The organism is Rhodanobacter sp. IGA1.0 (assembly GCF_040208325.1).
GTDB lineage: Bacteria > Pseudomonadota > Gammaproteobacteria > Xanthomonadales > Rhodanobacteraceae > Rhodanobacter > Rhodanobacter spathiphylli.
Window position 1 is genome coordinate 1 of sequence record NZ_CP157948.1, and the last position, 55,855, is coordinate 55,855.

A 55,855-nucleotide genomic window follows, 5' to 3' on the forward strand; every position below is an offset into this window, starting at 1 on the left:
ATGAGTGATCTGTGGCGGCGCTGCCTTGAGCGCCTGGAGGGCGATCTGAGCGCCGAAGACCTGCATACCTGGCTGATGCCGTTGCAGGCGCGCGAAGATGGCCATGGCCTGCAGCTGTTCGCACCCAATTCGTACACCCTGGAAACGGTTCGCGGACGCTACCTGGAGCAGATCGAAACCGTGCTGGCGCAACTTGCGGGCAAACCCTGCGCCGTGCGCCTGGAAGTGGGTTCCAGCTCGGTCCGCCCGGCCCCGGTCAGCAAGCCGCCGGCAGCAGCCGCTCCGCGCCCGGCGGCGGCGCCGGCGACTCCGCATCTCCACAACCTGGACCCCCACTACACCTTCGAAACCTTCGTCGAAGGCAAGTCGAACCAGCTCGGCAAGGCCGCCGCGATGCAGGTGGCGACCAACCCGGGGCGGGCCTACAACCCGCTGTTGCTGTACGGCGGCACCGGCCTGGGCAAGACCCACCTGATGCACGCCGCCGGCAACCTGATGCGCGAGCACAATCCCGACTGCAAGGTGCTGTACCTGCGTTCCGAGCAGTTCGTCGGGTCGATGATCGAGGCCTTGCGTGCCAAGAGCATGGACCAGTTCAAGCAGCGCTTCCGCTCGGTCGACGCCCTGCTGATCGACGACATCCAGTTCTTCGCCGGCAAGGACACCACGCAGGAGGAATTCTTCCATACATTCAACGCCTTGTTCGAATCCAAGCAGCAGATCATCCTCACCTGCGACCGCTATCCGAAGGAAGTGGACAAGCTGGAGCCCCGGCTGAAATCGCGGCTGGGCTGGGGCTTGAGCGTGGCGATCGAACCGCCGGATTTCGAAACCCGGGCGGCGATCCTGCTGGCCAAGGCGCACGAGAAGGGCGTGGCGGTCGACGAGAACGTGGCGATGCTGCTGGCCAAACGCATTCGTTCCAACGTGCGCGACCTCGAAGGCGCGTTGAACACGCTGGCGGCGCGGGCGAATTTCTACGGCAAGCCGATCACCACCGACTTTGCCGAGGAGACCCTGCGCGACCTGCTGGCCACCCATGCGCAGGCAGTCACCATCCCGAACATCCAGAAGATCACCGCCGAGTATTTCAACGTCCGGCTGCAGGATCTGCTGTCCAAGCGCCGCGTCCGCTCCCTGGCACGCCCGCGCCAGATCGCGATGACGCTGTCCAAGGAACTGACCGAACACAGCCTGCCGGAGATCGGCGAGGCCTTCGGTGGGCGCGACCACACCACGGTCATGCACGCGTGCAAGACGATCCGCAAGTTCATCGAGACGGACCCGCGGATACGGCAGGACTGGGAACAACTGATTCGAACACTGACCGGTTGAGGCGGAAATCAGCGAAAGCTATGGATAAGCGGGCGCGCAGGTTGTGGATAATGGGTGGATGGATTGGCCGCTAGACTTATCCACAAATCACACACCGGCAACCCGCCTCTCAGGGCACAGGGTAGAAACAAGGCAACTTTCTGATTTATCTGTGTTTTTTTAGATATAAAAGTTATACACCGCACCAACAACCACTACCAACTTCTTTTAAAGATAGAACAGCAGGTATAGGGGAAGCACAGCCATGCAATTCAGCATCCAACGAGAAGCCCTGCTCAAGCCGCTGCAACAGGTTGTCGGCGTGGTCGAACGGCGGCAGACCCTGCCAGTCCTGGCCAACCTTCTGGTCAAGGTCGGCGACGGCAAGCTGTCCCTTACCGGCACCGACCTCGAAGTCGAGATGGTGGCCACGGCAGACGCGGAGAAGCTGGCCGACGGCGAGATCACGATTCCCGCACGCAAGCTGTTCGACATCGTCCGGGCCCTGCCGGACGGCGCCCGCATCGACCTGAAGTTGAACGGCGACCGCGTGGCGTTGAATGCCGGACGCAGCCGCTTCACGCTGACCACCTTGCCGGCCAGCGAATTCCCCACCGTCGACCAGATCGAACTGGTCGAGAAGGTCAGCCTTCCGGAAGAAGTCCTGCGTGATCTGATGGAACGCACGGCGTTCGCGATGGCGAACCAGGACGTGCGCTACTACCTCAACGGCATGCTGCTGGACCTGCAGGAACACACGCTGCGCTGCGTGGCCACCGATGGCCATCGACTGGCCATGAAGGAGACCGAGCTGCAGAGCTCGGTGAGCACGCGCCGGCAGATCATCATTCCGCGCAAGGGTGTCAACGAACTGGTCGGTCTGCTCGAAACCGGCGACGGTGAGGTCGAGCTGGAGTTCGGTCGCAATCACCTGCGCGTGCGTCGCGGCGAGGTGGTATTCACCTCCAAGCTGATCGACGGTCGTTTCCCGGACTACGAGGCGGTGATTCCGCTGGGTGCGGACAAGACTGCCACGCTGGATCGCGAAGTGCTGCGCGGCGCCTTACAGCGTGCCGCCATTCTCTCGAACGAGAAGTACCGCGGCGTTCGCCTGGAACTGTCGCCGGGCAAGCTGCGCATCGTTGCGCACAACCCCGAGCAGGAAGAGGCGGTTGAGGAAGTGGAGGCCGATACACACGTGTCGGATCTGGCCGTGGGTTTCAACGTGGGATACCTGCTGGATGCGCTGGCCGCGTTGCGTGGCGACCAGGCCCGCTTGAGCCTGCGTGACGCGCAATCCAGCTGCCTGGTGCAGGAACACGACAACGAGCACGCCCGTCACGTGATCATGCCGCTGCGGCTCTGACGGCCAGGCATGGTTTTCAGCCGCTGCGGCAGGTCGTCGAAGCGCCGGAGTATCCGTGAGGAACTCCGGCGTTGCTGTTTGCGGCGTGACTGCACATGAAGATCGAACAGCTGCGCATTGCCGGCCTGCGTTGTTTCAGCGAAGCGACCTTGGCACTGGATCCCGGGATCAACGTTTTTGCGGGGGACAATGGCGCCGGCAAGACCAGCGTGCTGGAAGCGGTATTCCTGTTGTCCCACGGCCGCTCCTTTCGTAGCGGCGCCCGGGAAGCGTTGTTGCAGCGGGGGGCGTCGGGGCTTTCCATCTTCGCCGAGTTGCGCCACGCCGATGGTCGGCTCGCACGGCTTGGACTGGGTCGGACGGGGTCCCGCTGGGAGGGGCGGATCGATGGACTCAACGCTCCGTTGGGTGAACTTGTCCGGGAGTGTGCCGTGGTCTGTTTTGATCCCGGTTCGCACGCACTTATCTCCGGGGGGGCCGAGGAACGCCGCCGCTACCTCGACTGGGGCGTGTTCCACGTGGAACATCAGTTCCTGTCGATCTGGCGCCGTTATCAGCGGGCTCTGAAACAACGGAACAGCCTGCTTCGCAGCTACCCGCTGCCCGCTGACGCACTGTTCCTGCCCTGGGAAGCCGAGCTGGCCCAGACGGGGCAGCAGATCGACCAGCAACGGCAAGCGTACCTGGATCTCCTGCGACCCAGGCTGGCGCGAAGCATGCAAGGACTGCTGGGTGAGCTGGGCGCCTTGGAGCTGCGTTATCGCCGGGGGTGGGCGGAAGACCAGGAGCTGGCCTCGCAGTTGCGCGTCCAGAGGGAGAGGGACGTCACTCGTGGGCATACCACGATGGGAGTCCACCGCGCAGACTGGACGCTGGCGTTCGAGCATGCTCCGCTGCGGGAGCACCTGTCGCGCGGCCAGGGCAAGCTGGTCGCATTGGCCTGCATGCTCGCTCAAGCCGAACTCTACGCCGAGCATCACGGCGACTGGCCCATTGTTTGTCTGGACGACCTGGCTTCGGAACTCGACCAAGCCCATCAACGCGCCGTCATCGGTCAGTTGGTGGGGGCCAGCGCCCAGATCCTGCTGACCGGTACCGAGCTGCCGGTGGCAATGCGGGACCTACCTGCCCGGGTGTTCCACGTGGAACAAGGCGAGCTGTCCCGCCTGCTATAATCGAAAGGTTGCATCCCCATGGATTGCATAACCCTGTCCGGCCTTTACGGCGCCGCGTCGGGCGGGTAGCTGGCGCCAGGAAACGGTCACCGCATGAACGAATCCACGAACGAATCGCACTACGACTCAAGCAACATCAAGGTCCTCAAGGGCCTGGAGGCGGTGCGCAAGCGCCCGGGCATGTACATCGGCGACACCGATGACGGTACTGGCCTGCATCACATGGTGTTCGAGGTGGTCGACAATGCGATCGACGAAGCGCTCGCGGGTTATTGCGACAAGGTGGTAGTCACCATCCTTGAAGACGGCTCGGTCAGCGTCAGCGACAACGGCCGCGGCATTCCGGTCGACATCCACCCGGAAGAAGGTCGCTCCACCGCCGAGGTAGTGATGACCGTGCTGCACGCCGGCGGCAAGTTCGACGCGAACTCGTACAAGGTTTCGGGCGGCCTGCATGGCGTGGGCGTCTCGGTGGTGAACGCGCTGAGCGACCACCTGTGGCTGACGATCTATCGCGACGGTTTCGAATACCTGCAGGAGTACGCGCTCGGTGAACCGCTGTACTCGTTGAAGGAAGTCGCTCCTTCGACCCGGCGCGGTACCGTGGTGCGTTTTCTTCCCAGCCCGGCCACCTTCACCAACAACATCGATTTCCACTACGAGATTCTGGCCAAGCGCCTGCGCGAACTGGCCTTCCTCAACTCGGGCGTGACCATCGAGCTGAAGGACGAACGCGGGGAAGGGCGATCGGACACGTTCGCGTACGAGGGCGGCATCCGTTCGTTCGTGCAGCACCTGGCGCAGCTGAAGACCGCGCTGCACCCCAACGTGATCAGCCTGCTCTCCGAGCAGGACGGCATCGTCGTGGACCTCGCGATGCAGTGGACCGATTCCTACCAGGAGACGATGTTCTGCTTCACCAACAACATTCCGCAGCGTGATGGCGGCACCCATCTCACCGGTTTCCGCGCCGCGCTGACCCGCTCGCTGCAGAACTACATCGAGAAGGAAGGCCTGGCCAGGAACGCCAAGGTGGCGCTGTCCGGCGACGACATGCGTGAGGGCATGATCGCGGTGCTGTCGGTGAAGGTGCCCGATCCGAAGTTTTCCTCGCAGACCAAGGACAAGCTGGTTTCCTCCGAGGTGAAGACCGCTGTGGAGCAGGCGGTCAACGAGAAGTTGAGCGAGTTCCTGCTGGAACACCCGAACGAGGCCAAGGCGATCGCTTCCAAGGCGGTCGATGCCGCGCGTGCCCGCGAGGCTGCACGCAAGGCGCGCGAGATGACCCGCCGCAAGGGTGCGTTGGACATCGCCGGCCTGCCCGGCAAGCTGGCCGACTGCCAGGAAAAGGATCCGGCGCTGTGCGAACTGTTCCTGGTCGAGGGTGACTCCGCCGGCGGCTCCGCCAAACAGGGCCGCAATCGCAAGACCCAGGCCGTGCTGCCACTGAAGGGCAAGATCCTCAACGTCGAGAAGGCGCGCTTCGACAAGATGCTGTCCTCCGCCGAAGTCGGCACCCTGATCACCGCGCTGGGCACGGGCATCGGCAAGGACGACTACAACCCGGACAAGCTGCGTTACCACCGCATCATCCTGATGACCGACGCCGACGTCGACGGCTCGCACATCCGCACCTTGTTGCTGACCTTCTTCTACCGCCAGATGCCGGAGCTGATCGAGCGCGGCCATGTCTACATCGGCCTGCCGCCGCTGTACAAGGTGAAGCAGGGCAAGCAGGAGCTGTACATCAAGGACGACGCGGCGCTGAACGATTACCTGATCTCCAGCGCAGTCGACAACGCCTCGCTGACCTACAGCCCGGAAGCGCCTCCGATCACCGGCGAGGCCCTGGAAAAGCTGTTGCGCGGTTATCAGCACGCGCTGGACCAGATCGCCAAATTGGCGCACCGCTTCGATGCGGCGGTGTTCAACGCGCTGCTCGAACATGCCCCGATCCGTGCCGAACTGTGGACTGATGAAGCCGCCATGCAGGCGTGGCTCGATGGTGCCGCTGGGCGGCTGGCCGCCAGTGGCCTGGGCAAACCGCACTACCGCATGGCGTTGCGCCCCGCCCAGGGCGAGCAGGTGGCCGCGATCGAAGTGGTCAGGGAGCAGCACGGGTTGACCCACACCTGGCTGTTGCCGCAGCCGTTCTTCGGCAGCAACGAGTTCCGGCCCATCCTGGCGATGAGTCAGCAGATCGCCGGCATGATCCAGCCCGATGCCGTGGTTCGCCGTGGCAACGCCTCGCGTGGCGTGCTGAGCTTCCTGGAAGCGCGCAACTGGCTGCTGGACGAGGCCAAGAAGGGTCGCAGCATCCAGCGCTTCAAGGGCCTGGGTGAAATGAATCCCGAACAGTTGTGGGACACCACCGTGAACCCGGAAACCCGACGCATGCTGCAAGTGGGCATCGAGGACGCGATCGCCGCCGACCAGATGTTCTCGATGCTGATGGGCGAAGCTGTCGAGCCGCGTCGCGACTTCATCGAGGCAAACGCGCTGAAGGTGGCCAATCTCGACATCTGACCATTCGCCCGAGTATGCACAAGCCGCCGCCAAGTGGTTGATTTTGAACAATCTTCCATGCCGCATCGCAGCTTGTTATCGCACGCCGGCTCGGGTTAATCTCCATAGTTCCCCCGCGTCACTCGATCGATACGCGCAGACAACACGAGGATCACCATGAAGCATGTCCGTGGATTGACCATGCTGGCGAGCGCGGCATTGTTGCTCGGCCTTGCCAGCAGCCCGGTACTGGCGCGCAAGCACGAAGACACGTCGAAGAAGGAAGTGCTCTATCCCAATGCCAGCCGTACCGAGCCGAAGCTCGACCTGACCAGCGCAAAGGATCAGACAAACCTCAATGAGGGTCTGGACGCGGTCAACGCGGGTGACAAGGCCAAGGCCCAGCAGATCCTGCAGCCGATCGTCGATGACAGCAAGAGCAAATATGCACAGGCGCTGGCGCTTCAGGGGCTGGCCAACCTCGCCTACAACAACCAGGACGTGAAGGGGGCGATCAGCCTGCTGCAGCGCTCGCTGGCCATCGGCGTGCTGCCCAACGACACCTATTTCCAGCTGCAGTACATGCTCGCCCAGTTCCAGCTGGCCGATGAGCAATACCAGGCTGCGCTCGACACCGTCGCCAAATGGCGCGCCGAAGGCAAGAAGGAAACCGCCGATTCCTACGCGCTTGAAGGCAACGCGTATTACCGTCTCGCCAAGTATCCCGAAGCGATCGCCGCGATCACCAAGGCCAAGTCGCTGACCACCAAGGCGGAGCCGAGCTGGGACCAGATCCTGATGGCCAGCTACGCCGAATCCGGCCAGGACGACAAGGCTGCCGCACTGGCGACCAATCAGCTCAATTCGAATCCGGACGACCCCAATGCGCTGAACAACGCCGTGGCCGTGTTGATGCAGGCGCACAAGTATCCGGAAGCGATCCAGCTGATGGAGAAGGCTCGTGCGGCCGGCACGCTGACCAAGGAATCGCATTACGTGAACCTGGCCAAGCTGTACCTGATCACTGGCCAGGAAAGCTCCGATCCGGCCCCGAACGCCGCCAAGGCCACCCAGGTCCTCGAAGAGGGCATGAACAAGGGCGTGGTCAAGCCCACGGCAGAGACCTATGTGCTGCTGGGTCAGGCCGCCGAGATCGGCAACAAGACCGACCAGGCCGTCGGCTATTACACGAAGGCCCAGCCGCTGGCCAGCGACGGCGAGCCCGCGCTGCGCGCCAGCCGCCTGATGCTCAGCGAGAACAAGTACAAGGAAGCCAAGACCCTGATCCAGACCGCCCTCGACAAGGGCGTCAAGGAGAAGGGCAAGGCCTACATGATCCTGGCCGAGTGCGAGCGCGGCATGAAGAACAAGCCTGCCGCCGTCGCTGCGATGAAGAAGGCTGCACAGGATCCGGAAACCGCCGCCAAGGCCAAGGCCTGGTTGCAGAAGGCCGGTGCCGGCTGAGGCGGCAAATCGCATGGCAAGCCGCGGGATGGAATGGCCGCCCATCCGCCCCGCAGCGCTATACAAAAGCCATGTGCTGTTGTAACGTTGAAACCTTCCCCTGCGTCTCCCCAGCGGCAAGTTCTCTCCGGCTCCGTCCAGGCATCAGACGGATCCGGGCCAAGCCCTGCGGCAACGTTCTCTTCCGATTGATCAGCTCCAGACTAGTGACAGATGGCCTCAAGTAACGAAGAAATCGGGCGCGAGCCATTCAGTTGGAAGCGCACCTGGGCATTGGCTGTAGCTATTGGGCTGCACGCGTTTGCGTTCCTGTTGATCGTGGCGCCAATGGCGCCACCGCATCAGAACCACAAGGAGAAGGAACGCATCGTCCAGGTGAACTTCATCGAACCGCCGCCGCCGCCGCCGCCACCGCCGCCGCCGCCGCCGGAGCCGCCGAAGCAGCCGCCGCCGAAGATCATCCAGCAGATCAAGCCGCCACCGACGCCGCCGCCGCCGACCCCGCCACCCCCGGTGGAGGAAGTCTCGGCGAACGCGACCCCGGCGCCGCCGCCGGCACCGCCAGCTCCACCGGCGCCGCCAGCGGACATTACGGCCAGTTCGGACCTCAGCTACAACAGTCGTCTGCAGCCAAAGTACCCGCCACAGGCGATCCGCCAGCGGCATGAGGGTACGGTGGTGCTGATGATTCTGGTGGGCGTGGACGGTTCGCCGAAGGACATCAAGATCGATCGATCCAGCGGTTACCATGAACTTGACCGTGCAGCGATGGATGCGGCACGTCGTTGGCGCTTCAACCCAACGATTCGAAATGGACAAAAAGTCGAGGGGTACGCCCGCGTTCCCGTCAACTTCAATCTCAACCAGCTGTAACCGGCTCACCCCGGTTTACAGTTACAGTTCACGCTTGACTTCCCTAGGGTAGCGTTATGTTCCTACAGACTCCTGCAACGACCGATGCCGCACAGGCCATGGGTGGCAATACCAACGCCGAAGCCATGAAACAGATGGGCTTCGACAACCTGATCCAGAACTTCGACTGGCTCGGCTGGGTCGTCTTCGTGACCCTGGTCGTGATGTCGTTCCTGTCGTGGTACTTCATCATCGCCAACGGCATCCGCAATGCCACCGTCCGCGCTCGCGCCGACAAGGTGATCGACGGCTTCTGGGGCAACGGTTCCACCCAGGACGCGATCCGCGAACTCGAGGCGCAGCCGCGCAGCGAGCCGTTCTCGAAGATTGCGCTGGACGCCGCCTCGGCGGTCGCCCATCACCAGCAGGCCACCGCGGCTGCCGGCACCACCGGTCGTCTGGCCGAGTCGCTGAGCCGTTCGGAGTTCATCGATCGCGCCCTGCGTCAGGCCGTGGCCCGCGAGAGCCTGCGTCTGGAAGGCGGCATGACCCTGCTCGCCACCGTCGGTTCGGCGGCTCCGTTCGTCGGTCTGCTCGGTACGGTGTGGGGCATTTACCACGCGCTGATCCGCATCGCCGCTTCGGGCAACGCCTCGATGAACGCGGTGGCCGGTCCGGTCGGTGAGGCGCTGATCATGACCGCCTTCGGTCTGTTCGCCGCTATCCCGGCGCTGTTCGCGTACAACTTCTTCAGCCGCTCGAACCGCCTGACCTACGCCCGCTTCGACGAATTCGCACACGACCTGCACGACTTCTTCGCTACCGGTTCGCGCGTCGACAGCTCGAAGTGAGGGATTGACCCATGGCGATGAGCACTGGAGGCAATTCCGGCGGTCCGATGTCGGAAATCAACGTCACGCCGCTGGTCGACGTGATGCTGGTTCTGCTGATCATCTTCATGATCACCGCACCACTGATGTCGCACTCCATCACGATCGACCTGCCTACCGCCAATCCAAAGACCAAGGAACCGGAAATGGTGGTTCCGCCCCTGGATCTGGCGGTCAAGCAGGACGGCAGCATGTACTTCAATGACCATGCGGTCACGGAAGCCGAGCTGAGGTCGCTTCTGGCGGTGAACGCCCAGAAGTCGCCCCAGCCGGAGCTGCAGATCCGCGCGGACAAGGGTACCGAGTTCAAGATCGTGAAGAAGATCATCGGCGACACGAAGGATTCCGGCATGGTGCATGTCGCCTTCATGACCACTGACGCGCCGAAGGGGTGACCTGAGATGGCTTTCACTACCAAGACAACAGGTCCGATGTCGGAGATCAACGTCACGCCGCTGGTCGACGTGATGCTGGTCCTGCTGATCATCTTCATGATCACGGCGCCGGTGCTGGCCCACAAGATCCAGGTCGACCTGCCGCAGCCGAACGTGAACAATCCGCCGCCGACCAATCCGCTCGATCCGATTCATCTGAAGATCGATCAGGCCGGTGCGCTGTATTGGAATGACACCCCGGTCGACGAACTCGGCCTGAAAGCCCAGCTGGCGGTGATCGCGCAGCAGAGCAATCAGCCGGAGATCCAGATCGCGGCAGCCGACGGCGTGGCCTATGAGCACGTGGCCCGGGTGCTGGCCGATGCGAAGAGCTACAATCTGGTCAAGATCGGCTTCACTGAAGACTTCTGATCGGGCTGCCTCGGCAGCATGCAACAGACAAGACCCCCGCCCCGTGCGGGGGTTTTTGTTGGCGCGACGGTTGGTCGGAACAGTGTCAGCGCAGGATCTGCAGGTAGTTGCGCACGGTGGTGGCAAGTCCCTCGTACAAGGCCTCGCCGATCAAGGCGTGTCCGATGGAAACCTCGGCCAGGCCGGGAATCGCGGCGCGGAAGGTGCCCAGGTTCGCCTGGCTGAGATCGTGCCCTGCGTTCACGGCCAGTCCGGCCTGTTGCGCGCGCCGCGCGGTATCCGCACAAGCGGCCAGCACCGTGGCGGGCTCGCCATCGGCAAAAGCCTGGGCGTAGGGCCCGGTATAGATCTCGATGCGCTGTACGCCGATCACGGCGGCCAGGTCGAAATCCTGGCTGCCGGCATCGACGAACAGGCTGACCCGGCAGCCGAGATCGCACAGCTCGCCGACCAGCGGGCGCAGCTGCGCAATATCCCGGCGCAGGTCGAAGCCGTGATCGGAGGTGATCTGGCCATCGCCATCGGGAACCAGGGTCACCTGGGTGGGACGCACTTCGCGGGCCAGCTCCAGCAGGCCCGGGTAGTCCCCTCGCGGGTCGGCGAAGGGGTTGCCTTCGATGTTGTATTCGACCCGTCCGCGCAGCATCGCGGCGAGTGCCCGCACGTCGTGGGGACGGACATGCCGCTGATCGGGGCGGGGATGGACGGTAATGCCGCCGCAGCCCGCGTCGATGCAGGTCTGCGCCGCACGGCAGATGTCCGGTTCGTCGCCGCCGCGCGAGTTGCGCAGCACCGCGATCTTGTTGAGGTTGACGCTGAGCAGGGTCATGGCGTTCCGGCAATCCGCTGGGAATGAAAGGCTATCGCAAGGGAGATCGACCGAGGCAACCGAGTGTCGATGCGCGGCCGACGACCGACCGGAAACAGTGCGCCGATCACTCGCCGCTGGCAAGCGTCCCGAACCGTATCCGACGCGCGTCGCCTCGCCATGCCACCGCCGCGACCAGATCGGGGTCCAGCTCGAGGCGGCGCAGTTGCCAGGCGTCGACGTCATCACCCTGCAGGTAGCGCAGGCGCAGTTGTCCGGCATCGCTGGCAACGCTGAAGCGATCCAGCCCGAACGCGATGCCGCGCCCCAGCGCCTTCACCACGGCCTCCTTGGCCGTCCACAGCTCAAGAAAGGCCGCGTTGCGCGCGGCCGCCGGCAGCCTGGCCAAGGCTGCCGCTTCATCGGCGCTGAAGAAGCGCCGGGCGATCTCCAGACTGCGCTGGCGCGGGCGAGCACGCTCGAGGTCGATCCCCGGCGCCACGTTTCGTCCCACCGCGATCAGCGCGTGCTCGCCACTATGTGACCAGTTGAAGCCCAGCGATGGATCATGGGGCGCGGTCAGCGCGGGACGGCCATGTTCGCCGTCCACCAGCGCCACCCGCTCCGCGGCGACATCGAGATAGGCGGCGAGCACCTCGCATAGGGGCTTCCGCCCCAGCGCCTGCCGGTAGTGCACGCGCCACACATGAATCTCGTCATCCCGCAGGGCCTCTGCTACGTTGGCAAGCACGAGTTCGGGCGGGGCGATCATCCAGGCATGGTGCCGCCGGGCTGGCCGGGGCACAAGCGCGGATCGCCCGCCGCGCTGCCCATCTGCCGGGGAGATTGGCTTGATCCAGGGCTGGTTGCTGTTGCTGGTGTCGCTGCTCTACGTGGGGCTGCTGTTCGTGGTGGCCTACGCAGGCGACCGGCGACCGCTGTATCCGCGTCAGCCGCGGCTGCGCCCGATCGTCTACAGCCTGGCGCTGGCCGTCTATTGCTCGTCGTGGACGTTCTATGGCGCCGTGGGCACGGCTGCCCGCGACGGCCTGGCTTACCTGCCGATCTATCTGGGTCCGATCCTGCTGTACGTGTTCGGCTTCGGCCTGCTGCGGCGGCTGGTGCAGGTGGTCAGGCAGCGCAACATCACGTCGATCGCCGACTTCATCGGCGCGCGCTTCGGCAAGTCGCACGGGCTGGCGGCCCTGGTCGCGGTGATCGCGGTGATCGCCGTGGTGCCGTACATCGCGCTGCAATTCAAGGCCGTGGCAATGTCGTACGGCGTGCTGGGCGGCGCGGCGTTCGGCGCGGTGAAGGCGGGCGGAATCGACAGCGCGATGTGGTGTGCCGTGCTGCTGGCCCTGTTCGCGATCCTGTTCGGCACCCGCAGCATCGATGCGACCGAGCATCACCATGGCCTGATGCTGGCGATCGCGCTGGAGTCGCTGATCAAGCTGCTCGCCTTCGTGGCGCTGGCCGGCTACGCGCTGTGGCGGGGCCCCGGCCTGCTCGGCACCGTGCAGCCGCCGGTGGTCCAGCTGAGCCACGGACTGACCCCGGGTTTCATGGCGCAGACGATGCTGGCCTTCTGCGCGATGTTCTGTCTGCCGCGCCAGTTCCAGATCGGCATGGTCGAATGCGAGGACGCCAGCGACCTCAGCCGCGCGCGCTGGATGGTGCCGCTGTACCTGGTGATCGTCAGCCTCGCGGTGCTGCCGATCGTGGCGGCCGGCGCGCACATGCCGCTGGTGCGCGACGGCGCGGCTGACGCGTGGGTGCTGACCCTGCCGTTGTCGCACGGCGATCGGGGCATGGCCCTGCTGGCCTTCGTGGGCGGATTCTCGGCCGCCACCGGCATGGTGATCGTGGCGGCGGTGGCATTGTCCACGATGATCAGCAACGACCTGGTGATGCCGGCCCTGCTGCGCATCCGCCGCCTGCGGCTGGAACATCGCAGCGACCTGTCGCAGCTGGTGCTGGGCGTGCGGCGGATCGCGATCATCCTGCTCGCGGCGATGGCTTATGCGTACTACCGCGTCGCCGCCAATGCGGAGAACCTGGCCGCCACCGGACTGCTCGCTTTCGCTGCGGTGGCGCAATTCGCGCCGGCCCTGGTCGCCGCGATCTACTGGCGGGGCGCCAGCCGTCGGGGCGTGGTGGTCGGCCTGGCCGGCGGCTTCATCGTATGGGTCTACACCCTGCTGCTGCCGGCGCTGATCCGCTCGGATCAGTGGCTGCAGCAGGGACCGTTCGGCTGGGACTGGCTGCGCCCGCAGGCGCTGTTCCATCTCAGCGGCTGGGAACCGGTGATGCACGGCACGTTCTGGTCGCTGCTGGTCAACATCGGCTGCTTGGTGTTCGTCTCGCTGCGCTTCCGGCCCAGCCTGGAAGAGCGCCTGCACGCGGCGGTGTTCATGGACGCCGATCCGGCCAGCCGCGGCGGTGCGGGTGACTGGCGTGGCCGCGTGGTGGCGGCGGACCTGCGCACGATCGCCGAGCGGATTGTCGGCGAGCGCAGCAGCGCGCGCGCGTTCGAGGAATATGGCCACCGCCTGGGCAAGCCCCTGCTGCCCGGCACAGCCGCCGACCGCGCGCTGATCCAGTTCACCGAACGCCTGCTCGCCTCGGCCGTCGGCGCGGCGAATGCGCGGCGCATCCTGATCAGCGCGCTCTCCGGCAGCGGCCTGGACCTGGCCGAGTCGATGGCGTTGCTGGACGAAGCCTCGCAGGAACTGCGCTTCAACCGGGAACTGCTGTCCACCACGCTGGAGAACGTCTCCCAGGGCATCAGCGTGGTCGACGCCGGCATGCGCCTGGTGGCGTGGAACCGTCGCTACCTGGAACTGTTCGACTATCCCGACGGCATGGTCTACGTCGGCGTGCCGGTGGCCGAGCTGATTCGCTGGAACGCCGAACTGGGCGAATGCGGCCCGGGCGAAGTGGACGGCCATGTGGCCAAACGCATCGACTACATGCGTGCCGGCTCCTCGCACCTGTTCCAGCGCATCCGGCCGGACGGCTCGGTGATCGAGATGCGCGGCCGGGCGCTGCCCGGCGGCGGCTATGTGACCACCTATACCGACGTGACGGCGTACAAGAACGCCGAACAGGCGCTGATGGAAGCCAACGAGACGCTGGAACTGCGCGTGGAGCAGCGCACCGCCGAACTGTCCGAAGCGCTGGTGGCCACCGCCCAGGCGCGTCGCGCGGCCGAGGCGGCGAACATTTCCAAGACGCGCTTCCTCGCTGCCGCCAGCCACGACCTGCTGCAGCCGCTGAATGCCGCGCGGCTGTTCACCTCGGCGCTGCGCCAGCATCCGGGGCTGGACAGCGAGGCCGAACAGCTGGCCGAACGCATCGATGCCTCGTTCCGCGCGGCCGAGGACCTGCTGGACGCACTGCTCGATACCTCGCGCCTGGACACCGGCAGCTATCGTCCCGACGTGTCGGGCTTTGCGCTGGCCGACCTGTTCGATTCGCTGAAGGCGCAGTTCGCGGTGGTCGCCGAACAGCGCGGCCTGCGCCTGCGCGTGGTGCCAACGCGACTGGCCGTGCGCAGCGATCCCCAGCTGTTGCGGCGGATCCTGCAGAACTTCCTGTCCAATGCCTTGCGTTACACGCGCCACGGCGGCGTGCTGCTGGGTGCGCGCCGGTTCGGCGACCAGGTGCGCATCGAGGTGTGGGACACCGGGCCGGGGATTCCGCCGGAGCAGCGGGCGCGGATCTTCGACGAGTTCCAGCGCCTGGAGCAGCCGTCGCCGTGGGGCGAGAAAGGCCTGGGCCTGGGCCTGTCGATCTGCGACCGGCTGGCCGGCATCCTCGGCCATCGCCTGGACCTCGACTCACGCGTGCAGCATGGCAGCCGTTTCGCGGTGAGCGTGCCACGCAATGAAAGCGTGCCGATGCGGCGTCGGCGCGTGGCGCGCAGCGGCCCGGACACGCAACTGCCGTTGACCGTGCTGTGCTTGGACAACGACGAGTCGATCCTCGACGGCATGCGCGCGCTGCTCGGGCGCTGGGGCATCGACTGCCGCACCGCGGTCGACGTGGACCAGGCGCGGGCGGAACTGCGGCGTGGTCCGATCGACCTGATCCTCGCCGACTACCACCTGGCCAACGATGTCGATGGTCTGCAGGCCCTGCAGCAACTGCGCGACGCGGTGATGCAGTTGCCGCCGGCGGCGATCATCACCGCCGACGGCAGCAGCGAGCTGAAGCAGCGGGCGCGGGCGCTGGGCTACCCGCTGTTGCACAAGCCGGTGAAGCCGGCGGCCCTGCGCGCGCTGCTGGCTGCGCCGCTGCGCGGCCAGCACTGAGCAGGCTTCAGCCAGCTCAGCGCGGCAGCAGCGAACCGCCCATCAGGTACTCGTCGACTGCACGAGCGCACTGGCGGCCTTCGCGAATCGCCCACACCACCAGCGACTGCCCGCGCCGCATGTCGCCGGCGGCGAACACCCGATCGACGCTGGTGCGGTAGTCATCGGTACCGGCCTTGGCGTTGCCGCGGGCGTCCTTCTCCACGCCGAACGCGTCCAGCACATGCTGCAGCGGCGAGACGAAGCCCATCGCCAGCAGCACTAGCCCGGCAGGCACCTCGAACTCGCTGCCGGCGATCTCGGCCATCCGGCCGTCCTTCCACTCCAGCCGCACCGCGGTGAGGCTGCACACGTTGCCCGCGCCGTCGTCGTTGAAACACTTGGTGGCCACCGCCCAGTCGCGCTGGCAGCCCTCCTCGTGCGAGCTCGACGTGCGCAGGCGGATCGGCCAGTACGGCCACACCAGCGGCTTGTTCTCCTGCAGCGGCGGTTGCGGCAGCAGCTCGAACTGGGTCACCGACGCGGCACCGTGGCGGTTGGAGGTGCCCACGCAATCCGAGCCGGTGTCGCCGCCGCCGATCACCACCACGTTCTTCGCGGTGGCCAGGATCTGCCGGTCGAGCCGGTCGCCGGCGACCACCTTGTTCTGCTGCGGCAGGAAGTCCATCGCGAAATGCACGCCATTCAGTTCGCGCCCGGGCACCGGCAGGTCGCGCGGCGTCTCGGCACCGCCGGCGATCACCACCGCGTCGAAATCCTGCTTCAGCTGCTCGGGCGTGATCGTCTCGCCGGCTGCTCCCGCGGCGGCATCGCCCACGAACACGCCGGTGCGGAACTGCACGCCCTCGCCGCGCAGTTGCTCCACGCGGCGATCGATCAGCATCTTGTCCAGCTTGAAATCGGGGATGCCATAGCGCAGCAGGCCGCCGATCCGATCGTTCTTCTCGAACACCGTCACCGCATGTCCCGCCCGCGCCAGCTGCTGCGCGGCGGCCAGGCCGGCCGGACCGGAGCCGATCACCGCGACGCTCTTGCCGCTGAGCCGCGCCGGCGGTTGCGCGGTGACCCAGCCCTCTTCCCAGCCCTTGTCGATGATCTTGTGCTCGATCGACTTGATGCCCACCGCCTCGCTGTTGATGTTCAGCGTGCACGCCGATTCGCACGGCGCCGGGCAAATCCGCCCGGTGAACTCGGGGAAGTTGTTGGTCGAGTGCAGCACCTCGAGCGCGCGCCGCCAGTCCTGCTGGTGGACCAGCTCGTTGAAGTCGGGGATCAGGTTGTTGACGGGGCAGCCGTTGTGGCAGAACGGAATGCCGCAATCCATGCAGCGGGCGGCCTGGGTCGACGCGTCGGCGTCGCCCAGATGGCGGATGAACTCGCGCCAGTGCTTCTTGCGCTGCGCGGGCGCCTCGCTGGTTTCGCTGAGCCGCGGATAGTCGAGAAAGCCGGTGATCTTGCCCATCTGTCTTCCCCTGGCCTCAGGCCGTGGCCTTCGCGGTGGATGCCGTGGCGGGCGCGGCGTTCGCATCGCCCAGTGCGCGCCGGTATTCGTGCGGCATCACCTTGACGAAGCGCGAGCGCGCGCTTTGCCAGTCGTGCAGGATGTCCTTGGCGCGGAAGCTGCCGGTGTGGCGGAAGTGCGCCTCGATCAACTGGCGCAGGATCGCCTCGTCGGTGGCCCGCGGCGCGCCGCGCGAAACGGCATGCCATTGATGGGGCGGCACGCGGACCTCCTGCTCCACGCCGGAAAGCACCGGCTCGAGCGCCACCAGGGCGAGGTTGCACTTGCGCTCGAACGTGCCGTGGGGGTCGTACACATAGGCCACGCCGCCGGACATTCCCGCCGCGAAGTTGCGTCCGGTTTCGCCCAGCACCACCACGGTGCCGCCGGTCATGTATTCGCAACCGTGGTCGCCGACGCCTTCGACCACCGCGCTGGCGCCGGAATTGCGCACGGCGAAGCGTTCGCCGGCGACGCCGTTGAAATGCGCCTCGCCTTCGGTGGCGCCGTACAGCACGGTGTTGCCCGCGATGATGTGCTCCGGGCCGAAGCCGTGGAAGTCGTTCGGCGAGCGCACGATGATGCGGCCGCCGGACAGACCCTTGCCCACGTAGTCGTTGCCTTCGCCGACCAGGTCGAGGGTGATGCCGCGAGCCAGGAACGCGCCGAAACTCTGCCCGGCGACGCCGGACAACTGCACGTGGATGGTGTCGTCGGGCAGGCCGGCGTGGCCGTGGCGCCGCGCCACTTCGCCGGACAGCAGGGTGCCCACGGTGCGGTTCACGTTGCGCACGCCGAGCATGAAGCTGGTCTTCTCGCCCTGTTCCAGCGCGGCGCGGGCCTTCTCGATCAGCACATGGTCGAGCGCCTTGCCGCCCTTCTCCAGGCCGTGGTCCTGCGATTCCACGTGGCGGCGGGCGACCTCGGCGGGCACCTCGGGGCGATGGAACACCCGCGAGAAATCCAGCCCGCGCGCCTTCCAGTGCGCGATGCCCTGGCGCACGTCGAGCAGGTCGGCGCGGCCGACCAGGTCGTCGAAGCGGCGGATGCCCAGCTGGGCCATGATCCGCCGCGCTTCCTCGGCGACGAAGAAGAAGAAATTCACCACGTGCTCGGGCTTGCCGGCAAACTTCCGGCGCAGCACCGGGTCCTGCGTGGCCACGCCGACCGGGCAGGTGTTGAGGTGGCATTTTCGCATCATGATGCAGCCTTCCACCACCAGTGGCGCGGTGGCGAAGCCGAACTCGTCGGCGCCCAGCAACGCACCGATCACCACGTCGCGGCCGGTCTTCATCTGGCCGTCCGCCTGCACCCGGATGCGTCCGCGCAACCGGTTCAGCACGAGGGTCTGCTGGGTCTCGGCCAGGCCCAGTTCCCATGGCGTGCCGGCGTGCCTGATCGACGACCACGGCGAGGCGCCGGTGCCGCCGTCGTGGCCGGCGATCACCACATGGTCGGCCTTGGACTTGGCCACGCCCGCGGCGACCGTGCCCACGCCGACTTCGGACACCAGCTTCACTGAGATCGAGGCCTGCGGATTGCAGTTCTTCAGGTCGTGGATCAGCTGGGCCAGATCCTCGATCGAGTAGATGTCGTGGTGCGGCGGCGGCGAGATCAGGCCCACGCCGGGCACCGAAAAGCGCAGCCGCGCGATGTATTCGGACACCTTGTGGCCGGGCAGCTGGCCGCCCTCGCCGGGCTTGGCGCCTTGGGACACCTTGATCTGGATCTGGTCGGCCGAGACCAGGTAGGCCGCGGTGACGCCGAAGCGGCCCGAAGCCACCTGCTTGATCCGCGAGCGCAGTGAATCGCCGGCTTCCAGCGCGATGTCGCTTTCGATGTGCTGCGCGCCGATCACGCTGGCCAGGGTGTCGCCGGACCGGATCGCGATGCCGCGCAATTCGTCGCGGTAGCGCGCCTCGTCCTCGCCGCCTTCGCCGGTGTTGGACTTGCCGCCGATCCGGTTCATCGCCACCGCCAGCGTGGCGTGCGCCTCGGTGGAGATCGAGCCCAGCGACATCGCGCCGGTGGCGAAGCGCTTGACGATCTCCCTGGCCGGTTCCACCTCGTCCAGCGGAATCGCCGCCGAAGGATCGATGCGGAACTCGAACAGCCCGCGCAGCGTCATGTGGCGGCGGGTCTGGTCGTTGATCAGCTGCGCGTATTCCTGGTAGGTGCCGGTGCTGTTGGCGCGGGTGGCGTGCTGCAGCTTGGCGATCGAGTCCGGCGTCCACATGTGCTCGTCGCCGCGCGTGCGCCAGGCGTACTCGCCGCCCACGTCGAGCGCGTCGGCCAGCAGCGGGTCGTCGCCCCAGGCCGCCCGGTGCTGGCGCAAGGCCTCCTCGGCCACCTCGAACAGGCCGATGCCCTCGATGTTCGAGGTGGTGCCGGTGAAGTAGCCGTCGACCAGCTCGCGGCTGAGGCCCACCGCCTCGAAGATCTGCGCGCCGGTGTAGGACATGTAGGTCGAGATGCCCATCTTGGACATCACCTTCTGCAAGCCCTTGTCGATCGCCTTGATGTAGTTGTGGATCGCCTTGTCGGCGCTGACGCCGCCCGGGCTGGCGGCGAACTGCTGCGCCAGCACTTCCATCGCCAGGTAGGGGTGGATCGCCTCGGCGCCGTAGCCGGCGAGCAGGGCGAAATGATGCACCTCGCGCGCCGAGCCGGTTTCCACCACCAGCCCGGTGCTGGTGCGCAGGCCGCGGTTGACCAGATGCAGATGGACGGCCGAGGTGGCCAGCAGGGCGGGAATCGCCACGCGCTCGCGGTCGGCGTGGCGATCGGACACCACCAGGATGTTGTGGCCCTGGCCGATCGCGTCCACCGCCTGGGCGCACAGCGAGGCCAGCCGTGCCTCGATGCCCTGCTTGCCCCAGCTTGCCGGATAGGTGATGTCCAGTTCGAAGCTGCGGAACTTGCCCTTGGAGTAGCGGCCGATCTTGCGGATCTTCGCCATCTCGGCGAAATCCAGCACCGGCTGCTGCACTTCCAGTCGCAGCGGCGGGTTGATGTTGTTGATGTCCAGCAGGTTCGGCTTGGGCCCGATGAAGGACACCAGCGACATCACCAGCTGTTCGCGGATCGGATCGATCGAGGGGTTGGTGACCTGGGCGAACAGCTGGCGGAAATAGCTGTACAGCGACTTGTCGCGATCGGACAGCACCGCCAGCGGCGCGTCGTTGCCCATCGCGCCGATCGCCTCCTGGCCGTCCAGTGCCATCGGCAGCAGCTGGAATTTCAGGTCTTCCTGGGTGTAGCCGAACGCCTGCTGGCGATCGAGCAGGTCATCGCCCAGGCGCGCCTCGGCGCGGGGCTCGGGCAGCGCGTCCAGCTTGATCCGGATGTGTTCGATCCACTGCTTGTACGGCTTGGCGTTGGCGAGCTGGTCCTTCAGTTCCTGGTCGTCGATGATCCGTCCGGCCTCCATGTCGATCAGCAGCATCTTGCCCGGCTGCAGCCGCCACTTCTTCACGATGCGCGATTCGGCCACCGGCAGCACGCCGGCCTCGGAGGCGAGGATCACCAGGTCGTCGTCGGTGATCAGGTAGCGCGCCGGGCGCAGGCCGTTGCGATCCAGCGTGGCGCCGACCTGACGGCCGTCGGTGAAGGTGATCGCGGCCGGTCCGTCCCACGGCTCCATCATCGCGGCGTGGTACTCATAGAACGCGCGATGGTTGTCGTCCATCAGGGTGTGCCGTTCCCATGCCTCGGGAATCATCATCATCATCGCGTGCGACAGCGGGTAGCCGGCCATCGTCAGCAGTTCGAGGCAGTTGTCGAACGAGGCGGTGTCGGACTGGCCCGGGTAGATCAGCGGCCACAGCTTGGCGAGGTCGTCGCCGAGCACCGGCGAGGAAATCGCGCCGGTGCGCGCGTTGATCCAGTTGACGTTGCCCTTGACCGTGTTGATCTCGCCGTTGTGCGCGATCATCCGGTACGGATGGGCCAGCTCCCACGCCGGGAAGGTGTTGGTGGAGAAGCGCTGGTGCACCATCGCCAGCGCCGACACCGTGCGCGGATCGACCAGGTCGAGGTAATACTGGCCGACCTGGTCGGCCAGCAGCAGGCCCTTGTAGACCACGGTGCGGGTGGACATCGACGGCACGAAGTATTCCTTGCCGTACTTCAGGCCCAGCGCGCGGATTGCGTGGCTGGAGGTCTTGCGGATCACGTACAGCTTGCGCTCCAGCGCGTCGGGCACCATCACGTCCGGACCGCGGCCGATGAAGATCTGCCGGATCACCGGCTCGCGGCCCCGCACGGTGGGCGACATCGGCATCGTGGCGTCCACCCGCACGTCGCGCCAGCCCAGCACCTGCTGGCCCTCCGCCCGCACCGCGCGTTCGAGTTCCTGCTGGCAGGCCAGCCGCGACGCCTGCTCGCGGGGCAGGAACACCATGCCCACGCCGTACTCGCCCGGTGGCGGCAGCACGATGTCCTGGACGGCCATCTCCTCGCGGTAGAACTGGTCGGGGATCTGGATCAGGATGCCGGCGCCATCGCCCATCAGCGCATCGGCACCGACCGCGCCGCGATGATCGAGGTTGCGCAGGATCAGCAGGCCCTGCTCGATGATGGCGTGGCTCTTCCGACCCTTGATATGGGCGACAAAGCCCACGCCGCAGGCGTCATGTTCGTTGCGCGGGTCGTAAAGACCCTGGGCCTGCGGCTGATCCATTGACTCCCCTCCACGGGAATGGCTGCCCATCGACTATAGTGCGATGCAACAAAAGCGCAAGAGTTTTTCGCGCAATTGGACGTCTATAGGGATGGACGGCCATTCGCCAGAAAGTCGGCGACGGCGGCAAGCGGCCGGTTCAGTCTTCCTCGGGCGGCAGCAGCGGCATCGCTTCCTGGTCGACCGCCAGCTGGCTGGCCGCGAGCGCCACCTGGGTGCGGTTGCTGACCCCGAGCTTGCGCATGATCGCGGTCATGTGGGCCTTCACGGTGGCCTCGGAAACGCCGAGCTCCCAGGCGATCTGCTTGTTCAGCAGGCCTTCGGCGATCATCGTCATCACCCGGAACTGCTGAGGCGTCAGCGTGGCGATCTGGGCGGCGGCGGCGGCTTCGTCGGGTCGCAGTTCGTCGGAGCCGCCCAGCAGCGCGTGTGGCACCCAGACGTCGCCATCGAGTACCGCACGGATCGCCGCCACGATGTCCTCGCCTGCGGTGGACTTGGGCACATAGGCCGACGCACCGTGGGCCAGTGCGCGCCGCGCCACCTGGGCCTCTTCATGGCCGGACACCACCATGATCGGCAGCCCCGGATACTGCCCGCGGATGTGCGCCAGCGCCGAATAGCCCCGCGCGCCGGGCATGTGCAGATCCAGCAGGAGCAGCTCGGCGTCGGGGAATTGCTCGATCAGTCCGAGCAGCGCATGCACGCTGTCCGCACTGTGCACCCGCGCCGGCGGCACGGCCGCCAGCACCGCGCGCTGCAACGCGTCGCGGAACAGCGGATGGTCGTCGGCGATCAGGATGTCGGGCATGGGGTTTTGGAGCAGGGAACGGGAAACGGGGAACGGGGAACAAAAGCGCGATATTTCGCATTGCTCGTGGCGGAGCGATCCGCCGGCGTTCCCCGTTCCCCGTCCCCTGTTCCCCGCTTCTTCACTTGATCAACCGCTCGTCGACCAGGTTCTTCACCACCCCCGGGTCGGCCAGGGTAGTGATGTCGCCGAGCTGATCGGGCAGGTTCTCGCCAATCTTGCGCAGGATGCGGCGCATGATCTTGCCGGAGCGGGTCTTCGGCAGGCCGGGCGCCCACTGCAGGTAGTCCGGCGTGGCGATCGGGCCGATCTCCTTGCGCACCCAGGCGATCAGTTCCTTGCGCAGCTCGTCGCTGCCGGTCTCGCCGGCGACCAGGGTGACGTAGGCGTAGATGCCCTGGCCCTTGATGTCGTGCGGGCAGCCGACCACGGCGGCTTCGGCGACTTTCGGGTGGGCCACCAGCGCGCTCTCCACCTCGGCGGTGCCCAGGCGATGGCCGGACACGTTGATCACGTCGTCGACGCGGCCGGTGATCCAGTAGTAACCGTCCTCATCGCGGCGGGCGCCGTCGCCGGTGAAGTAGTTGCCGGGATAGGCGCTGAAATAGGTTTCGATGAAGCGCTGGTGGTCGCCGTAGATGGTGCGCACCTGGCCGGGCCAGGAGTCGGTGATCAGCAGGTTGCCTTCGGCGACGCCGTCCTTCACCTCGCCGTCGGCGTTGACGATGGCCGGCTTGATGCCGAAGAACGGCAGGGTGGCCGAGCCCGGCTTGGTGGCGATGGCGCCGGGCAGCGGCGAGATCAGGATGCCGCCGGTCTCGGTCTGCCACCAGGTGTCGACGATCGGGCAGCGCTCGTCGCCGACCACGCGGTGGTACCACTCCCACGCCTCGGGATTGATCGGTTCGCCCACCGATCCGAGCAGGCGCAAGCTGGCGCGCGAAGTCTGCTTCACCGGCGCCTCGCCTTCGCGCATCAGGGCGCGGATCGCGGTGGGCGCGGTGTAGAACAGGCTGACCTGGTGCTTGTCGATCACCTGCCAGAAGCGGCTGAAGTCCGGGTAGTTCGGCACGCCCTCGAACATCACCGTGGTGGCGCCGTTGCACAGCGGGCCGTACACCACGTAGCTGTGGCCGGTGACCCAGCCCACGTCGGCGGTGCACCAGTAGACGTCATCCTCGCGCAGGTCGAACACCAGTTCGTGCGTGTAGCTGGTGTAGACCAGATAGCCGCCGGTGGAATGCTGCACGCCCTTGGGCTTGCCGGTGGAGCCGGAGGTGTACAGCACGAACAGCGGGTGTTCGGCCTCGACCGGGGTGGGCGCGCAGTCGGCGCTCTGGCCTTCCATCAGGGTGTGCCAGTAACGGTCGCGCGGCGACTGCATGTGCACCGCGCTGCCGGTGTGGCGCACCACGATCACGGTCTCCACGCTGTTGGTGCCGGGACGCTCCAGCGCGGCGTCCACGTTGACCTTAAGCGGAATGCGCTTGCCCGCGCGCAGGCCTTCGTCGGCGGTGACCACCACCTTGGCGGTGGAGTCGGCGATGCGCCCGGCCAGCGAATCGGGCGAGAAGCCGCCGAATACCACCGAGTGGATCGCGCCCAGCCGGGCGCAGGCCAGCATCGCCACCGCAGCCTCGGGAATCATCGGCAGGTAGATTGCCACGCGGTCGCCCTTGACCACGCCGAGGTGCTTCAGCGTGTTGGCGAACCTGCATACTTCCCCGTGCAGCTCGCGGTAGGTGATCCGGCGGGAGTCCTTCGGATCGTCGCCTTCGAAGATGATCGCCACCTTGTCACCGCGTTCGGCCAGATGGCGGTCGAGGCAATTCGCGCTGACATTGAGCTCGCCGTCCTCGTACCAGCGGATGTGCAGATCCTGCGGATCGAACGACACATCCTTGATCTTCTTCGGCGGCTTGATCCAGTCCAGTCGTTCGCCGATGCGCCCCCAGAAGCCTTCCGGATCGCCGACCGACTCGGCATACAGCCTGGTGTAGTCGTCGTGGCGCAAACGCGCTGCGGCGGCAAACGACGGGTCGACCGGATAAAGCTTGGACATGGCTGGCTCCTGCTGGCGGCGTCACCAGTGGCGACGGGATTCGCGCGCCTGGCGTCAGCGCCCGGCGCAGCACGGAGTTTGAGTGTAGCCCGATCAAGCCGGGGCCTGCGGTGGCTGGCGCGCTCGACTTTGGTCGAAGTTCGACCAATGGCGAATAGTCGCGCGCGCTGCAGCATGGCCATGCTCGGCCTGTCATCGACCTGGGGAGACGCACGCATGACCACGCGACACACCAATCGCCGCAACACGCTTGCCCTGAGCATGGCATGCGCACTGATGCTTCCGCTCGCCGGCCACGCGCAAGGCGACACGCGCGAACAGCAGCTCGAACAGCGGGTGGCCCAGCTCGAACAGCAGTTGAACGAACTCAAGGCGATGGTGCAGGCGCAGAAGGCCGCGCCCGCCCCCGCGCCCGCCCCGGTGCAGCAGGTCGCTGCCGCGCCGGCGACGCCGGTGTTCAGCAGCGCGCCCGGCGTGTCGGTGGCCCTGCATGGTTTCATCAGCGCCAGCGCCTTCAGCCAGAACAAGAGTTTCTCCTACGGCAACGGCCAGAACGCGCTGTATCCGACGCCGGGTTCGAGCGGCTCGCTCAGCGGCGTCGACGTGCGCAACACGCGCTTCTGGCTCGACTTCAAGGGCGCCAAGTTCGCCGGCAACTGGAGCGGCGGCGGTCGCATCGAGATGGACTTCTTCGGCGGCTTCAACGGCACCGGCGCCTACAGCCAGCAGCAGCCGACGCCGCGCCTGCGCCAGGCCTACATGGACCTGACCAACCCCGAGAGTGGCACCACGGTGCGCATCGGCCAGCAATGGGACCTGATGTTCCCGATCGACAACTCGGCCACCTCGCTGGCGCATATTGCATTCCCGCTGGGCTACGGTTCGGGCGTGATCGGCTGGCGCTTCCCCGGCCTGGTGGTGATGCAGGACTTGAACCATGGCAGCACCGGCGCACAGTGGCGACTCGACGTGGGCGTGTTCGAAGGCCACTGGAGCGGCCCGGGCAACAACCTCAATTACCTGACCGCGGGCAGCGCCGGCTTCCGACCGCAGCTCGAGGCGCGCCTGCACGTGCAGGACAAGAACTGGCTGGCCTACTTCGCGGCGCACTACAGCCAGGCCGACCTGCGCGGCGTGGGCGGCACCGCGGCCACGCCGGTGAAGTCCGAGGTCACCAGCGTGGGCTACGAGCTCGGCGGACAGTGGAAGCCCGGCCCGTGGACCTTCAAGGGCGCGGCGTACAGCGGCAAGGGCCTGGGCCAGATCTTCGGCGCGATGTCGCAGTTCGGCGACATCCAGGAAACCGGCGGCTACGCGCAGGCCGGTTACAGCTTCACGCCGAACTGGAGCCTGTACGCGTTCTACGCCTACAACAAGCCGGACCGGAACGACGTGGTCGACTGGATGGGCAACGGCGCCACCGGCCTGCTGCGCAATCGGCAGACCGCGTTGAGCCTGCAGTACGCGGCCGGTTCCTACGAGCTGGGCATGGAGTGGCTGCACGACAAGCTGGATTCGACCAGCAACGGCACCGACCACAAGACCACCAGCGGCAACCAGGTCAGCCTCAACGCGCTGTACCGCTTCTGACTTCACCGGCGATGCCTGGCATCGCCGCACAGCCTCCCGCCTTGCGGGGGGATGACGGGGTGCGGTCCGGGGCTTGCCGGGGGACCGCATCGGTCGACTTCTCTTCCACCCTGGCGGAGAGCGGCATCCCACTATCCTGAGAGGGGAAACTTCCATGGCCACCACCGCGATCGACGGGCGCGCCGCGCTCGATGTCAGCCACAAGCGGGTCATCCTGGCGTCCAGCCTGGGTACCGTGTTCGAGTGGTACGACTTCTACCTGTACGGCTCGCTGGCCGTGATCATCGGCAAGCAGTTCTTCTCCGGGCTCAACGAGGCCAGCCAGCTGGTGTTCGCCCTGCTCGCGTTCGCCGCCGGCTTCGCCGTGCGTCCGTTCGGCGCGCTGGTGTTCGGCCGGGTCGGCGACCTGGTCGGGCGCAAGTACACCTTCCTGATCACCATCGTGATCATGGGCCTGTCCACCTTCTTCGTGGGCCTGCTGCCCAGCTACGGCTCGATCGGCGTGGCGGCGCCGGTGATCCTGATCCTGCTGCGCATGCTGCAGGGCCTGGCGCTGGGCGGCGAGTACGGCGGCGCGGCCACCTACGTGGCCGAACATGCACCGCCGGGCAAGCGTGGCCTGTACACCAGCTTCATCCAGATCACCGCCACCTTCGGCCTGTTCCTGTCGCTGCTGGTGATCCTGGGCTGCAAGTGGATGATGGGCGACAAGTTCGAGGACTGGGGCTGGCGCATCCCGTTCCTGATCTCCTCCCTGCTGCTGGCGGTGTCGGTGTACATCCGCCTGCAGCTGGCCGAGTCGCCGGTGTTCCAGCAGATGAAGGAAGAGGGCAAGACCTCCAAGGCGCCGCTGACCGAATCGTTCGCCCGCTGGGGCAACCTGAAGCTGGTGATCCTGGCCCTGCTGGGCGCCACCGCCGGCCAGGCCGTGGTGTGGTACTGCGGCCAGTTCTACGCGATGTACTTCCTCGGCAGCACGCTGAAGATCGACTCGACCACCACCCAGTTGCTGATCGCGGCCGCGCTGCTGATCGGCACGCCGTTCTTCGTGGTGTTCGGCTGGCTGTCGGACAAGATCGGCCGCAAGCCGGTGGTGCTGGCCGGCTGCCTGCTGGCCGCGCTGACCTACTTCCCGATCTTCAAGGCGATCACCCACTACGGCAATCCCGGCATCGAGGCGGCACGCACCACGGCACCCGTCGTCGTGCACGCCGACCCGGCCAACTGCCACCTGCAGATCAACCTCACCGGCACCTCCAGCTTCACCAGCTCCTGCGACATCGCCAAGAGCACGCTGGCCAAGCGCGGCGTGCCGTACGACAACGAAGCCACCCCCGCCGGGTCGGTGGCGAAGGTCACGGTGGGCGGTGCCAGCATCGATGCGTTCGAAGGCAGCACGCTGGCCAAGGCCGACTTCGCGGCCCAGGGCAAGGCGTTCGCGGCCAGCCTCGGCGCGGCGCTGGACCAGGCTGGCTACCCGGCCAAGGCCGATCCGGCACGCAGCAATTACCCGATGCTGGTGTTCCTGCTGTTCCTGCTGGTGCTGTACGTGACGATGGTCTACGGCCCGATCGCGGCGTGGCTGGTGGAAATGTTCCCCACCAAGATCCGCTACACCTCGATGAGCCTGCCGTACCACATCGGCAACGGCTGGTTCGGCGGCTTCCTGCCCTCGGTGTCGTTCGGCATCGTGGCGCTCACCGGCAACATCTACGCGGGCCTGTGGTATCCGGTGGTGATCGCGCTGATGACCTTCGTGATCGGCATGCTGTTCGTGCGCGAAACCAAGGATGTCGACATCACCGCCTGAATCATGCGGGCGCGGCACGAAGAACGCAGCGGCGGGAGCCGCTGCGTTCTTCGTTGCGAAGCGCGTCAGGCGCGCTTGATCAGTCCGATGATCACCAGCAGCACGATCGCACCGATCATCGCGTAGACGATGCTGGTGACGATCGGGTTGCCCAGGCTGAAGCCGACACCGAGCGTCGGCAACAGCCAGCCGGCCAGGAACGCGCCGATGATGCCGACCACGATGTTGCCAAGCAGGCCGAAGCCGAAACCGCGCACGATCAGCCCGGCCAGCCAGCCGGCGATGGCGCCTATCAACAAGAAGATGAGCAGGGCGGTAAGCGTCATCATGAACTCCTGGTTCGAGCGAAAGAGTCGACGGTGGCCACATGCCGGGCCACGCCGCCGCAGCGTCCGCGCTCGCGTGTGCAGCGGTCGTGACGGCTGCGGGCCGGGGTATGCTGGCGCCCAGCATTCAGCGGTGACGCCAGCGGGAACCAGCCGATGACCACAGCCACACCGAGTTACGTGCATGGCGCCAGCCTGCAGCCGCTGCTGGGCGAAACCGTCGGTGGCCTGCTCGATCGGGTGGCGGCGAAATACCCGCAGCGTCCCGCGCTGGTCGTGCGGGCGCAGGACGTGCGCCTGAACTATCGGGAATTCCATGCCGAGGTGGAACGCGTCGCCGCGGGCCTGCTGGCGCTGGGCCTGGAGCGGGGCGAGCGCATCGGCATCTGGGCGCCGAACCGGGCCGAGTGGGTGGTGCTGCAGTTCGCCGCGCCGAAGGCCGGGCTGATCCTGGTCAACATCAACCCGGCGTATCGCACGCACGAGCTGGAGTACTCGCTGAACAAGGTCGGCTGCCGCGCACTGGTGCTGCCGCGCCGCTTCAAGACCTCGCACTACCTGGCGATGCTCACCGAGCTGGCGCCGGAACTGGCGACGGCGTCACCGGGCCAGTTGCAGGCAGCCAGGTTGCCCGCGTTGCGCGAGGTGATCCTGCTGGACCAGCAGGACGAGCCCGGTGCCCGCCGCTGGACGCAGCTGGCCGCGCTCGGCGACGAGGCGGCGCTCGCGCTGTTGCGCGTGCGCGAAGCGACGCTCAACTTCGACGACGCGGTGAACATCCAGTTCACCTCCGGCACCACCGGCGCGCCCAAGGGCGCCACCCTGACCCACCACAACATCGTCAACAACGGCTGGTTCATCGGCGAGGCGATGCGCCTGACCGAGCAGGACAGGCTGTGCATCCCGGTGCCGTTCTATCACTGCTTCGGCATGGTGCTGGGCAACCTGGCCTGCGTCACCCATGGCGCCTGCATGGTGATCCCCGGCGAGGGCTTCGACGCGCTGACCACCTTGCAATGCGTGGCCGAGGAACGATGCACCGGCCTGCACGGCGTGCCCACCATGTTCATCGCCGAGCTGGAGCATCCGCGCTTCGGCGAGTTCGACCTGAGCTCGCTGCGCACCGGCATCATGGCCGGCTCGCCGTGCCCCATCGAGGTGATGCGGCGGGTGGTCGGCGAGATGCACATGGCCGATGTCACCATCGCCTACGGCATGACCGAAACCAGCCCGGTGAGCTTCCAGACCGTGCCCGACGATCCGCTGGAACGCCGCGTCGACAGCGTGGGGCGGATCCATCCGCAGCTGGAAGTGAAACTGGTCGACGAGGCCGGCCAGGTGGTGCCGCGCGGCACCCCCGGCGAACTGTGCACGCGGGGCTACTCGGTGATGCTGGGTTACTGGGACGAGCCCGCGCGCACCGCCGAGGTGATCGACGAGGCGCGCTGGATGCATACCGGCGACCTGGCGGTGATTGACGCGGAGGGCTACTGCAGCATCGTCGGCCGGCTCAAGGACATGATCATTCGCGGCGGCGAGAACGTGTATCCGCGCGAGATCGAGGAGTTCCTCTACGGCCATCCGAAGATCCGCGACGTGCAGGTGTTCGGCGTGCCCGACCCGAAATTCGGCGAGCAGGTGTGCGCGTGGATCGTCCTGCGCGACGGCGTCAGCGCCAGCGTGGCCGAGATCCAGGATCACTGCCGCCATCACCTTGCCTATTACAAGGTGCCGCACTACGTGCGCTTCGTCGACGCCTTCCCGATGACGGTGACCGGCAAGATCCAGAAATACCTGATGCGCGACGCGATGGCGGCCGAGCTGGCGCCCTGACCGGGGTCAGGGACGCTCGTGCCGGAGCGGTGGCTTGCCTTCGCGCAGACGCTTGAGGTCGTACTCGGACAAGCTGGCTTCCCGTGCGTTGCCGGCGATGCGGGCGTGGACGAAGGCCAGCGTGGTGGCGAACACCCCGAGCAGCCCGGCCAGCATCCAGAAACCCCACGCGCCCGCACTGTGGCGGGTGAAGCAGAGCACGAAGGCGAATACGGTGGAAACCAGCAGCAACCAGCGCATGGGCACGACCCGGCAAGTGGATGGAGCGTCGCTCCCGCGACGACGGACGGGCAGATCATAGCGCCGCCCATGCGCGCCGGGCGCGCGCGGCATCACGACCTGGCGTGGTGTCGCCACGACTGAGATTCCGGCACGCCACACTGCCCGGATGAGCTCGCCGCCACCACCCGATTCACCCCGCGCCCCGCGTGCGCACAAGGGGCGCGGCGCCGCGTCGAATCCCGAAGGCCGCTTCGAAAGCGTCCGCCACCAGGCCGAGGATGACGGCTGGCAAGGTGCGCTGCTGGACGAGGATGCGCCGCGCCCGCGCACGGAAGTCACCAACGAGCGCGCGCGCAGCGTGATCAGCCGCAACGACTCGCCGGACATTGCCTTCAGCCAGGCGATCAATCCGTATCGCGGCTGCGAGCATGGCTGCATCTACTGCTTCGCGCGACCGTCGCACAGCTATCTCAACCTGTCGCCGGGTCTCGACTTCGAGACGAAGATCCGCGCCAAGGGCAACCTCGCCGAGGTGCTGCGGGCGGAACTGGGCAAGCCCGGCTATGCAATCAGCCCGATCAACATCGGCAGCAACACCGACCCCTACCAGCCGATCGAGAAGCGCTGGCGGCTGACCCGCGCCGCGCTGGAGCTGCTGGCCGAATGCCATCACCCGTGCACCATCGTGACCAAGAACGCGCTGGTCGAGCGCGACCTCGACATCCTGGCGCCGATGGCGCGCGAAGGGCTGGTGCAGGTCCTTGTCTCGGTCAATTCGCTGGACAACCATCTCGCCGCGAAACTCGAACCCCGCGCCAGCGCGCCGCACCGGCGGATCAAGGCGATCCGCAACCTGGCCGAGGCCGGCGTGCCGGTCGGCGTGCTGGTGGCGCCGATCATTCCCGCGTTGAACGACAAGGACATGGAAGCGGTGCTGGCGCAGGCCTTTGATGCCGGCGCGCGCAGCGCCGGCTACACCACGTTGCGCCTGCCGCACGAACTGAAGTCGCTGTTCCGCGAATGGCTGGCCCTGCATGCGCCGCAGCGCGCCGAACACGTGATGAGCCTGGTGCAGCAGATGAACGGCGGTCGCGACTACGACAGCGACTTCGCCACCCGCATGCGCGGGCAGGGCGTGTTCGCCGACCTGCTGCGCCGCCGCTTCGAGCTGGCCTGCCGCCGGCACGGCTTCGGCCGTGCCCGCGAGCTGCAACTGGATATTTCGCGCTTCGTGCCGCCGCGCAAACCCTCGCCCCAGGGCGAGCTGTTCTGAGAGAGCCGCTCAGCTCTGCACAAACGGATGCGGCAATTGCGTCAACCCATGCCAGCCGCGCCGCGCCAGCCAGATCATGCCGGCGACCAGCAGCAGCCACGCACCGACCAGGGGCAGCAGCAGTGGCTCGACGCCCGCGACCGGATGACGGCCCCAGCTGATCGCCGGCAACAGCAGGCTCGACATGCAGAGCACGAAACTGGTGACCAGCACCGCGCCGGTCACCCAGATGGACAGCCGGCGGCCGCCGAAAAGATTGAGCAGCATCGCCACGGTGACGGTCGCGACACCCAATTGGGCCAGCAGCAGGAACGACAGCATCGCGACATGGCCATGCCAGCACAGCATGGCGACACCGATCAGCAGCGCCAGCAGCGCATGCAACACCAGCGGCAGACCCAGTCCGGCGCGCACCACTTGCCGCCGCGCCTGCGCAGGCTCGCCCAGCCCCGGCAGGAGCGCCAGCAGGGGCAGTTCGGCATTGGCCTGCTGCCAGCGCCGCTTCAGCCAGACCAGGCTGAACGTGCAGATCATCGGGCCGGCAACGCCGCCGACCATGCCAAGGCTGCCGATCAACACGCCGCGCATCGCGACGGCGGCCTGCGCGCCCTGTCCACCCCAATGCAGCAGCCACGCGACACCCAGCAAGGGCAGCGCGATGAAGGCGATCATCAGGCCCAGTTGCCTGGCGTAGCTGCGCCAGGTTTGCGGCAGGTACCAGCCCCCCAGTGCCACCCGCAGTGCCTTGCGCGGCGCCGTCGGGCCCACGCCGTCGAGGCTGACGGCCAGTTGCAGCCAGTCCGGTCGCTGCTGCAGCTGGCGCAGGTCGCCGATGGCGCTCCACTGGCCCCAGCCGCCGCTGCGATATTGCAGCACCATCGGCGAACTCCAGCCCTGCGCGCGGCTGGAACCGTTGCGCAGCAGCCGCCGCCAGCAGGGCACGATCAGCAGCAGTGACAGCAGGATCAGCGGCAGCGCGATCAGCACGAAGCGGGGGTCGTCAATGCCTGGCAGGTGCAGGCGGTGCCACAGCGTATTGCCCAGGGTGGGGGTCAGCCCGAAGAAGATGGCGCAGTAGCGTGGCATCAGCGCGAACGCGAGCCCGAGCGACGTGCACAGCGTCAGCACGACCGCGGTGTTGAGCACCGGCGCGCCCAGCATGCCCAGCACGAGGGTCGGCACGGCGATGCCGAGCCCGGCATGCAGCAGCAGGGACGCCACGATCTGCCGCTGGATCGCCGGCACGCGCAGCTGCCACGCATCGATCGCCAGCAACAGGGTGGTCGACAGGAAGAATGCCCACACGAACAGCAGACCCACGCCAAACATGAAGATCGCGCCGGCGAAATGGCCGGGCTTGCTGCCGAACAGGCCGAGGCCGATGGCCGAACCGGCACACACGGTCAGTAGCACCACCGCCATCCAGCGCAGCGAGCGATGGGCCGCGTACCAGGGAATCCGGAACAGCTGAGACAGTTTCATTCGGCCACCTCCACGAACAGGTCCTCCAGCCCCAGCGCGTCGACGCGGGCGCCGGCCAGGCTGGCGGCCTCCGGCCAGCGGCCGCGCCCGTCGAGCTCGACCACCAGGCTGAGGCTGCCGTCGTCGTGGCGCCGCCGGCTCAGGCTGTGGGCAGGAGCGGCCGAGCTCAGCCGCTCGGGCAGCCACAGCCGCGCATAGCGCTCCTTGGTTTCATCGACACTGCAGCGCATCAGCAACTTGCCCCGATGCAGGAACGCCACCTCCGAGGCCACGCGCTCCAGGTCCGACACGATATGGGTGGAGAACAGCACGGTGGTGCCGGACTCGCCGGCGCGCAGCGCCACCTCGCGCAGCAGTTCGCGGCGGGCGACCGGGTCGAGCGCCGCGGCCGGTTCGTCCAGCACCAGCAGCTCCGGTTGCGAGGCCAGCGCGCGGATCAGGTCGACACGCTGGCGTTCGCCCGGCGACAGCTTCGCCAGCAGCCGGTTCGGCTGGATCTGCCAGCGCTCCAGCGTGTTCCTGACGAAGGTCTTGTCCCAGCGCGGGTAGAAACGGCCGACGAAGTCGAGCATCTGTTGCGCGGTGAGCCAGGCCAGCGCCTCGGGCTGCTGCGGCACGTAGGCGATGCGCGCCTTGGCCTCGTCGCCGAGCGCCAGCGCCGGTTCGCCGAATACCGTCGCGACCCCGGCCATCGGTTCGAGCAGGCCCAGCATGATGCGGATCAGGGTCGACTTGCCGGCGCCGTTGCGGCCGATCAGGCCGAGCACGCTGCCCGGTTCCAGCGCCAGGTCGACGCCGTTCAGCGCATTGCTGCCCTCGTAGCTGTGGACCAGCCCGCGCACCGCGAGCGGGGCGATGGTGGATTCCGTTTCACTCGGCATGGCGTTCATCTCATTCTCCCAGCAGTTTGGTCAGGCGCCGCAGCACCGGCGCGGCGGGCAGTTCGAGTTCGTGGGCATGGCGCGCCAATGCCTGCAACTGCGGTTCGAGCAGGGCCAGCCGGTGGCTTTCGCTTTGCGCGGCCTTGCGCGTGGCGATCACCGCCATGCCCTTGCCGCGCAGGCGCTCGACCAGGCCTTCGCTTTCGGCGATGCCGTAGGCGCGCGACACGGTCATCGGGTTGATCGCATGGAAGCCGGCGACGTCGCGCACCGATGGCAGCAGTTCGCCATGGGCGAGCTGGCCGCCGGCAATCAGCCGGCGCAGCTGTTCGACGATCTGCCGATAGATCGGCTCGCTGGCGGTCGGTTGAACGGTAAGCAGAGAGGCATCCATGTGTATCAGTACAGCAATACACACAGGGATTGTCAACAATGACTTCCGACCCTGCCGGCAGTAAGCCCGTCGCCTGGCGGGAAACACGGATGGTCGCCGCCGCCGGGTAGCGCCTCAGACCCTCTTCACGCGCCGATGAAGTCCGATCGGCTGCAATGCGGACATTCGTCCAGGCGTGTTCGTCGCGACGCCCCGCACCCGGGAGGCACCGATGTCTTCATTCGCGCTCTATCTGATCGGCATGATCGTCGTGATCGGCGGTCTGGTTTACATCGCCACGCTGCTGCACGTGCCCAACCAGTGGATCATCGGCGGCGCCGTCGTGCTGGTGGGGGCGGGCATCCTGGGTGCGGTCACCAAGACCCGCAGCAAGGATCCGCCCGAGCACTGACGGCGAGGCGCGACAAAAAAGAGCGGGCCGATCGGCCCGCTCTTTTCATGCCCGTCGGTTCATGCCGCACGGTTCATGCCGCTCGGTTCAGCGGCTGGCCGGCAGGTATTTCTCGAACCAGCCCAAGGCCCGCTGCAGCACGTCGCGCTGGTGGGCGGGATCGACGAAGTGGTGGCCCTCGTTCGGGTACACCACCAGCGAGGTCGGCACGCCCTGCGCACGCAGCGCGTGCCACATCTCGAACGACTGCGGCGCCGGACATTCGGCGTCGCGATCACCGACCACGATCAGCATCGGCGTGTTCACCTGCCTGACGAAGTTGATCGCCGAGCTCTTCGCGTACACCGCCGGGTCGTCGTAGACGCTGGCGCCGAAGAACGGCGGCATCCACTGGTCGATCAGGTTCTGGCCGTAATAGCTCTGCCAGTTGGCGATGCCGGCGCCGGCCACCACGGCGCGGAAGCGCCGGGTCTGCGTGGGCGCGAACATGCTCATGAAGCCGCCGTAGCTCCAGCCGGTGAGACCGAGCCGCCGGTCGTCCACCGGAAACTTCTTCTCCACCGCGTCGACGCCGGCGAGGATGTCGCGCAGGTCGCCGTAGCCGAAGTCCTTGCGGTTCGCCTGCACGTATTTCTCGCCCTGGCCGAAGCTGCCGCGCGGGTTCGGCTGGAACACGAAATAACCCAGCGCGGACAGCGGCGCGGCGCCGTAACCCACGCCGGGCCAGCGCGGGATCACCGCACTGGACGGGCCGCCGTGCACCACCACCACCATCGGATAGGTCTTCTTCGGATCGTAGTGGGCCGGGTACAGCAACCAGCCCTGCACGTGGAAGCCCTCGTTGTTCCACTCCACCGACTCGGCCTTGCCCCAGGCCGGTTTCAGCGCGGCGTTGAACGCGGTCACCGCCGGCGGCGCGCCCTTGTCCAGCGCGCCGGCGTGCACCTCGCTGGCGGCGGCGTACGAGCTCTGCACGAACGCGACGCGCTTGAAATCGGCCGACAGCGACATCGCCATCGAGGCGCTGCCGTCGCCGATGCTGGCCGGCACGGTGAAGTGCACGCGCCGCTGCTGCGCGCCCGTGGCGGATATCGCGTAGTCGGCCAGCTGGCTCTGGCCGTTGCTGACCTGGCTGACCAGCATCGAGCGCGGCGAGGTCCAGTGCAGCCAGCTCGGCGTGACCTTGATGCCGGGCGTGAGATCGACCAGCGCACCGCCGGCGGCAGGCACCGCGTAGATGTCGCCGCCGGTGGCGCCCTGGTCGCTCATCAGGCCGCCGATGAAGGCGATCCGCGAGGCATCCGGCGACCAGCGCGGCAGCGCGATCTGAAGACGCCGCAGCGAGCCGCTGGCGGCGTCGGCCGGATCGACCAGCACGGTCGCGCCGGCGTCCACCTGGGCAGGTTGCACGTAGAGTTTGGCGATCCACCAGGTGTTGTCGCCCGGCGGCAGCGCAGCGGTATAGGCGATGCGCGAGCCGTCCGGCGACCAGTCGAACTCGTACGCGTACATGTTGGCCGGAGTCAGCTCGCGCACCGTGCCGCTGGCCACGTCGAGGCTGGCCACGCGTTGCACTTCCACCCCGGTCACGCCGATTTCGCCGGCGGCCGGTTTCGCCGCGGCGGTGGCGCTGGCATGGCGGGTGGCGCCAGCCACGTAGAGGAAGCCGAGCGACTTGCCGTCATCGGTCCATTGCAGCGCGCGCACGTAACCCTTCAGCTCGGCCAGCCGCGCGGGCGCGTCGTGGCCGGTGGTATCGGCCAGGTAGATCGCGTTCTGCATCACCCTGGTGCTGGTGAGGTCGACGTTGCAGTTGGAGACGAAGGCGAGGTGGTGCGAATCGGGTGCCCAGGCGATGCCGGACTCGGCGCAGCTGCCGGATCGGGCCGCGGCGGTCACCCGGCGCGCATGGCTGCCGTCGGCCTTCGCCACCTCGATCGCCGGCTTGCCGTCGCGCTGGATCACCCAGGCGAGCTGCTTGCCGTCCGGCGAGATCGCGGTGGCCTGGATCGACTGCGCCTTGCCCAGTTCGGTCAACACCTGCCCGATGCGCGGATCGACCTCGGCCGGGGCGGCGAAGGCTTGCGGTGCCAGTGCGAGAGCAAGCAGCGACAGCGGGGCGATCAGGCGTGAGCGTTTCGGCATGGGAGGGATTCCGGCGTGGGGAATCCCGAAGCTACAACCCGATGCCACCCGCGCCAAGTGCAGGACGGCATGGCGACCGGATCAGTGCCGCGCCGTCTTTCCGCCGGCGTCCTGGCGCGCGGAGACCATCGCGGCCAGCTTCGCCCGGATCGTGGGGATCGCCGCCAGCGCGGCCTTCTCGCCGGCCAGGATGGCCTGGTTCTTCTGCTCGAAATCGGTGGGGCCGATGCCGCGCAGGTCAGGCCGGATCACCACCTCGGCGCGCGCGCTTTCCTGCGCCGCCAGTTGCCGCCCCATGATGTCGATCGACTGGCCCACGATGCCCATCATGTCCTGCGGGTTGCTGCCGTCGGGCGCGGCGGAGATATCCACCGCGATCACGAAATCGGCGCCGAGCTGGCGCGCCGCGTCGACCGGGATCGGACTGACCACGCCGCCGTCGACGTAGTGCTTGCCGTGGATCTCCACCGGCTCGAACACCCCGGGGATGCTGGACGACGCGCGCACCGCGCGGCCGGTATTGCCGCGCACGAACACCGTGCGCGTGCCCGTTTCCAGCTCGGTCGAAACAGCGGCGAACGGCAGCTTCAACTGTTCGATCGGCTGCTTGTGCAGCAGTTGGTTGACGTAATCCTGCAGCGCCTGGCCCTGCACCAGGCCGCCGGAGAACAGCCGCACGTCGCGGATCTTCGCCTCGTCCAGACCGAACGCGGTCTGCTGCAGCGCGAACGCGTCCATGCCGCTGGCGTACAGCGCGCCGACCACGCTGCCGGCGCTGGTGCCGGCGACCACGTCCGGATGGATGCCGCTCGCCTCCAGCATCTTGATCACGCCGATGTGGGCGAAACCCTTGGCCGCGCCGCCGCCGAGGGCGAGGCCGATCTTCAGCTTCACCGGTGCGGCTGGTGGCGGCACGGGTTTCGCTGCGTGCGTGCAGGCGCCCAGCACGAGCGTGGCAAGCAGGGGCAGGAGCAGGCGACGGAAGGGCATGGGGTGGTGTCGGGAGATTTTGATTGGCTCCTCCCCCTGCATGCAGGGGGAGGCTGGGAGGGAGCAGGAAGCGTCAGCTCATGGCGCCGTCGGCTTCGAGGTGATAGTGCGTGGCCAGCTCCACTTCTTCCTTCGAGCCGAGGAACACCGGCACGCGCTGGTGCAGGCCGGTGGGCTGGATCTCCATGATGCGCCGGCGGCCGGTGGTCGCCGCGCCGCCGGCCTGCTCGACGATGAAGGCCATCGGGTTGGCCTCGTACATGATGCGCAGCTTGCCGCCCTGCTTCTCGATCTTCGCGTCCAGCGGGTAATAGAACACGCCGCCGCGGGTCACGATGCGGTGCACGTCGGCGACCATCGAGGCGACCCAGCGCATGTTGAAATCCTTGCCGCGCGGGCCGGTCCTGCCGGCCAGCAGTTCGCCGACGTAGCGCTGCATCGGCGCCTGCCAGTGGCGCTGGTTGGACATGTTGATGGCGAACTCGGTGGCCTGTTCCGGGATGCGGATATTGCGACGACTGAGCACGAAGCTGCCCACCTCGCGGTCCAGCGTGAACTCGTGGGTGCCATGGCCGAAGGTCAGCACCAGCACGGTGGCCGGCCCGTACACCACGTAGCCGGCGGCGAGCTGGGTGGTGCCCGGCTGCAGGAAGTGCTCGGCCTTCGGTTCGGTCACGCCGTCCGGGCAGCGCAGCACCGAGAAGATCGTGCCGACGGAGATGTTCACGTCGATGTTGGAGCTGCCGTCCAGCGGATCGAACAGCAGCAGGTGCTGGCCTTTCGGATAGCCGTCAGGAATCTGCTGGGGGTCTTCCATCTCCTCCGAGGCGCAGGCCGCGAGGTGGCCACCCCAGGCGTTCGCCTCCAGCAGGATCTCGTTGGAGATCACGTCCAGCTTCTTCTGCGCCTCGCCCTGGATGTTGCCCGTGCCGGCCTCGCCCAGCACGCCGCCCAGCGCCCCCTTGCCGGTGGCCACGCCGATGCGCTTGCAGGCGCGCGCGACCACTTCGATCAGCAGGGAAAGTTCGGCATTGATGTGGCCGGCGCGGCGTTCCTCGATCAGGAACTGGATCAGCGAGACAGGCTTCATGTCGGGTCCATGGCGTAGGGGATGGCTATTGTCGCATTTGTTCCTGAGCGGGGAACGGGGATCGGCAGCGCCGGGGAATGGGGAGCTTGGCGGTCCTCCCGCTTGTTCCCCGTTCCCGGCCCTGCTGACAACACGTTGGCAGCAGCCCCCCCGCAAGCTGCACCTCCAAGGCGGAGGATCAAGACATGCGCGATGTGGTTTATTTCCTGGTGTTCGAGGGCTTTGCCGACTGGCAGGCGGCGCTGGCCCTGTGCGAGATACGGCGCCCCGGCGACTGGCGGGTGCAGGCGGTGGGCTTCAGCCGCGCTCCGGTCACCTCGATGGGCGGGCTGTGCGTGCAGCCGGAGCTGACCCTGGATCAGCTGGACGACGCAAGCGCCGCGATGCTGATCGTGCCCGGCGGCCATCTCTGGCAGCGTGGCGAGGGCGCGCCCGCGGTGGTGGCGATGCGCCGGTTGCATGCGGCCGGGGCGGTGGTGGCCGGCATCGACAGCGGCGTGCTGGCGCTGGCCCGCGCCGGCCTGCTCGATGATTGCCGCCACACCGGCAACTGGTCGGGGCAGCTCGCTGCCCAGGTGCCCACCTATGCCGGCGCGGAGCAATACGACAGCGAGGTGCTCGCGGTCAGCGACGGCGGCGTGATCAGCGCCAGCCACCTCGGCAGCGTGGAATTCGCCCGCGAGGTGATCCGCACGCTCGACCTGTACAGCCCCACCGACCGCGAGCACTGGTATCGCCTGTTCAAGCACGCGCAGCTGCCGCCCTGGTGCGTCGGCGAAGTCATGGCGGCATGAGGAGGTCACGATGAACAAGATCCTGCAACGCACCTTGATGGCTTATCGCCCGCTGTACCTGCACGGCCTGCTGCTGGACGGCCAATACCGCTTGCCGAAGGCGAACCCGGCCGGCGCCGCTGGCCCGGCACCGCGGCGCCAACGCGCGCTGCTCGCCGCACTGACCCACATCGTCTTCCACCACCGGAGCAAATGATGATCAAGACGTATCACGGCAGCTGCCATTGCGGCACGGTACGCTACGAGGCGGAAATCGATCTCGCCGCCGGCACCGGGCGCTGCAACTGCTCGATCTGCACCAAGACGCGCCAGTGGGGCGTGACGATCAAGCCCGCCGCCTTCCGCCTGCTGGCCGGCGAGGACGCGTTGTCGGATTACCAGTTCAACACCCGCAGCGCCCACCATCTGTTCTGCCGGCATTGCGGCGTGCGCTCGTTCGGCCGCGGCCATATCGCGGAAATCGGCGGCGACTACGTGTCGATCAGCCTGGCCTGCCTCGATGACGTCGAACCGCAGGAGTTGATCGAGGCGCCGCTGCGCTTCGCCGACGGTCGCCACAACAACTGGATGTCCGCACCGGCCGAAACGCGGCATCTCTGAAACTTTCCACCCGTTCGCCAGGAAACCACGATGAGCAAGCCACGCGTCTCCTTCTTCCATTCGACACAAAGCCGCTCCACCGGCACTCGCGCCCTGCTCGAGGAGCTGGGTGCCGACTACGAATTGCACCTGCTCGACCTGAAGACCGGCCAGCAGCGCCAGCCCGAATATCTGGCGATCAATCCGATGGGCAAGGTGCCGGCGATCCTGCATGGCGGAGCCCTGGTCACCGAGCAGCCGGCGGTCTTCATCTACCTGGCCGACCTGTATGCCGAAGCCGGGCTGGCGCCGCCGATCGGTGATCCGTTGCGCGGTCCGTACCTGCGCTGGCTGGTGTTCTACGGTTCGTGCTTCGAACCGGCGGTGACGGACAAGTCGCTGCAGCGCGAGCCGGCGTCGACGTCGACCTGCGGCTACGGCGACTACGACACCATGCTGAAGACCGTGGTCGACCAGCTGGAAAAGGGTCCGTACCTGCTGGGCGAACGCTTCAGTGCGGCGGACGTGTTGTGGGGCACCGCGTTGAACTGGACCACGATGTTCAAGCTGGTGCCCGAGCTGCCGGTGATCCGCGCCTACATCGACCGCGTGCTGGCACGGCCGGGCGTGCAGCGTGCCGCCGCGCTGGACGCCGAACTGGTGGCCGCCCAGGGCGCGTGATGCGATGAGTCGTGACGTTCGACGCTGTTCGCCGTCATCGTTCCCGGGGATGATGTACGGATGCGTCGAGCGGACCGGCTATTTCTCATCATTCACGCACTGCGCGGTCGGCGTACCGCGCTGCAGGCGCGTTCGCTGGCGCAGACGCTGGGCGTGTCGCTGCGCACGGTCTATCGCGATGTCGCCGACCTGCAGTTGTCCGGTGTGCCGATCGAGGGCGAGGCCGGGGTCGGCTACGTCCTGCGCAAGGGTTCGGACATCCCGCCGCTGATGTTCAACGCCAGCGAACTCGAGGCTCTGGTGGTCGGCTCGCGCTTCGTGCGTGCATTCGCCGGCACCCGGCTGGCGGAAAACGCGCAGACGGCGCTGTTGAAGATCGAGGCGGTGCTGCCGCCGGAACTGCGCGAGCGCGCCAGTCGCACGCGCATCTTCGCGCCGGTGTGGCGCGACCAGTACCGCGACGATTTCGCCGCCCTGCTCGACCAGCTGCACGCGGCGATCATCGGCAACCAGGTGCTGCGGATGGCCTATCGCGACGAGGGCGGCAACCCCAGCACCCGCGAGATCGAGCCGCTGTGCCTGTCGTTCTGGGGTGGCAAGTGGACCCTGGGTGCGTGGTGCCGCATGCGCGGCGACTTCCGCAACTTCCGCCCGGACCGGATCGCCGAGAGCACGGCCAGCGGCGAGGTTTTCATCGAGACCGAAGAGCGCAACCTGGCTGCCTACCTGCGTTCGGTGGGAGCGGGCGAACTCAATCTGGGCTGAGCGGGCCGTGGACGGACCGGGGCGGCACCCTCGACACCTCCGCTGGATGCTGGGCGCCGTTGCCATGGGCCGTCATGACGGCCACGATAGACGCTCGCATCGCGTCACCTGATCAATGGCGCCGCCGCCCGGAAAGAGGAGTCCGCGTGAACAAGATCCCGATGATGACCCGGTGGGCCGTGCTTGCGCTTGTCTGCGGCGCTCCGGCTTACGTGACCGGCACCCCGGCCGGCGAAACCGCCGCCGATGCCCGGCTCAGGAACATCTACACCACCGAGTGGGCCTGGCGGACGGGACAGGCCGGCATCAGTGCGTCGGGTGAGTCCCAGCCCAACAACGGCCGGCTCGATGACGTCGATGCGGCCAGTCAGCAGCGGCGACTGGATTACTGGCAGGACGTGCTCAAGCAGCTGGACGGCATCGACGCGGCCACGCTGTCGCCTGCCGAACAGGCGAACTTCGCGATCTATCGCGAGCAGATCGGCAACTTCGTCGCCGACCAGCGCTTCCGCAACTGGCAGATGCCGTTCAACAGCGATTCGGCGTTCTGGTCGGACATCGGTTACCAGCTGGGCGGCGGCCGGTTGCGCACCCCCCAGGACTACGAACAGTACCTGGATCGGCTCGACCAGATCCCCGCCTACTTCGACCAGCAGATCGCCAACATGCGGGCCGGGCTCAAGCGCGGCTTCAGCGTGCCCCGCGCGGTGCTGGACGGGCGTGACGTATCGATCGCCGCGGTCGCCGAATTGAAGGATCCGACCGCGAGCAGCTTCTATGCGCCGTTCAGGCAGCTGCCGGCCACGATGCCCACCGATCAGGCGCAAGCCTTGCGGGGCAAGGCGCTGCAGCGCATCCGGGACGGGGTGATCCCCGCCTACGGCAAATTGCTGCGCTTCTTCCGCGACGAATACGTGCCGAAGGCGCGCAAGACGCTCGCAGCCGAGGCGCTGCCCGACGGCAAGGCGTTCTATCGCCAGCAGATCCGCGAGTACACCACGCTCGACCTCGACCCGGATCAGATCCACCAGATCGGACTCGAGCAGGTGGCGCAGATCCATGCGCAGATGCTGGAGGTGATCAAGGACACCGACTTCAAGGGCAGCTTCGCCGGGTTCCTGCAGTTCCTGCGCAGCGATCCGCAGTTCTACGCGAAGTCGCCGGAGGAACTGCTGATGCGCAGTGCCTGGGTGGCCAAGGAGGTGGACGGCCAGATGGCCAGATACTTCGGCCACCTGCCGCGCCAGCGCTTCACCATCGTGCCGGTGCCGGCCGACATCGCCCCGTACTACACCTCCGGTCGCGGCGGCGCCGACGAATACCTGGTCAACACCTATGACCTGTCGTCGCGGCCGCTGTACAACATGCCTGCGCTGACCCTGCATGAGTCCTATCCGGGTCACGCGCTGCAGCTGGAACTGGCCGACGAGCAGCACGACCAGCCCGCGTTCCGCCGCAACAGCTACATCTCCGCCTACGGCGAGGGCTGGGGCCTCTATTCGGAATATCTCGGCAACGAGATGGGCATCTACAAGACCCCGTACCAGCGCTTCGGTTACCTCACCTACCAGATGTGGCGGGCCTGCCGGCTGGTGGTCGACACCGGCATCCATCACCTGGGCTGGAGCCGGCAACAGGCGATCGACTACCTCACCGTCAACACCGCATTGTCCGCCCGCGAGATCGCCAACGAGGTCGATCGCTACATCAGCTGGCCGGGACAGGCGCTGTCCTACGAACTGGGCTACCTGAAGATCCGCGAGCTGCGCGCGAAGGCCGAAAAGGCGCTGGGTGCGAAGTTCGACATCCGCCACTTCCACGACACCGTGCTGTCCACCGGTTCGGTGCCGTTGCCGGTGCTGGAACAGCGCATCGACCGCTTCATCGCCGACGGCGGTCCGGAGCCGGATTACGGCTGCGACTGCGCCGCAAAGGCGAAGGAGCAGCCGTCGGGGTCGTGAAGCGGCACTGGTCAAACATTGACCACAGCTTCCCTTGTAGAGTAAATTGCATGTCAACTTTACAAGGAGAGTGACCGTGCTGGCCCAGTCGCTGCCTGAAAACACTCCTGACGCAGACCTCGGTGGTCCGGCGCTGCGCGCGTTCTTCCGCCTCGCCGAACACTGGAAGTTGCGCATTGCCGACCAGCGCAAGCTGCTCGGCGATCCGCCGGAATCGACCTTCTACAAGTGGAAGCGCCAGCAGGATGGCGCACCGGGACGCGACACCATCGAGCGGATCAGCTACCTGCTCGGGATCTGGAAGTCGCTGCAGATCCTGTTTCCCGAACCGGCCCAGGCCGACGCCTGGCTGCACAAGCCGAATGCGGCGTCGCTGTTCGGCGGCCACTCCGCGCTGGAACGCATGCTGTCGGGCAATGTCGCCGACCTGTACGTGGTGCGGCAGTATCTGGACGCGCAGCGCGGCTGAAGCGGTGACGGGCGTCGCGGCGAGCGAGACGGCGATGCCGCACGCTCTGCGCCTCTCCCTGCAGGCAAGGAAGCATATCCAGGAGCCCTGATGCCAAACGAGTTGCCGCCCCTCAAACGCGTCCGCTGGAGCCAGGCGTACCGCATCGTGCCCAGTCGCTTCCCGCCGGTCGGGGTGTACGACCGCATTGCCGACCCGGCCGACATGGACGCGGTGTTCGCGATCGAGGCATTGACCAATCCGCGCCTGCGCGAGGAGATCGACGCGCTGAAGCTGGTGCCGAAGGCGCATCGCGTCAGCGGCCCGGGTTCGACGCCGGTGATGGCGGCGTTCACCCATCTGAATCCGGAAGGCAGCCGCTTCTCCGATGGCACGTGGGGCGTGTTCTACGCGGCGCACAGCGTGGCCACGGCGGTCGAGGAAACGGTGTATCACCGCGAGCAATTCATGGCCGCCACCAGGGAACCGCCGTGCGAGGTGCAGATGCGCTGCTACCGGACCAGCGTGGACAGCAAGCTGCACGACCTGCGCGGTGGCTGGCCGGCGGAACAGGCGGCCGACAGCTACGTGGCCAGCGTCGCGCTGGCGCGCCGGCTGCGCGATGCCGGTTCGCCCGGCATCGTCTTCGACAGCGCCCGGCATGCCGGTGGCGAATGCATCGCCGCATTCTTTCCCGACGTGGTCGCCTGCTGCGTGCAGGCCAGGCACCTGGTCTATCGCTGGGACGGCACCCGCATCGCCCAGGTGCTGGAGGTGAGCGAGCTCAAGCGGCCCGCTGCGGGCGGTGCGCAAGAGCGCTGATCGTCGCGAGTCGGAGCGACCGGCCGCCGGGGCGACTGCCGGTCGAGGCCGAGCCGGAGGCTGTCGAGGTGGCGGCGCCGGAAAGGAAATCGATCCGGCTTCCCTGCGACATCAAGACCGAGATGGCGCGCCTGGAAGTGGACCTGGTCCAGCGCGCGCTCGTCGAAGCCCGCCACAGCCAGGTCGAGGCAGCGCCGCTGCTCGGACTCAGCTATCACCAACTGCGCGCACTGTTGCGCAAGCACGGCATGGTGAAGTCGCGCCGTCGCGGGGACGCTCCATGAGTGACAACCGTGAAATCACCCTCGCCGTCGTTGCGCTACGCTCGCGGACGGCGTTTCCCGCTGTCTGCAGGCAGCATCGATAGTCTGCAGCCGGCATGACCACGACGGGGCGAACGATGAAATGCATGCGTCATCTGCTGTGGACCCTGCTGCTGTGCCCGCTGCTGGCCGCGGCACGCGACAACCGGGAAAACGATCATGCGCAGTGGAAGCGGGATATTGCCGCGTTCCAGGCCACGGATCGGGCGCAGCCACCGGCGGCGGGCGCGGTGTTGTTCATCGGCAGTTCGTCGATCCGCATGTGGAACTCGCTGGCCACGGATTTCCCGCAGGTGCGCACGCTCAACCGCGGCTTTGGCGGTTCGGAGATCGACGATGCCACCTTCTTCGCCGACCGCATCGTGGCGCCATACCACCCCCGCGCGATCGTGATGTATGCAGGCGACAACGACCTGGCCGACGGCGACAGCCCGGCCCATCTGCGCGACGACTTCGCCGCCTTCGTGCGCAAGGCGCGCTCGTACGACGCTGATGTCCCGATCGCCTTCATCGCGATCAAGCCCAGCGTGGCGCGCAAGGTGTTGCTGCCGAAGATCCGCGAGGCGAATGCGCTGGTGCGCGCCTACGCCGCCAGCCAGCGGGACGTCAGCTACCTGGACGTGTTCACCCCGATGCTGGGCGGCGACGGCCAGCCGCAATCGCGCTGGTTCATCGCCGACGGGCTGCACATGAACCGGCAGGGTTATGCGCTGTGGACCGGCGTGGTGGAAACGTGGCTGGACGCCACCTTGCGCTGATCCGGCGGATCAGGTGTCCGCGTTGGTCGCCCAGCCCACGCGATCGCCACGGGTGAACACGCGGTCCCCATCGAGCACGTCGCCGGCGGCGTGCGCGGGCGATTCGCGCAGCTTCGCGTAGATCGGCGTGAAGTCCGGATGGGTGGCTTCGAACAGCTGCTCGAAGCTGTCGATCACGAAATAGGTCTGCTGGTAGGTGTCGATGCGGTAGCGCGTGCTCATCACGCGTTCCAGGCCGAAGCCGATGCGGTTGGGCGAGGGCGAATCGAGCGAGTAGATCGACTCGCCCTTGGAGCTGACGATGCCGGCGCCGTAGATGCGCAGGCCGTCGCCGGTATTGATCAGGCCGAACTCCACCGTGTACCAGTACAGCCGGGTCAGGTTCATCAGCGCTTCGGGGCCGATCGCGAACGCCTTCATGCCGCCGCGGCCATAGGCCTGCATGTAGTCGGCGAACACCGGGTTCAGCAGCAGCGGCACGTGGCCGAACATGTCGTGGAACAGGTCCGGCTCGCTGAGGTAGTCGAGCTGGTCGGGCTTCCTGATCCACCAGCTGACCGGGAAGCGGCGGTGGGCCAGGTGGTCGAAGAACACCTCGTCCGGCAGCAGGCCCTCCACCGCGACCAGCTCCCAGCCGGTGGCGGCGCCGAGCACCTTGTTCAACTCGGCAAATTTCGGGATGCCGCCATCGCCCAGGCCGAAGCGCTCGACGCCGTCGAGGAATTCCCGGCAGGCGCGGCCGGGCAGCAGTTCGCGCTGGCGCTTGAACAGCGTGTCCCAGACTTCATGGTCGGTCGCGCTGTAGCTGTCCCACGGCTGTTCGACCACGCCGGTGGCATAGACCGGCACGTAGCCGCGGTCGGTCTGCTGGTGTTCGACTTTGCGAGGGGTGTCCATGGCGCGGCTCCGGGTGGGACAGGCGATCTCAAGGATACGGTGGATCGCCCGCAGCAGGCTTGCTTTATTGTCCGTTTATGGGCCAAGAATGAACTATTCTTGCGCCAAGCACCAAAATAGAAGGAGATCATTGCATGACCTCGCTGGATCGCACCGACCTGCGCATGCTCGCCGTGCTGCAGAGCGAAGGCCGCATTACCAATGCCGAACTGGCCGAGCGGGTCAGCCTGTCGCCCTCGGCCTGCCTGCGCCGGCTGCAGCGGCTGGAGGCGGACCAGGTGATCACCGGCTACGCCGCCCAGGTCGATCCGCAGGCGGTCGGACTGGGCCTGCAGGCCTTCGTGCGGGTCCAGCTGACCCGACACGAGAGCGCGGCGATCGAGGGTTTCGTCGAGCGCGTCAGCGGCTGGGACGAAGTGGTCGCCTGCCATGCGCTGACCGGCGACATGGACTACCTGCTGCACGTTTACGTGGCCGACCTCAAGGACTTCTCGCGCTTCCTGCTCGACCATCTGTTGAACGCCAGCGGGGTCGGCGATGTCAATTCGAGCTTCGTGCTGCGCACGGTGAAGCGTTCGCCCTCGCTGCCGCTGGCGCAGTTGGAGCGACCGGGGCCTGCGGCGGCGCGGAACTAACGTTAAACTGGGCAGCTGATGAGCATCGACACCACCACCGTGCCCGAACGCGACCTGCTGCGCCCGCTGCGCTACCTGTGGCGCGTGCCGCTGGTGGTGCTGCACGTCGTGCTGGGCATCCTGCTCTGCGCACTGCTGCTCAGCTGGAACCAGCAGGCCGTCATGAAGAACGGACGCGAGCCGTTCGCGCACCGGATGATCCGGCTGTGGTCGGTGACCCTGCTGCGCATCCTCGGCATGCGCGCCCGGCGCTTCGGCGAGGCGCTGCGCGACCCCGTGCTGTTCGTCGCCAACCACACCTCGTGGCTCGACATCATCATGCTGCACAGCCAGCGCGCGGCCTGTTTCGTGGCCAAGGCGGAGATCGCCGGCTGGCCGCTGATCGGCTGGCTGGCCGCCAACGGCGGCACCATCTTCCACCGTCGCGGCAACAACCATTCGCTGGCGACGGTGATGCAGGCCATGGTCGAGCGCCTGCGCGCCGGGCGTTCGGTGGCGGTGTTCCCGGAAGGCGGCACCGGTTATCACGGCGTGCTGAAAGTGTTTCATGCGCGGATCTTCCAGGCCGCGCTCGACGCCGACGTGACGGTGCAGCCGGTGGCGTTGCGCTTTGCCCGTGGCGGTCGGCGGGTGGTCGATGCTGGCTTCCGCGAGGACGAGAGTTTCTTCGGCAACATCGTGCGCCTGCTGGGCGAGGCGCCGATGGACGCCGAGATCCACTTCCTGGCGCCGGTGCCCGCCACCCCCGATGCGCGCCGGCGCATGGCCGAGCTGTCACGCGAACGCATCGCCTCCGCACTGGAAGACCGCCAGGAATGAGCCTGCTTTACGGAAAGGATTTCCGTCCACCCTGGCCGCTGCGCAGCGGTCATATCCAGACCATGCTGTCGTCCAGCGGCGTGCGCCGCGTGCTGCTGCCGCGCGCGGCCAAGACCGTGCTGCAAGGTGCCGAGCCGGTGGTGGTCGATGGTGGCAGCGGCGTGCGCCTGACCGGCGCCTACACCGCGCAGGGGACTCGTCCACGGTCGCGCGGCCTGGCCGTGCTGTTCCATGGCTGGGAGGGCAGTGTCGACTCCACCTACGTGCTGCAGACCGGCAGCCGCCTGCTGGCCGATGGCTGGGACATCTTCCGCCTCAACTTCCGCGACCACGGCGACAGCCACGGACTCAACGAGGCGCTGTTCCACTCCTGCCGGCTCGACGAAGTGGTGCACGCGCTGGGTGACATCGCCCGGAGTTACCCGGGCCGGCCGATGGCACTGGCCGGCTTCTCGCTGGGCGGCAACTTCGCGTTGCGCGCCGCGATGCAGACCTCGCGGCTGGGCATTCCGCTGAGCTACGTGCTGGCGGTGTGCCCGATCATCGATCCGGGTGCGGGGCTGTTCGCGCTGGAGGAATCGGCACCCTGGTTCTACCAGGCCTACTTCATGCGCAAGTGGCGCCACTCGCTGCTGGCCAAGCAGCGGGCGTTTCCCGAGCACCAGTTCTTCGAGATCTCCGAGCTGAAGCAGCACCTGCGCGGGCTGACCGAGTCGCTGGTGCTGCGCCACACCGACTTCAAGTCGCTGCAACAGTATCTGGACGGCTATTCGGTGGCTGGCGATGCGATGCAGGCGATGCAGATCCCCGCCACCATCCTGACCTCGCGCGACGACCCGGTGATTCCGGTGGGCAGTTTCGAAACGCTCGAACTGCCGCCGAACATCGAGCTGGACATCGCCGAGTACGGCGGCCACTGCGGCTTCATCCGCGACTGGGGCATGACCAGCTTCTCGGACGACTACATCGCCGGCCGCTTCAACGCGATTGCCGACGCCGAATCATCCATCGACCGCGTGGCGGCTCAGGCATCGGCGCCGACGGCGCGCTGACGCATCCAGCTGGCAATGCTCATGCGGTCGCGCGTGGCCGGCAGCACCTCGTGCTCGAACCGGCCGGACAGGAACAGCAGCAGGTCGCCCGCGCGCGGAAGGATGTCGCGATGGCTGCCGTCGTCCAGATACAGGCGCAGCGCGCCACCGTCCGTGTCCAGCCAGTCCTGGTTGAGATAGAACACCGCCGAGATGACCCGGGTGTCGCTGCCGCGCAGGCGATCCAGGTGCCGCGCGTAGCCGGCGCCGGGGCGGTACATCGCGTAGTGCGATTCGCAATCGACCAGGCTCAGCATCAGTTCGCGCCCCAGCCTCTGGCGCAACGCGTCCATGCGTTCGGCGAAAACCTGCTGCGGCCCGGTCGGGGCGTCCGTGGCGAACCAGTGGATGCTGTCGCCACGCAGCGCCGATGCGGTGCGGCTGCTGCCGGTGCGGGCAGGCAGCAGTTGCCGCGTATCGTGCATTGCCGCGCACTCGGCGCCCAGCGCACGCGTCTGCGCGTCATCCAGCAGGCCGGGCAGCATGCACCAGCCATCGACCGCCAGCGCGCTGGCCGCGGCATCGAAACAGAAGGGGGGAGACATCGAACGCCCGGGGTGCGCGAAGCAGCGAAGTGGCCGTTCCGGTGCGCCCGGTCGGGCGGCGCTGGGGGGCAGGCTGCCATGACCGGCAGCGGCGCAGCATACGATGATTCGTCAGCGCGTGCGCAGTGGGTCGAGCAGGCGGCCCAGGCCGTTGTGGTCGAGTTCCAGCATCAGGGCCAGCAACTGGCCCAGCTGCCCCGGGGGGAAGCCCTTGCGGGCGAACCAGGCCAGGTAGGCGCCGGGCAGGTCCGCGATCAGCCGACCCTGGTACTTGCCATAAGGCATGCGCACGGTCACCAGTTTCTGCAGGTCGGCGGGGTCCATGTCATGGCCTCGGTGGCGGGAAAAAAAGCGCGGCGCCGGAACGGCATGCACGAGCTGAATACAACATCCCGAGCCTCGTGTCCCGGTCCGGACCGCGTGCGCGGTGCCGGCTGGCGTGCCACGGCGCTTGCTGGCAGACTCAAGTGCGACCAAGGGAGTACCAGGGTGCCACCAACCACCGCCAGACGGGTATTGGTCGTCGAAGACGACCCGATCGTGGCCATGCTTGTCGAAGACATCGTGCGCGACATGGGACACGACGTCCTGATCAATCTCACCCTCGAGCATGCGATGTTCGAGATCGAGGACGGCCAGATCGATGCCGTGCTGCTGGACATGCATCTGCGCGGCGAGGACGCGCGCCCGATCCTGCTCGACCTGCTGGCGCGCGGGACACCCTTCATGGTGCTGTCCGGTTCCGATCAGAGCGGCCTGAGAGGCGAGTTCCCCGGTATCCGTTTCCTGGCCAAGCCGTTCGGCAGGAACGATCTCGAAGCCGCCGTGCGCGACCTGCTGGGCTGAAGCCCGGCGTCAGTCCGCCGCCACGCAACGCCCCTGGGCCCAGGCCCGCAGCGCGTTCACCTGTTCGCGCATCAGCACCGACAGCGGGCGGGTCTGCCTGAGGGCATGCAGCAGGACCGGCTGGTCCGGCGGCGTGCCGTTGCCCGCCGCGTCGTACAGCGCGCTGACGATGGTCTGCTCGATCTCGGCGCCGGAAAAGCCATCGCTCGCCGCCGCCAGGGCGGGCAGCTCGAAGCTGGCGGGATCGAGCTGGCGCCGTGCCAGGTGCATCGCGAAGATCTGCTCGCGCACCGTGGCAGCGGGCAGGTCGACGAAGAAGATCTCGTCGAAACGGCCCTTGCGCAGCAGCTCGGCGGGCAGTTCGTGCACCGCGTTCGCGGTGGCGACGACGAACACCTTGGCCTTGCGCTCCGCCATCCAGGTCAGCAGGTAGCCGAGCACGCGGCGCGACACGCCGCCGTCATCGCCGCCGCCGGCCAGGCCCTTCTCGATCTCGTCGATCCACAGCACGCACGGCGACAGCAGCTCGGTGCTGGCCAACGCCTCGCGCAGGTTCTTCTCGGTCTCGCCCTGGTACTTGTTGTACAGCGTGCCGAAATCCAGCCGCACCAGCGGCACGCCGAAGCCGCCGGCGATCGCCTTCGCCGCCAGGCTCTTGCCGCAACCCTGCACGCCGAGCAGCAGCACGCCGCGGGGCGGATCGAGCGCGGGATCGGGCGTGGCGGCCAGGAACACCGCGCGTCGGCGCTGCACCCACTCACGCACGCGGCTGACCCCGGCGATGTCGGCGAAGCTGGCGGTGGCGTATTCGTAATGCAGCAGGCCGGAGCGGTTGAGCAGGTCGAACTTGGACTGCATCAGCTCGGGCAGGTCCTGCGGACCCAGCGCGCCGTCGTTGTAGATCAGCTTGCGCACGATGCGCCGGGCATCCGGCGCGGACAGGCCGAGCAGGTTGCGCACGATGGTGCGCGCAGCGTCGTTGTCCACCTCGACCTTGCGGTTCTGTTCGCGCTGCCAGGCCACCGCCTCGGCGCGCAGGATGCCGGCCAGTTCCTTCAGGTCGGGCAGCGACAGCGGTACCCGCAAGGCCAGCGCCTCCAGCTCATCGGGCAGCTCCACCCTGGCACCGACCAGCACGATGGTGTGCGCGGCCGAGCGGTGGCGCTGCACGATCTCGCGCAGCTGGCGCAGGCTCATCGCGTAGCGCAGCAGGCCGTGGAAATCGAACATCAGGTAGATGCCGCGTTCGCCCTGGGCGCGGATCGCGTCCAGGGTGGCGGTGGCGTCCGGCGCCACGTCGCCCTCGCGCTGGGCGAAGTCGAGCCGGTTCAGGCCGTCGGTCAGGGTCCAGCGCCACAGCGGATGCAGCGCCTGGGAAATCACATGGCGGAAGCACTCGATCACCCGCTGCTCGTCCACCGTCTCGATCACCAGCAGTGGCGTGGCCGCGCGAACCAGCGTGGTGAGATCCTGCAATTCGCTCATGTTTCCCCCTCGAAGAGGACAAGTTTACAGAGCGCCGACGCTTCTGGCTTCACGCGCGGCGGTATACGCTGGCTGTCCGCACGCCAAAGGAGCGCCGCCATGCGCCTGCTGTTGTCGTTGTTGCTGCTCGGCTCGTCGTTGCCCGCGCTGGCGGCGACGAAGCTGGACAAGCTGGCCCTGCCGAAGGGCTTCCATGTCGCGCTGTATGCCGACCAGGTGCCGAACGCCCGCGAAATGGCGGTGGGCGCCAACGGCACCGTGTTCGTCGGCTCCACCGGTGCGGGCAAGGTCTATGCGCTGACCGACCGGGATGGCGACGGCGTGGCCGAACAGGTGCGGGTCATCGCCAGCGGCCTGCAACTGCCGATGGGCGTGGCCTTCCATGATGGCGACCTGTACGTGTCGGCGGTGAGCCGCATCGTGGTACTGCGTGGCATCGAGCAGCACCTTGACGCGCCACCGAAGCCCGAGCTGGTTACCGACAGGCTTCCCACCGAGACCCATCACGGCGGCAAGTTCCTGGCCTTCGGTCCCGACGGCAAGCTGTACGTGCCGATCGGCGCGCCCTGCAACATCTGCGATCCGGCGCCGGACCACGGCAAGCTGATCCGGATGAATCCCGACGGCGGCGGCTGGGAAGACGTGGCCAGCGGCATCCGCAACACGGTCGGTTTCGACTGGCAGCCCGGCAGCGGCCACCTGTGGTTCACCGACAACGGCCGCGACCTGCTCGGCGACGACATCCCCAGCGACGAGCTGAACGAGATCACGGCGACCGGCCAGCACTTCGGCTACCCGTACTGCCACCAGGGCGACACGCTCGATCCGGACTTCGGCAAGGGCAGGAGCTGCAAGGACTACGTGCCGCCGGTGCTGAAACTCGGTGCACACGTCGCCTCGCTCGGCATGCGCTTCTACGACGGCAACCAGTTCCCGGCCAGTTACAAGGGCGCGATCATCGTGGCCGAACATGGTTCGTGGAACCGCACGCAGAAGTCCGGCTACCGGGTGATGACGGTGCGCCTGAAAGGCAACAAGGTGCTGTCGTACGCACCGCTGATCACCGGCTTCGAACAGGACGAAAGCGCCTGGGGCCGCCCGGCCGACGTGCAGCCGCTGGCCGACGGCAGCGTGCTGGTCAGCGACGACCTGGCCGGCGCGGTGTATCGGGTGACGTACAAGCCCTGACTTTCGCGTCATCTGAACCCAATGCGATTCCTGCCTTCGCAGGAATGACGAGCGTGGAGCGTTGTCGCGTTTTTTGCCGTCATTCCTGCGAAGGCAGGAATCGCACTACGCTGGTCATCGCAGTCCACCAACAAAGGACAAAGCCATGGACAGGCGACAACCTTGCGTCTATATGCTGGCGAGCAAGAAGAACGGTGTCATCTACATAGGCGTCACCAGCGACCTGGTCAAACGTATCTGGCAGCACAGGAACGATTTGGTAGAGGGGTTCACGCATCGCTATCAGGTGCATGAACTGGTCTGGTTCGAGATGCACCCGACGATGGAGTCGGCGATCCTGCGCGAGAAGACACTCAAGCGGTGGAAGCGCGATTGGAAGATGCGCTTGATCAACGAAGGCAATGCGGAGTGGCGGGATTTGTATCCGACTATTCTGTAGTTGCCGAAGTGCGATTCCTGCCTTCGCAGGAATGACGAGCGTGGGGTGCGACGCCGATGTTTTCCGTCATTCCTGCGAAGGCAGGAAGCGCCTTACAACAGCGAAGCTGGTCATCGCATTTCAACACGCCACCCAAGCGGACACACACCATGCAACTACGCAGCGACAACTTCGAAAACCACCAGCCGATTCCGGCCACCTTCACCTTCGGCAAGCGTGCCGATCCGTTCGCGCTGTCCGACAACCACAGCCCGCACCTGGCGTGGAAGAACGCGCCGTCGGCCACCCGTTCGTTCGTGCTCACCTGCATCGATCCGGACGTGCCCAGCCGCGGCGACGACGTGAACCAGCCCGGTCGCACGGTGCCGGCGGACCTGCCGCGGGTGGAGTTCGTGCACTGGCTGATGGCCAACATCCCGGTGGAGTGTGGCGAGCTTGCCGCTGGCGCGTGCAGCGACGGGATCACCCCGCGCGGCAAGCGCGAACCGTTCGGTCCACCCGGCAGCGTGCAGGGCGCCAACGACTACACCGGCTGGTTCAGCGGCGATCCGGACATGGCCGGTGAATACCTGGGCTATGACGGCCCGTGCCCGCCGTGGAACGATGCGTTGCTGCACCATTACCACTTCACCGTGTACGCGCTGGACGTGGCGGCGTTGCCGCTGGTCACCGGCTTTTCGCTGGCCGACCTGCGCGCGGCGATGGCGGGCCACGTGCTGGAACAGGCCGAGCTGGTCGGCACCTGCACGCTGAACCCGGAGGTGGCTGGCTGAACGTCGGCGCCGCGTGCATGCCCGCGCGTCTTCTCTTCACACCGGCAAGGCATGGGCTATGGGTGAATGGCTGCACGCGGTCGCACCGCGGGCACGTCTTACCCCACACGAGGATTCCCCCATGCTTCATTACGCCCTGGTCTTCCTGGTCATCGCCATCATCGCCGCCGTGCTCGGTTTCGGCGGCATTGCCGGCGCCGCCGCCGGCATCGCCAAGATCCTGTTCGTGATCTTCCTGATCCTGGCGATCATCGCGTTCTTCCGTCGCGCCAGTTGACCCCTGCCGATCGCGGCGCGGGCGCGCCATACTGAGTCTTTCCGGAGCCAAGCCATGAACAACCAAGTCAGCAGCAACGACAAGCCGACCGGCGATCGCATCGACGAGCGCGCCGAGCGGATCAAGCAGGCCACCTCGGCCGCCGTCGCCAGCACCAAGGACAGCGTCGAGCGTGCCGCCGACCACGTCGAGGAAGGTCTGCACCGGGCCACCGACAAGGCGGCCGGCGCGGCGCACAAGGCCAGCGACAAGGCTGCCGAGGTCAGCGAGCGCAGTCGCGAGGTGTATGACCAGACGATGGACCGCGCCGATGCATGGCTGGAGCAGGCGCGTGACTACGTGCGCGAAAAGCCCGTGCAGTCGGTGGCGATCGCCCTGGGCGCCGGCTGGTTGCTCGGCCGCATCCTGCGGCGGTGAGCGATCCGGAGCAAACCGATCCCGTGGACGGCGACGGTGCATCGACTCATGCGACAGCGGCGCCGGATCCGGCGCCGCTGTCGTCTGGTCTGCTGGCCGAACTGGGCCAGTTCGGGCGCGCCATCCGGCATCTGTTCGGCGCCCAGCTGGCCTTGCTGGCCGCCGAACTGGGGCTGGCCCGCAGCGCCGTTTCGTGGATGCTGCTGGCTGCGCTGGCGGCCACCGTCGCGGGCGTGGGGCTTGGCCTGACCCTGCTGGGCCTGGTCGGCGTGGTGCTGGCGTCGTGGTGGGGCTCGTGGTTCTGGGCGCTGCTGGGCCTGGCCGTGCTGCAACT

53 protein-coding genes (1 of these 53 cut by a window edge) are annotated in these 55,855 nt (G+C 67.1%); 35 read left to right on the forward strand and 18 right to left on the reverse strand.

Annotated features, from left to right (window positions below; genetic code table 11):
- The 9 genes from dnaA to ABNK63_RS00045 all read left to right on the forward strand — a co-directional run bounded on the left by dnaA (position 1) and on the right by ABNK63_RS00045 (position 10,372).
- A complete protein-coding gene (gene dnaA, locus ABNK63_RS00005; RefSeq protein WP_007809826.1) occupies positions 1-1,335 on the forward strand; it encodes a chromosomal replication initiator protein DnaA in 1,335 nt (444 codons plus the stop codon).
- 244 nt (positions 1,336-1,579) lie between these two features.
- Positions 1,580-2,680 (forward strand): DNA polymerase III subunit beta, encoded by a 1,101-nt coding sequence (dnaN, locus tag ABNK63_RS00010; protein WP_007809824.1) that lies wholly within the window; start codon positions 1,580-1,582, stop codon positions 2,678-2,680.
- A 95-nt stretch (positions 2,681-2,775) separates the two neighbouring features.
- A complete protein-coding gene (gene recF / locus ABNK63_RS00015) occupies positions 2,776-3,855 on the forward strand; it encodes a DNA replication/repair protein RecF (RefSeq protein WP_007809823.1) in 1,080 nt (359 codons plus the stop codon).
- A gap of 93 nt (positions 3,856-3,948) precedes the next feature.
- Positions 3,949-6,381, forward strand: a complete 2,433-nt coding sequence (gene gyrB, locus ABNK63_RS00020; RefSeq protein WP_350016304.1) for a DNA topoisomerase (ATP-hydrolyzing) subunit B — start codon at positions 3,949-3,951, stop codon at positions 6,379-6,381.
- A gap of 156 nt (positions 6,382-6,537) precedes the next feature.
- Positions 6,538-7,824, forward strand: coding sequence for a tetratricopeptide repeat protein (locus ABNK63_RS00025; protein WP_238530965.1), 1,287 nt, complete (start codon positions 6,538-6,540; stop codon positions 7,822-7,824).
- A gap of 213 nt (positions 7,825-8,037) precedes the next feature.
- Complete coding sequence (locus ABNK63_RS00030; RefSeq protein WP_040673557.1) at positions 8,038-8,697, forward strand: energy transducer TonB; 660 nt, start codon at positions 8,038-8,040, stop codon at positions 8,695-8,697.
- A 98-nt stretch (positions 8,698-8,795) separates the two neighbouring features.
- Positions 8,796-9,527 carry a MotA/TolQ/ExbB proton channel family protein gene (locus tag ABNK63_RS00035; RefSeq protein ID WP_007809815.1) on the forward strand — a complete coding sequence of 244 codons (732 nt, stop codon included), beginning with the start codon at positions 8,796-8,798 and terminating at the stop codon, positions 9,525-9,527.
- An 11-nt stretch (positions 9,528-9,538) separates the two neighbouring features.
- On the forward strand, positions 9,539-9,961 hold the full coding sequence (locus ABNK63_RS00040) for a biopolymer transporter ExbD (protein ID WP_007809813.1): 423 nt from the start codon (positions 9,539-9,541) through the stop codon (positions 9,959-9,961).
- Between the two features lie 6 nt (positions 9,962-9,967).
- The gene (locus tag ABNK63_RS00045) at positions 9,968-10,372 is read left to right on the forward strand and encodes a biopolymer transporter ExbD (RefSeq protein WP_040673554.1); all 405 of its coding nucleotides are present in this window, start codon (positions 9,968-9,970) and stop codon (positions 10,370-10,372) included.
- Between the two features lie 85 nt (positions 10,373-10,457).
- Here the strand turns inward: ABNK63_RS00045 and ABNK63_RS00050 are convergent, their stop codons facing one another.
- Positions 10,458-11,201, reverse strand: a complete 744-nt coding sequence (locus tag ABNK63_RS00050; protein ID WP_007809808.1) for a pyridoxine 5'-phosphate synthase — start codon at positions 11,199-11,201, stop codon at positions 10,458-10,460.
- Between the two features lie 106 nt (positions 11,202-11,307).
- The gene (locus ABNK63_RS00055) at positions 11,308-11,952 is read right to left on the reverse strand and encodes a 4'-phosphopantetheinyl transferase superfamily protein (RefSeq protein WP_007809806.1); all 645 of its coding nucleotides are present in this window, start codon (positions 11,950-11,952) and stop codon (positions 11,308-11,310) included.
- Between the two features lie 79 nt (positions 11,953-12,031).
- Here ABNK63_RS00055 and ABNK63_RS00060 point away from each other — a divergent pair, with 79 nt between their 5' ends.
- Positions 12,032-15,496, forward strand: a complete 3,465-nt coding sequence (locus tag ABNK63_RS00060) for a PAS domain-containing hybrid sensor histidine kinase/response regulator (protein WP_350016305.1) — start codon at positions 12,032-12,034, stop codon at positions 15,494-15,496.
- Between the two features lie 16 nt (positions 15,497-15,512).
- Here ABNK63_RS00060 and ABNK63_RS00065 read toward each other — a convergent pair whose 3' ends face one another.
- The 4 genes from ABNK63_RS00065 to acs all read right to left on the reverse strand — a co-directional run bounded on the left by ABNK63_RS00065 (position 15,513) and on the right by acs (position 24,551).
- Complete coding sequence (locus tag ABNK63_RS00065) at positions 15,513-16,958, reverse strand: glutamate synthase subunit beta (RefSeq protein ID WP_350016306.1); 1,446 nt, start codon at positions 16,956-16,958, stop codon at positions 15,513-15,515.
- 16 nt (positions 16,959-16,974) lie between these two features.
- Positions 16,975-21,678, reverse strand: a complete 4,704-nt coding sequence (locus ABNK63_RS00070) for a glutamate synthase-related protein (RefSeq protein ID WP_350016307.1) — start codon at positions 21,676-21,678, stop codon at positions 16,975-16,977.
- A 139-nt stretch (positions 21,679-21,817) separates the two neighbouring features.
- Positions 21,818-22,489, reverse strand: coding sequence for a response regulator transcription factor (locus tag ABNK63_RS00075; RefSeq protein WP_007809796.1), 672 nt, complete (start codon positions 22,487-22,489; stop codon positions 21,818-21,820).
- Between the two features lie 121 nt (positions 22,490-22,610).
- Positions 22,611-24,551 carry an acetate--CoA ligase gene (gene acs, locus ABNK63_RS00080; RefSeq protein WP_007809795.1) on the reverse strand — a complete coding sequence of 647 codons (1,941 nt, stop codon included), beginning with the start codon at positions 24,549-24,551 and terminating at the stop codon, positions 22,611-22,613.
- Positions 24,552-24,767: 216 nt separating this feature from the next.
- On the opposite strand from acs, the gene ABNK63_RS00085 reads away from it, so the two are divergent.
- Entirely contained in the window at positions 24,768-26,141 is a 1,374-nt protein-coding gene (locus ABNK63_RS00085; protein ID WP_007809793.1) for a carbohydrate porin, read from the forward strand.
- Between the two features lie 154 nt (positions 26,142-26,295).
- Positions 26,296-27,951, forward strand: a complete 1,656-nt coding sequence (locus ABNK63_RS00090; protein ID WP_007809791.1) for an MFS transporter — start codon at positions 26,296-26,298, stop codon at positions 27,949-27,951.
- A 65-nt stretch (positions 27,952-28,016) separates the two neighbouring features.
- Here the strand turns inward: ABNK63_RS00090 and ABNK63_RS00095 are convergent, their stop codons facing one another.
- Positions 28,017-28,277 carry a GlsB/YeaQ/YmgE family stress response membrane protein gene (locus ABNK63_RS00095; protein WP_007809790.1) on the reverse strand — a complete coding sequence of 87 codons (261 nt, stop codon included), beginning with the start codon at positions 28,275-28,277 and terminating at the stop codon, positions 28,017-28,019.
- Between the two features lie 156 nt (positions 28,278-28,433).
- Here ABNK63_RS00095 and ABNK63_RS00100 point away from each other — a divergent pair, with 156 nt between their 5' ends.
- Complete coding sequence (locus ABNK63_RS00100; protein WP_350016308.1) at positions 28,434-30,110, forward strand: AMP-binding protein; 1,677 nt, start codon at positions 28,434-28,436, stop codon at positions 30,108-30,110.
- Between the two features lie 6 nt (positions 30,111-30,116).
- Here the strand turns inward: ABNK63_RS00100 and ABNK63_RS00105 are convergent, their stop codons facing one another.
- On the reverse strand, positions 30,117-30,350 hold the full coding sequence (locus ABNK63_RS00105; protein WP_007809788.1) for a hypothetical protein: 234 nt from the start codon (positions 30,348-30,350) through the stop codon (positions 30,117-30,119).
- Positions 30,351-30,498: 148 nt separating this feature from the next.
- Between ABNK63_RS00105 and ABNK63_RS00110 the strand changes: the two genes are divergently transcribed.
- Positions 30,499-31,605 carry a PA0069 family radical SAM protein gene (locus tag ABNK63_RS00110; RefSeq protein WP_350016309.1) on the forward strand — a complete coding sequence of 369 codons (1,107 nt, stop codon included), beginning with the start codon at positions 30,499-30,501 and terminating at the stop codon, positions 31,603-31,605.
- Positions 31,606-31,614: 9 nt separating this feature from the next.
- Here the strand turns inward: ABNK63_RS00110 and ABNK63_RS00115 are convergent, their stop codons facing one another.
- From ABNK63_RS00115 to ABNK63_RS00125, 3 genes are read right to left on the reverse strand one after another with little or no spacing between them, the layout of a single operon-like run.
- On the reverse strand, positions 31,615-33,087 hold the full coding sequence (locus ABNK63_RS00115; protein ID WP_350016310.1) for a hypothetical protein: 1,473 nt from the start codon (positions 33,085-33,087) through the stop codon (positions 31,615-31,617).
- Positions 33,084-33,977, reverse strand: coding sequence for an ABC transporter ATP-binding protein (locus ABNK63_RS00120; RefSeq protein ID WP_350016311.1), 894 nt, complete (start codon positions 33,975-33,977; stop codon positions 33,084-33,086). The genes ABNK63_RS00115 and ABNK63_RS00120 overlap by 4 nt, the downstream gene beginning before the upstream one ends.
- A 1-nt stretch (position 33,978) precedes the next feature.
- Complete coding sequence (locus ABNK63_RS00125; RefSeq protein ID WP_350016312.1) at positions 33,979-34,362, reverse strand: GntR family transcriptional regulator; 384 nt, start codon at positions 34,360-34,362, stop codon at positions 33,979-33,981.
- Between the two features lie 211 nt (positions 34,363-34,573).
- On the opposite strand from ABNK63_RS00125, the gene ABNK63_RS00130 reads away from it, so the two are divergent.
- Entirely contained in the window at positions 34,574-34,753 is a 180-nt protein-coding gene (locus ABNK63_RS00130; protein ID WP_007809783.1) for a hypothetical protein, read from the forward strand.
- 87 nt (positions 34,754-34,840) lie between these two features.
- Here ABNK63_RS00130 and ABNK63_RS00135 read toward each other — a convergent pair whose 3' ends face one another.
- The 3 genes from ABNK63_RS00135 to ABNK63_RS00145 all read right to left on the reverse strand — a co-directional run bounded on the left by ABNK63_RS00135 (position 34,841) and on the right by ABNK63_RS00145 (position 38,978).
- Positions 34,841-36,898 carry a S9 family peptidase gene (locus tag ABNK63_RS00135; RefSeq protein ID WP_350016313.1) on the reverse strand — a complete coding sequence of 686 codons (2,058 nt, stop codon included), beginning with the start codon at positions 36,896-36,898 and terminating at the stop codon, positions 34,841-34,843.
- Between the two features lie 81 nt (positions 36,899-36,979).
- Complete coding sequence (locus ABNK63_RS00140) at positions 36,980-37,888, reverse strand: patatin-like phospholipase family protein (RefSeq protein WP_350016314.1); 909 nt, start codon at positions 37,886-37,888, stop codon at positions 36,980-36,982.
- A 73-nt stretch (positions 37,889-37,961) separates the two neighbouring features.
- Positions 37,962-38,978 (reverse strand): class 1 fructose-bisphosphatase, encoded by a 1,017-nt coding sequence (locus tag ABNK63_RS00145; protein ID WP_350016315.1) that lies wholly within the window; start codon positions 38,976-38,978, stop codon positions 37,962-37,964.
- Between the two features lie 185 nt (positions 38,979-39,163).
- Here ABNK63_RS00145 and ABNK63_RS00150 point away from each other — a divergent pair, with 185 nt between their 5' ends.
- The 10 genes from ABNK63_RS00150 (at position 39,164) to ABNK63_RS00195 (ending at position 46,109) form a co-directional block, all read left to right on the forward strand.
- Positions 39,164-39,772: a DJ-1/PfpI family protein gene (locus ABNK63_RS00150; protein WP_350016316.1), complete on the forward strand. Its 609-nt coding sequence runs from the start codon at positions 39,164-39,166 to the stop codon at positions 39,770-39,772.
- Between the two features lie 10 nt (positions 39,773-39,782).
- Positions 39,783-39,968, forward strand: coding sequence for a hypothetical protein (locus ABNK63_RS00155; protein ID WP_007809773.1), 186 nt, complete (start codon positions 39,783-39,785; stop codon positions 39,966-39,968).
- Entirely contained in the window at positions 39,968-40,372 is a 405-nt protein-coding gene (locus tag ABNK63_RS00160) for a GFA family protein (protein ID WP_350016317.1), read from the forward strand. The genes ABNK63_RS00155 and ABNK63_RS00160 overlap by 1 nt, the downstream gene beginning before the upstream one ends.
- Positions 40,373-40,402: 30 nt before the next feature.
- Positions 40,403-41,032 carry a glutathione S-transferase family protein gene (locus tag ABNK63_RS00165; RefSeq protein WP_350016318.1) on the forward strand — a complete coding sequence of 210 codons (630 nt, stop codon included), beginning with the start codon at positions 40,403-40,405 and terminating at the stop codon, positions 41,030-41,032.
- Positions 41,033-41,092: 60 nt separating this feature from the next.
- Positions 41,093-41,797 carry a YafY family protein gene (locus tag ABNK63_RS00170; protein WP_350016319.1) on the forward strand — a complete coding sequence of 235 codons (705 nt, stop codon included), beginning with the start codon at positions 41,093-41,095 and terminating at the stop codon, positions 41,795-41,797.
- A 146-nt stretch (positions 41,798-41,943) separates the two neighbouring features.
- On the forward strand, positions 41,944-43,758 hold the full coding sequence (locus ABNK63_RS00175; RefSeq protein ID WP_350016320.1) for a DUF885 family protein: 1,815 nt from the start codon (positions 41,944-41,946) through the stop codon (positions 43,756-43,758).
- Between the two features lie 76 nt (positions 43,759-43,834).
- On the forward strand, positions 43,835-44,227 hold the full coding sequence (locus tag ABNK63_RS00180; RefSeq protein ID WP_007809763.1) for an MbcA/ParS/Xre antitoxin family protein: 393 nt from the start codon (positions 43,835-43,837) through the stop codon (positions 44,225-44,227).
- A gap of 90 nt (positions 44,228-44,317) precedes the next feature.
- The gene (locus tag ABNK63_RS00185; protein WP_350016321.1) at positions 44,318-45,028 is read left to right on the forward strand and encodes an RES family NAD+ phosphorylase; all 711 of its coding nucleotides are present in this window, start codon (positions 44,318-44,320) and stop codon (positions 45,026-45,028) included.
- Between the two features lie 68 nt (positions 45,029-45,096).
- The gene (locus ABNK63_RS00190; RefSeq protein ID WP_007809758.1) at positions 45,097-45,312 is read left to right on the forward strand and encodes a helix-turn-helix domain-containing protein; all 216 of its coding nucleotides are present in this window, start codon (positions 45,097-45,099) and stop codon (positions 45,310-45,312) included.
- A gap of 125 nt (positions 45,313-45,437) precedes the next feature.
- A complete protein-coding gene (locus ABNK63_RS00195; RefSeq protein ID WP_350016322.1) occupies positions 45,438-46,109 on the forward strand; it encodes an SGNH/GDSL hydrolase family protein in 672 nt (223 codons plus the stop codon).
- Positions 46,110-46,118: 9 nt separating this feature from the next.
- On the opposite strand, the gene phhA is transcribed toward ABNK63_RS00195, so the two are convergent.
- Positions 46,119-47,006: a phenylalanine 4-monooxygenase gene (phhA, locus tag ABNK63_RS00200; RefSeq protein ID WP_007809755.1), complete on the reverse strand. Its 888-nt coding sequence runs from the start codon at positions 47,004-47,006 to the stop codon at positions 46,119-46,121.
- A 134-nt stretch (positions 47,007-47,140) separates the two neighbouring features.
- Between phhA and ABNK63_RS00205 the strand changes: the two genes are divergently transcribed.
- From ABNK63_RS00205 to ABNK63_RS00215, 3 genes are read left to right on the forward strand one after another with little or no spacing between them, the layout of a single operon-like run.
- Complete coding sequence (locus ABNK63_RS00205; RefSeq protein ID WP_007809753.1) at positions 47,141-47,641, forward strand: Lrp/AsnC family transcriptional regulator; 501 nt, start codon at positions 47,141-47,143, stop codon at positions 47,639-47,641.
- Positions 47,642-47,659: 18 nt separating this feature from the next.
- Positions 47,660-48,460 (forward strand): lysophospholipid acyltransferase family protein, encoded by an 801-nt coding sequence (locus tag ABNK63_RS00210; RefSeq protein ID WP_350016323.1) that lies wholly within the window; start codon positions 47,660-47,662, stop codon positions 48,458-48,460.
- Positions 48,457-49,512 (forward strand): alpha/beta fold hydrolase, encoded by a 1,056-nt coding sequence (locus ABNK63_RS00215; protein WP_350016324.1) that lies wholly within the window; start codon positions 48,457-48,459, stop codon positions 49,510-49,512. The genes ABNK63_RS00210 and ABNK63_RS00215 overlap by 4 nt, the downstream gene beginning before the upstream one ends.
- Here the strand turns inward: ABNK63_RS00215 and ABNK63_RS00220 are convergent.
- Both ABNK63_RS00220 and ABNK63_RS00225 read right to left on the reverse strand, forming a co-directional pair.
- A complete protein-coding gene (locus ABNK63_RS00220) occupies positions 49,485-50,096 on the reverse strand; it encodes a 2OG-Fe(II) oxygenase (RefSeq protein ID WP_007809748.1) in 612 nt (203 codons plus the stop codon). The two genes, ABNK63_RS00215 and ABNK63_RS00220, sit on opposite strands and share 28 nt — an antisense overlap.
- A gap of 111 nt (positions 50,097-50,207) precedes the next feature.
- Positions 50,208-50,420, reverse strand: a complete 213-nt coding sequence (locus tag ABNK63_RS00225; RefSeq protein ID WP_007809746.1) for a DUF3820 family protein — start codon at positions 50,418-50,420, stop codon at positions 50,208-50,210.
- Positions 50,421-50,585: 165 nt separating this feature from the next.
- On the opposite strand from ABNK63_RS00225, the gene ABNK63_RS00230 reads away from it, so the two are divergent.
- Positions 50,586-50,942 carry a response regulator gene (locus tag ABNK63_RS00230; protein ID WP_040673549.1) on the forward strand — a complete coding sequence of 119 codons (357 nt, stop codon included), beginning with the start codon at positions 50,586-50,588 and terminating at the stop codon, positions 50,940-50,942.
- A 9-nt stretch (positions 50,943-50,951) separates the two neighbouring features.
- On the opposite strand, the gene ABNK63_RS00235 is transcribed toward ABNK63_RS00230, so the two are convergent.
- Complete coding sequence (locus tag ABNK63_RS00235) at positions 50,952-52,427, reverse strand: AAA family ATPase (RefSeq protein WP_350016325.1); 1,476 nt, start codon at positions 52,425-52,427, stop codon at positions 50,952-50,954.
- Between the two features lie 99 nt (positions 52,428-52,526).
- Between ABNK63_RS00235 and ABNK63_RS00240 the strand changes: the two genes are divergently transcribed.
- The 6 genes from ABNK63_RS00240 to ABNK63_RS00265 form a co-directional block, all read left to right on the forward strand.
- A complete protein-coding gene (locus tag ABNK63_RS00240; protein ID WP_007809741.1) occupies positions 52,527-53,615 on the forward strand; it encodes a PQQ-dependent sugar dehydrogenase in 1,089 nt (362 codons plus the stop codon).
- Positions 53,616-53,760: 145 nt separating this feature from the next.
- Positions 53,761-54,054, forward strand: a complete 294-nt coding sequence (locus ABNK63_RS00245) for a GIY-YIG nuclease family protein (RefSeq protein WP_350016326.1) — start codon at positions 53,761-53,763, stop codon at positions 54,052-54,054.
- 149 nt (positions 54,055-54,203) lie between these two features.
- Positions 54,204-54,827: a YbhB/YbcL family Raf kinase inhibitor-like protein gene (locus ABNK63_RS00250; RefSeq protein WP_350016327.1), complete on the forward strand. Its 624-nt coding sequence runs from the start codon at positions 54,204-54,206 to the stop codon at positions 54,825-54,827.
- A 121-nt stretch (positions 54,828-54,948) separates the two neighbouring features.
- Positions 54,949-55,104, forward strand: a complete 156-nt coding sequence (locus ABNK63_RS00255; RefSeq protein ID WP_007809737.1) for a DUF1328 domain-containing protein — start codon at positions 54,949-54,951, stop codon at positions 55,102-55,104.
- A 54-nt stretch (positions 55,105-55,158) separates the two neighbouring features.
- Positions 55,159-55,521, forward strand: a complete 363-nt coding sequence (locus ABNK63_RS00260) for a DUF883 family protein (protein ID WP_007809735.1) — start codon at positions 55,159-55,161, stop codon at positions 55,519-55,521.
- Positions 55,522-55,610: 89 nt separating this feature from the next.
- A protein-coding gene (locus ABNK63_RS00265) for an ABC transporter ATP-binding protein (RefSeq protein ID WP_238530968.1) crosses the window boundary here: on the forward strand, positions 55,611-55,855 show its 5' portion. Its footprint extends 163 nt past the window's final position; only the first 245 of its 408 coding nucleotides appear in the window; its start codon is at positions 55,611-55,613; the stop codon falls past the right edge of the window.

Bases quoted from the DNA above. Each gene is read 5' to 3' on its own strand.
- ABNK63_RS00115 (WP_350016310.1), bottom strand. From the start codon at position 33,087: ATGAAACTGTCTCAGCTGTTCCGGATTCCCTGGTACGCGGCCCATCGC.
- ABNK63_RS00065 (WP_350016306.1), bottom strand. From the start codon at position 16,958: ATGGGCAAGATCACCGGCTTTCTCGACTATCCGCGGCTCAGCGAAACC.
- ABNK63_RS00215 (WP_350016324.1), top strand. From the start codon at position 48,457: ATGAGCCTGCTTTACGGAAAGGATTTCCGTCCACCCTGGCCGCTGCGC.
- ABNK63_RS00205 (WP_007809753.1), top strand. From the start codon at position 47,141: ATGACCTCGCTGGATCGCACCGACCTGCGCATGCTCGCCGTGCTGCAG.
- ABNK63_RS00110 (WP_350016309.1), top strand. From the start codon at position 30,499: ATGAGCTCGCCGCCACCACCCGATTCACCCCGCGCCCCGCGTGCGCAC.
- ABNK63_RS00245 (WP_350016326.1), top strand. From the start codon at position 53,761: ATGGACAGGCGACAACCTTGCGTCTATATGCTGGCGAGCAAGAAGAAC.
- ABNK63_RS00140 (WP_350016314.1), bottom strand. From the start codon at position 37,888: ATGCCCTTCCGTCGCCTGCTCCTGCCCCTGCTTGCCACGCTCGTGCTG.
- ABNK63_RS00220 (WP_007809748.1), bottom strand. From the start codon at position 50,096: ATGTCTCCCCCCTTCTGTTTCGATGCCGCGGCCAGCGCGCTGGCGGTC.
- ABNK63_RS00255 (WP_007809737.1), top strand. From the start codon at position 54,949: ATGCTTCATTACGCCCTGGTCTTCCTGGTCATCGCCATCATCGCCGCC.
- ABNK63_RS00050 (WP_007809808.1), bottom strand. From the start codon at position 11,201: ATGACCCTGCTCAGCGTCAACCTCAACAAGATCGCGGTGCTGCGCAAC.
- ABNK63_RS00075 (WP_007809796.1), bottom strand. From the start codon at position 22,489: ATGCCCGACATCCTGATCGCCGACGACCATCCGCTGTTCCGCGACGCG.
- ABNK63_RS00235 (WP_350016325.1), bottom strand. From the start codon at position 52,427: ATGAGCGAATTGCAGGATCTCACCACGCTGGTTCGCGCGGCCACGCCA.
- ABNK63_RS00090 (WP_007809791.1), top strand. From the start codon at position 26,296: ATGGCCACCACCGCGATCGACGGGCGCGCCGCGCTCGATGTCAGCCAC.
- ABNK63_RS00260 (WP_007809735.1), top strand. From the start codon at position 55,159: ATGAACAACCAAGTCAGCAGCAACGACAAGCCGACCGGCGATCGCATC.
- ABNK63_RS00045 (WP_040673554.1), top strand. From the start codon at position 9,968: ATGGCTTTCACTACCAAGACAACAGGTCCGATGTCGGAGATCAACGTC.
- ABNK63_RS00225 (WP_007809746.1), bottom strand. From the start codon at position 50,420: ATGGACCCCGCCGACCTGCAGAAACTGGTGACCGTGCGCATGCCTTAT.
- ABNK63_RS00030 (WP_040673557.1), top strand. From the start codon at position 8,038: ATGGCCTCAAGTAACGAAGAAATCGGGCGCGAGCCATTCAGTTGGAAG.
- ABNK63_RS00145 (WP_350016315.1), bottom strand. From the start codon at position 38,978: ATGAAGCCTGTCTCGCTGATCCAGTTCCTGATCGAGGAACGCCGCGCC.
- ABNK63_RS00120 (WP_350016311.1), bottom strand. From the start codon at position 33,977: ATGAACGCCATGCCGAGTGAAACGGAATCCACCATCGCCCCGCTCGCG.
- ABNK63_RS00150 (WP_350016316.1), top strand. From the start codon at position 39,164: ATGCGCGATGTGGTTTATTTCCTGGTGTTCGAGGGCTTTGCCGACTGG.
- ABNK63_RS00165 (WP_350016318.1), top strand. From the start codon at position 40,403: ATGAGCAAGCCACGCGTCTCCTTCTTCCATTCGACACAAAGCCGCTCC.
- phhA (WP_007809755.1), bottom strand. From the start codon at position 47,006: ATGGACACCCCTCGCAAAGTCGAACACCAGCAGACCGACCGCGGCTAC.
- ABNK63_RS00160 (WP_350016317.1), top strand. From the start codon at position 39,968: ATGATCAAGACGTATCACGGCAGCTGCCATTGCGGCACGGTACGCTAC.
- ABNK63_RS00085 (WP_007809793.1), top strand. From the start codon at position 24,768: ATGACCACGCGACACACCAATCGCCGCAACACGCTTGCCCTGAGCATG.
- dnaA (WP_007809826.1), top strand. From the start codon at position 1: ATGAGTGATCTGTGGCGGCGCTGCCTTGAGCGCCTGGAGGGCGATCTG.
- ABNK63_RS00125 (WP_350016312.1), bottom strand. From the start codon at position 34,362: ATGGATGCCTCTCTGCTTACCGTTCAACCGACCGCCAGCGAGCCGATC.
- ABNK63_RS00185 (WP_350016321.1), top strand. From the start codon at position 44,318: ATGCCAAACGAGTTGCCGCCCCTCAAACGCGTCCGCTGGAGCCAGGCG.
- acs (WP_007809795.1), bottom strand. From the start codon at position 24,551: ATGTCCAAGCTTTATCCGGTCGACCCGTCGTTTGCCGCCGCAGCGCGT.
- recF (WP_007809823.1), top strand. From the start codon at position 2,776: ATGAAGATCGAACAGCTGCGCATTGCCGGCCTGCGTTGTTTCAGCGAA.
- ABNK63_RS00130 (WP_007809783.1), top strand. From the start codon at position 34,574: ATGTCTTCATTCGCGCTCTATCTGATCGGCATGATCGTCGTGATCGGC.
- ABNK63_RS00095 (WP_007809790.1), bottom strand. From the start codon at position 28,277: ATGACGCTTACCGCCCTGCTCATCTTCTTGTTGATAGGCGCCATCGCC.
- ABNK63_RS00055 (WP_007809806.1), bottom strand. From the start codon at position 11,952: ATGATCGCCCCGCCCGAACTCGTGCTTGCCAACGTAGCAGAGGCCCTG.
- ABNK63_RS00105 (WP_007809788.1), bottom strand. From the start codon at position 30,350: ATGCGCTGGTTGCTGCTGGTTTCCACCGTATTCGCCTTCGTGCTCTGC.
- ABNK63_RS00210 (WP_350016323.1), top strand. From the start codon at position 47,660: ATGAGCATCGACACCACCACCGTGCCCGAACGCGACCTGCTGCGCCCG.
- gyrB (WP_350016304.1), top strand. From the start codon at position 3,949: ATGAACGAATCCACGAACGAATCGCACTACGACTCAAGCAACATCAAG.
- ABNK63_RS00250 (WP_350016327.1), top strand. From the start codon at position 54,204: ATGCAACTACGCAGCGACAACTTCGAAAACCACCAGCCGATTCCGGCC.
- ABNK63_RS00025 (WP_238530965.1), top strand. From the start codon at position 6,538: ATGAAGCATGTCCGTGGATTGACCATGCTGGCGAGCGCGGCATTGTTG.
- ABNK63_RS00100 (WP_350016308.1), top strand. From the start codon at position 28,434: ATGACCACAGCCACACCGAGTTACGTGCATGGCGCCAGCCTGCAGCCG.
- ABNK63_RS00135 (WP_350016313.1), bottom strand. From the start codon at position 36,898: ATGCCGAAACGCTCACGCCTGATCGCCCCGCTGTCGCTGCTTGCTCTC.
- ABNK63_RS00195 (WP_350016322.1), top strand. From the start codon at position 45,438: ATGCGTCATCTGCTGTGGACCCTGCTGCTGTGCCCGCTGCTGGCCGCG.
- ABNK63_RS00035 (WP_007809815.1), top strand. From the start codon at position 8,796: ATGGGTGGCAATACCAACGCCGAAGCCATGAAACAGATGGGCTTCGAC.
- ABNK63_RS00040 (WP_007809813.1), top strand. From the start codon at position 9,539: ATGGCGATGAGCACTGGAGGCAATTCCGGCGGTCCGATGTCGGAAATC.
- ABNK63_RS00155 (WP_007809773.1), top strand. From the start codon at position 39,783: ATGAACAAGATCCTGCAACGCACCTTGATGGCTTATCGCCCGCTGTAC.
- ABNK63_RS00070 (WP_350016307.1), bottom strand. From the start codon at position 21,678: ATGGATCAGCCGCAGGCCCAGGGTCTTTACGACCCGCGCAACGAACAT.
- ABNK63_RS00240 (WP_007809741.1), top strand. From the start codon at position 52,527: ATGCGCCTGCTGTTGTCGTTGTTGCTGCTCGGCTCGTCGTTGCCCGCG.
- dnaN (WP_007809824.1), top strand. From the start codon at position 1,580: ATGCAATTCAGCATCCAACGAGAAGCCCTGCTCAAGCCGCTGCAACAG.
- ABNK63_RS00170 (WP_350016319.1), top strand. From the start codon at position 41,093: ATGCGTCGAGCGGACCGGCTATTTCTCATCATTCACGCACTGCGCGGT.